The sequence below is a fragment of the Mycobacterium kyogaense genome, from assembly GCF_036946525.1.
GTDB classification, from domain to species: Bacteria; Actinomycetota; Actinomycetes; order Mycobacteriales; family Mycobacteriaceae; genus Mycobacterium; species Mycobacterium kyogaense_A.
The window spans coordinates 111,772-156,478 of the sequence record NZ_JAQIIY010000018.1 but is presented as its reverse complement, the minus strand read 5'-3'; the positions used below and the strand labels follow the sequence as shown (position 1 = coordinate 156,478).

General features: G+C 68.9%; 45 protein-coding genes and 4 pseudogenes (1 of these 49 cut by a window edge). 14 read left to right on the top strand and 35 right to left on the bottom strand.

What is annotated here, in order from left to right:
• Window positions 1-171 (top strand): annotated as a pseudogene (locus PGN37_RS16675) (nitrile hydratase subunit alpha); the annotation flags it as partial.
• Between the two features lie 56 nt (window positions 172-227).
• A pseudogene (locus tag PGN37_RS16670) lies at window positions 228-513 on the top strand (thiocyanate hydrolase).
• A 7-nt stretch (window positions 514-520) separates the two neighbouring features.
• Here PGN37_RS16670 and PGN37_RS16665 read toward each other — a convergent pair.
• Window positions 521-1,996 (bottom strand): threonine/serine exporter family protein, encoded by a 1,476-nt coding sequence (locus tag PGN37_RS16665; protein WP_335332107.1) that lies wholly within the window; start codon window positions 1,994-1,996, stop codon window positions 521-523.
• Between the two features lie 85 nt (window positions 1,997-2,081).
• On the opposite strand from PGN37_RS16665, the gene PGN37_RS16660 reads away from it, so the two are divergent.
• Entirely contained in the window at window positions 2,082-3,329 is a 1,248-nt protein-coding gene (locus PGN37_RS16660; protein WP_335332106.1) for a carboxylesterase family protein, read from the top strand.
• A gap of 51 nt (window positions 3,330-3,380) precedes the next feature.
• Here PGN37_RS16660 and PGN37_RS27345 read toward each other — a convergent pair.
• The 3 genes and pseudogenes from PGN37_RS27345 to PGN37_RS16650 form a co-directional block, all read right to left on the bottom strand.
• Window positions 3,381-3,482: pseudogene (locus PGN37_RS27345) on the bottom strand (hypothetical protein); the annotation flags it as partial.
• Window positions 3,483-3,588: 106 nt separating this feature from the next.
• Window positions 3,589-4,236, bottom strand: coding sequence for a hypothetical protein (locus PGN37_RS16655; RefSeq protein ID WP_335332105.1), 648 nt, complete (start codon window positions 4,234-4,236; stop codon window positions 3,589-3,591).
• 8 nt (window positions 4,237-4,244) lie between these two features.
• Window positions 4,245-4,475: a hypothetical protein gene (locus PGN37_RS16650; protein WP_335332104.1), complete on the bottom strand. Its 231-nt coding sequence runs from the start codon at window positions 4,473-4,475 to the stop codon at window positions 4,245-4,247.
• A 327-nt stretch (window positions 4,476-4,802) separates the two neighbouring features.
• Here PGN37_RS16650 and PGN37_RS16645 point away from each other — a divergent pair, with 327 nt between their 5' ends.
• Genes PGN37_RS16645 through PGN37_RS16635 form a run of 3 tightly spaced genes read left to right on the top strand, consistent with a single transcriptional unit; the run spans window position 4,803 to window position 5,696 of the window.
• Entirely contained in the window at window positions 4,803-5,138 is a 336-nt protein-coding gene (locus PGN37_RS16645) for a hypothetical protein (protein ID WP_335332103.1), read from the top strand.
• The gene (locus PGN37_RS16640; protein ID WP_335332102.1) at window positions 5,135-5,356 is read left to right on the top strand and encodes a hypothetical protein; all 222 of its coding nucleotides are present in this window, start codon (window positions 5,135-5,137) and stop codon (window positions 5,354-5,356) included. The genes PGN37_RS16645 and PGN37_RS16640 overlap by 4 nt, the downstream gene beginning before the upstream one ends.
• Complete coding sequence (locus PGN37_RS16635; RefSeq protein ID WP_335332101.1) at window positions 5,337-5,696, top strand: Gp19/Gp15/Gp42 family protein; 360 nt, start codon at window positions 5,337-5,339, stop codon at window positions 5,694-5,696. Before PGN37_RS16640 ends, PGN37_RS16635 begins: the two co-directional genes overlap by 20 nt.
• A gap of 430 nt (window positions 5,697-6,126) precedes the next feature.
• Here the strand turns inward: PGN37_RS16635 and PGN37_RS16630 are convergent, their stop codons facing one another.
• Window positions 6,127-6,402: a DUF1883 domain-containing protein gene (locus tag PGN37_RS16630; protein ID WP_335332100.1), complete on the bottom strand. Its 276-nt coding sequence runs from the start codon at window positions 6,400-6,402 to the stop codon at window positions 6,127-6,129.
• Window positions 6,403-6,762: 360 nt separating this feature from the next.
• The gene (locus PGN37_RS16625) at window positions 6,763-7,449 is read right to left on the bottom strand and encodes a hypothetical protein (RefSeq protein WP_335332099.1); all 687 of its coding nucleotides are present in this window, start codon (window positions 7,447-7,449) and stop codon (window positions 6,763-6,765) included.
• Window positions 7,450-7,507: 58 nt separating this feature from the next.
• Between PGN37_RS16625 and PGN37_RS16620 the strand changes: the two genes are divergently transcribed.
• Window positions 7,508-7,720 carry a hypothetical protein gene (locus PGN37_RS16620; RefSeq protein WP_335332098.1) on the top strand — a complete coding sequence of 71 codons (213 nt, stop codon included), beginning with the start codon at window positions 7,508-7,510 and terminating at the stop codon, window positions 7,718-7,720.
• 66 nt (window positions 7,721-7,786) lie between these two features.
• On the opposite strand, the pseudogene groL reads toward PGN37_RS16620, so the two are convergent.
• Window positions 7,787-9,419 (bottom strand): annotated as a pseudogene (gene groL, locus PGN37_RS16615) (chaperonin GroEL).
• An 88-nt stretch (window positions 9,420-9,507) separates the two neighbouring features.
• The gene (groES, locus tag PGN37_RS16610) at window positions 9,508-9,810 is read right to left on the bottom strand and encodes a co-chaperone GroES (protein ID WP_032668542.1); all 303 of its coding nucleotides are present in this window, start codon (window positions 9,808-9,810) and stop codon (window positions 9,508-9,510) included.
• A 264-nt stretch (window positions 9,811-10,074) separates the two neighbouring features.
• Between groES and PGN37_RS16605 the strand changes: the two genes are divergently transcribed.
• Window positions 10,075-11,736: an HNH endonuclease signature motif containing protein gene (locus PGN37_RS16605; RefSeq protein WP_335332097.1), complete on the top strand. Its 1,662-nt coding sequence runs from the start codon at window positions 10,075-10,077 to the stop codon at window positions 11,734-11,736.
• On the opposite strand, the gene PGN37_RS16600 is transcribed toward PGN37_RS16605, so the two are convergent.
• From PGN37_RS16600 to PGN37_RS16560, 9 genes are read right to left on the bottom strand one after another with little or no spacing between them, the layout of a single operon-like run.
• Window positions 11,733-12,173, bottom strand: coding sequence for a nuclear transport factor 2 family protein (locus PGN37_RS16600; protein WP_335332096.1), 441 nt, complete (start codon window positions 12,171-12,173; stop codon window positions 11,733-11,735). The two genes, PGN37_RS16605 and PGN37_RS16600, sit on opposite strands and share 4 nt — an antisense overlap.
• Window positions 12,170-13,192 (bottom strand): tRNA (adenosine(37)-N6)-threonylcarbamoyltransferase complex transferase subunit TsaD, encoded by a 1,023-nt coding sequence (gene tsaD, locus PGN37_RS16595; RefSeq protein WP_335332095.1) that lies wholly within the window; start codon window positions 13,190-13,192, stop codon window positions 12,170-12,172. The genes PGN37_RS16600 and tsaD overlap by 4 nt, the downstream gene beginning before the upstream one ends.
• A complete protein-coding gene (gene rimI, locus PGN37_RS16590; RefSeq protein ID WP_335332094.1) occupies window positions 13,189-13,641 on the bottom strand; it encodes a ribosomal protein S18-alanine N-acetyltransferase in 453 nt (150 codons plus the stop codon). The genes tsaD and rimI overlap by 4 nt, the downstream gene beginning before the upstream one ends.
• Window positions 13,638-14,264 (bottom strand): tRNA (adenosine(37)-N6)-threonylcarbamoyltransferase complex dimerization subunit type 1 TsaB, encoded by a 627-nt coding sequence (tsaB, locus tag PGN37_RS16585; protein ID WP_335332093.1) that lies wholly within the window; start codon window positions 14,262-14,264, stop codon window positions 13,638-13,640. Before tsaB ends, rimI begins: the two co-directional genes overlap by 4 nt.
• Entirely contained in the window at window positions 14,261-14,722 is a 462-nt protein-coding gene (gene tsaE / locus PGN37_RS16580; protein ID WP_335332092.1) for a tRNA (adenosine(37)-N6)-threonylcarbamoyltransferase complex ATPase subunit type 1 TsaE, read from the bottom strand. Before tsaE ends, tsaB begins: the two co-directional genes overlap by 4 nt.
• A complete protein-coding gene (locus PGN37_RS16575; protein ID WP_335332091.1) occupies window positions 14,715-15,800 on the bottom strand; it encodes an alpha/beta fold hydrolase in 1,086 nt (361 codons plus the stop codon). Before PGN37_RS16575 ends, tsaE begins: the two co-directional genes overlap by 8 nt.
• The gene (alr, locus tag PGN37_RS16570; protein ID WP_335332090.1) at window positions 15,797-16,960 is read right to left on the bottom strand and encodes an alanine racemase; all 1,164 of its coding nucleotides are present in this window, start codon (window positions 16,958-16,960) and stop codon (window positions 15,797-15,799) included. Before alr ends, PGN37_RS16575 begins: the two co-directional genes overlap by 4 nt.
• A 36-nt stretch (window positions 16,961-16,996) precedes the next feature.
• Window positions 16,997-18,382 (bottom strand): glutamate decarboxylase, encoded by a 1,386-nt coding sequence (locus PGN37_RS16565; RefSeq protein WP_335332089.1) that lies wholly within the window; start codon window positions 18,380-18,382, stop codon window positions 16,997-16,999.
• 10 nt (window positions 18,383-18,392) lie between these two features.
• Window positions 18,393-19,796, bottom strand: coding sequence for an NAD(P)H-hydrate dehydratase (locus PGN37_RS16560; RefSeq protein WP_335332088.1), 1,404 nt, complete (start codon window positions 19,794-19,796; stop codon window positions 18,393-18,395).
• Window positions 19,797-19,827: 31 nt separating this feature from the next.
• Here PGN37_RS16560 and PGN37_RS16555 point away from each other — a divergent pair, with 31 nt between their 5' ends.
• A complete protein-coding gene (locus PGN37_RS16555; protein WP_335332087.1) occupies window positions 19,828-20,205 on the top strand; it encodes a nuclear transport factor 2 family protein in 378 nt (125 codons plus the stop codon).
• Between the two features lie 8 nt (window positions 20,206-20,213).
• Here the strand turns inward: PGN37_RS16555 and PGN37_RS16550 are convergent, their stop codons facing one another.
• Complete coding sequence (locus tag PGN37_RS16550) at window positions 20,214-20,585, bottom strand: STAS domain-containing protein (protein ID WP_335332086.1); 372 nt, start codon at window positions 20,583-20,585, stop codon at window positions 20,214-20,216.
• Window positions 20,586-20,831: 246 nt separating this feature from the next.
• Complete coding sequence (glmS, locus tag PGN37_RS16545) at window positions 20,832-22,697, bottom strand: glutamine--fructose-6-phosphate transaminase (isomerizing) (RefSeq protein ID WP_335332085.1); 1,866 nt, start codon at window positions 22,695-22,697, stop codon at window positions 20,832-20,834.
• A 55-nt stretch (window positions 22,698-22,752) separates the two neighbouring features.
• Between glmS and PGN37_RS16540 the strand changes: the two genes are divergently transcribed.
• The 4 genes from PGN37_RS16540 to PGN37_RS16525 are packed head-to-tail and all read left to right on the top strand — an operon-like array spanning window position 22,753 to window position 25,910.
• Window positions 22,753-23,607, top strand: coding sequence for a dienelactone hydrolase family protein (locus PGN37_RS16540; protein ID WP_335332084.1), 855 nt, complete (start codon window positions 22,753-22,755; stop codon window positions 23,605-23,607).
• 36 nt (window positions 23,608-23,643) lie between these two features.
• Window positions 23,644-24,681: an LLM class F420-dependent oxidoreductase gene (locus tag PGN37_RS16535; protein ID WP_335332083.1), complete on the top strand. Its 1,038-nt coding sequence runs from the start codon at window positions 23,644-23,646 to the stop codon at window positions 24,679-24,681.
• Complete coding sequence (locus PGN37_RS16530) at window positions 24,678-25,100, top strand: PPOX class F420-dependent oxidoreductase (protein ID WP_335332082.1); 423 nt, start codon at window positions 24,678-24,680, stop codon at window positions 25,098-25,100. The genes PGN37_RS16535 and PGN37_RS16530 overlap by 4 nt, the downstream gene beginning before the upstream one ends.
• A gap of 24 nt (window positions 25,101-25,124) precedes the next feature.
• Complete coding sequence (locus PGN37_RS16525) at window positions 25,125-25,910, top strand: oxidoreductase (RefSeq protein ID WP_335332081.1); 786 nt, start codon at window positions 25,125-25,127, stop codon at window positions 25,908-25,910.
• A gap of 1 nt (window position 25,911) precedes the next feature.
• On the opposite strand, the gene PGN37_RS16520 is transcribed toward PGN37_RS16525, so the two are convergent.
• Window positions 25,912-26,487 carry a TetR/AcrR family transcriptional regulator gene (locus PGN37_RS16520; protein WP_335332080.1) on the bottom strand — a complete coding sequence of 192 codons (576 nt, stop codon included), beginning with the start codon at window positions 26,485-26,487 and terminating at the stop codon, window positions 25,912-25,914.
• Window positions 26,488-26,530: 43 nt separating this feature from the next.
• Between PGN37_RS16520 and PGN37_RS16515 the strand changes: the two genes are divergently transcribed.
• A complete protein-coding gene (locus PGN37_RS16515) occupies window positions 26,531-27,670 on the top strand; it encodes an acyl-CoA dehydrogenase family protein (protein ID WP_335332079.1) in 1,140 nt (379 codons plus the stop codon).
• On the opposite strand, the gene PGN37_RS16510 is transcribed toward PGN37_RS16515, so the two are convergent.
• The 15 genes from PGN37_RS16510 to eccCa all read right to left on the bottom strand — a co-directional run.
• Window positions 27,648-29,048, bottom strand: coding sequence for a hypothetical protein (locus PGN37_RS16510; RefSeq protein WP_335332078.1), 1,401 nt, complete (start codon window positions 29,046-29,048; stop codon window positions 27,648-27,650). The genes PGN37_RS16515 and PGN37_RS16510 overlap by 23 nt on opposite strands.
• A complete protein-coding gene (locus PGN37_RS16505; RefSeq protein WP_335332077.1) occupies window positions 29,048-29,344 on the bottom strand; it encodes a type VII secretion target in 297 nt (98 codons plus the stop codon). The genes PGN37_RS16510 and PGN37_RS16505 overlap by 1 nt, the downstream gene beginning before the upstream one ends.
• A 53-nt stretch (window positions 29,345-29,397) precedes the next feature.
• Complete coding sequence (glmM, locus tag PGN37_RS16500) at window positions 29,398-30,735, bottom strand: phosphoglucosamine mutase (RefSeq protein ID WP_335332076.1); 1,338 nt, start codon at window positions 30,733-30,735, stop codon at window positions 29,398-29,400.
• A gap of 113 nt (window positions 30,736-30,848) precedes the next feature.
• Entirely contained in the window at window positions 30,849-31,331 is a 483-nt protein-coding gene (gene rpsI / locus PGN37_RS16495) for a 30S ribosomal protein S9 (RefSeq protein ID WP_442932943.1), read from the bottom strand.
• Entirely contained in the window at window positions 31,328-31,771 is a 444-nt protein-coding gene (rplM, locus tag PGN37_RS16490; protein ID WP_335332075.1) for a 50S ribosomal protein L13, read from the bottom strand. Before rplM ends, rpsI begins: the two co-directional genes overlap by 4 nt.
• Window positions 31,772-31,928: 157 nt before the next feature.
• Window positions 31,929-33,182 (bottom strand): haloacid dehalogenase-like hydrolase, encoded by a 1,254-nt coding sequence (locus tag PGN37_RS16485; RefSeq protein ID WP_335332074.1) that lies wholly within the window; start codon window positions 33,180-33,182, stop codon window positions 31,929-31,931.
• Between the two features lie 11 nt (window positions 33,183-33,193).
• Entirely contained in the window at window positions 33,194-33,961 is a 768-nt protein-coding gene (gene eutC, locus PGN37_RS16480; protein WP_335332073.1) for an ethanolamine ammonia-lyase subunit EutC, read from the bottom strand.
• Window positions 33,958-35,364 (bottom strand): ethanolamine ammonia-lyase subunit EutB, encoded by a 1,407-nt coding sequence (locus PGN37_RS16475; RefSeq protein ID WP_335332072.1) that lies wholly within the window; start codon window positions 35,362-35,364, stop codon window positions 33,958-33,960. The genes eutC and PGN37_RS16475 overlap by 4 nt, the downstream gene beginning before the upstream one ends.
• Complete coding sequence (eat, locus tag PGN37_RS16470) at window positions 35,361-36,785, bottom strand: ethanolamine permease (protein ID WP_335332071.1); 1,425 nt, start codon at window positions 36,783-36,785, stop codon at window positions 35,361-35,363. The genes PGN37_RS16475 and eat overlap by 4 nt, the downstream gene beginning before the upstream one ends.
• Window positions 36,786-36,915: 130 nt before the next feature.
• On the bottom strand, window positions 36,916-38,439 hold the full coding sequence (adh, locus tag PGN37_RS16465) for an aldehyde dehydrogenase (protein ID WP_335332070.1): 1,524 nt from the start codon (window positions 38,437-38,439) through the stop codon (window positions 36,916-36,918).
• 90 nt (window positions 38,440-38,529) lie between these two features.
• Window positions 38,530-39,858, bottom strand: coding sequence for a helix-turn-helix domain-containing protein (locus PGN37_RS16460; RefSeq protein WP_335332115.1), 1,329 nt, complete (start codon window positions 39,856-39,858; stop codon window positions 38,530-38,532).
• 95 nt (window positions 39,859-39,953) lie between these two features.
• Window positions 39,954-40,250 (bottom strand): WXG100 family type VII secretion target, encoded by a 297-nt coding sequence (locus tag PGN37_RS16455; protein ID WP_335332069.1) that lies wholly within the window; start codon window positions 40,248-40,250, stop codon window positions 39,954-39,956.
• Between the two features lie 10 nt (window positions 40,251-40,260).
• Window positions 40,261-40,593, bottom strand: a complete 333-nt coding sequence (locus tag PGN37_RS16450) for a WXG100 family type VII secretion target (RefSeq protein WP_335332068.1) — start codon at window positions 40,591-40,593, stop codon at window positions 40,261-40,263.
• A gap of 71 nt (window positions 40,594-40,664) precedes the next feature.
• Window positions 40,665-41,717, bottom strand: a complete 1,053-nt coding sequence (locus tag PGN37_RS16445) for a type VII secretion-associated protein (RefSeq protein WP_335332067.1) — start codon at window positions 41,715-41,717, stop codon at window positions 40,665-40,667.
• On the bottom strand, window positions 41,699-44,707 hold the 3' portion of the coding sequence (eccCa, locus tag PGN37_RS16440) for a type VII secretion protein EccCa (protein ID WP_335332114.1). Its footprint extends 492 nt past the window's final position; 3,009 of the gene's 3,501 nt are visible here — the last part of the coding sequence; the start codon falls outside the window, past its right edge; it ends in the stop codon at window positions 41,699-41,701. Before eccCa ends, PGN37_RS16445 begins: the two co-directional genes overlap by 19 nt.

Here is a 44,707-nt window from a genome sequence, read left to right as displayed (position 1 = left end):
GCTTCATGGTGATGCCGATGCGACCGCCGGGCACCGAGGGCTGGACCGAGGACCAGCTCGCCGAGATCGTCACCCGCGACTGCCTGATCGGTGTCGCGCTGCCCAAACCCGGGGGTGAGCACCAACGTCGTCACCGACACCCGGCCCGCACTGCACCCGATCGCGGAGTGACCGTGGACAGTGCAGCGCTACGTGGCGTCATCGACCGGAACCAGGTGTGGCCGCGCATGGCCGCGAAGTACGGCGTCGAGAATCCGGTGCCGCCGTGGAAGACCAGCCTGGACCGGATTGTGCGACGCACTGGACCGCGCCGCCTGCGAGGCTGACGTGCCGACGTTCAAGGAGCGCCGCGACGAGGAGGACGTCCTGGTGGCGACCACCTACTCCGATCTGCCGTACCCCGAGAACCAGCTCGTCGCTCTCGCGCACTCGCTGCTGGCGCGCGGGGTGATCTCGGAGGCCGACCTGCAACACCGGATGGCCGCTGTGCGGGCCCGCCTGGAGGCCACCTAGTACCGCGCTAGTCCGCGGAGCTCAGCGGCGAGCGGCCCGGCAGCTTGAGGTTGCGGTTGGTGCGCCGCGCCTGCAGCCGCCGCCGGCGCACTTTCCACGAACTCCACTCCCCGAGCGTCACGCCCCGCCGCCAGCGCCGTCCCGATCGCGAAGGCGCCCAGCACCGAGGCGAAGCCGACGGCACTCTGGTCGTTGAGGATCGCGTAGATGCCGTGCAGCAGCGCCAGGCCGGCAGCAAGGGCACGATGCCCGCGATCGACACCACCATCGGCGGGGCCAGGTTGCGACGCTCCATGAGCCGGCCGACCAGCCCGATCGGTACCGCCGCCACGAAGGACGCGACGACGGCCCCCAGGCCGGCGCCCTGGGCGAGCAGGAATGCGATGGTGCCCGCCGCCCCGCCGAAGGCGGCCGCGATGGCCGCCGAGCGTTCGGCGTAGCAGGCCAGCGCGTAGGCTGCCGCGCTCGCGGCGCCGAACGCGACGCGGGCGGGGAATTCGGCGATGGCGGGAGGCGAGTGCGCATCGATGGCCACGAACGGCGCGCCGAAACGGTTGGCTAGGTGCAGCACCAGAGCCACGCCGGCGATCGTCGCTCCCGTCATCATCACCAGCTCGAAGAAGCGGCCGGCGGCCGTCACCGGTGCGCCACTGATGACATCGCCGACCGATCCCACCAGGGACAGCCCCGCGAGCAACACCACGAGACCGGCCGCGATGGCCACGCTCGGCTCGAAGTCCAGGCCCAGCCTCGGGCTGAGCCAGTACAGGATGATCGGCGGGGCGGCAGCGATGGCACCGCCGACGGCGTACTGAAAGAAGAACGGCAGACCGTGGCGGTTGAGACGCCGGTTCACGCGGTCGATGGTCATGGTGCTGAGCGCGCTGACCACACAGGCCAGCCACGTCGCGCCGAGCGTGCCTGCGGTGGCGAACGCGAGCGCGCCCCAGGCCAGGGTGGCGATCCACCGGCGGTACGGGTGCGGGGCGATGATGATCTCGTCGAGTTCTGCGCGAGCGTCTCCCGGCGAGATCTGACCGTCGCGGATCTTGGTGATCAACCGGTCGACAGCAGCCAGCCGGCTGAAGTCGATGGACCGCGACTGCACGATGTGCAGGGTGCTGACCGGTGAGGACGGACCGCGGTAGGCGGCGATGTGGATCGTGGTGTTGATGACGTCGACCTCACAGCGCTCAACACCGTAGGCCGATGTGATCGCGGTGACCTGATCCATCGTGGCGGTGGCGGGTGTCCCCGACGCCATCAGGATGGCGCCGATGTTTCCCGCCAGGTCGAGCACATCGCCGACGCGCGCGTAGTAGGCGTCGTCGATGTCTGCCGACGATGCAGGGAGCCGCGGCATCGCGCCGGTCGGCGGGTCGGTCTCCCGCACGATCCGGCTCAAAAGCCCCCGCTGGCGTGACTGCGCGCCCACGGCTGCGCCCTCCTCGGTCCTGTGGATTCGCTCAGCCGTCTCGGTCATGAGCAAAACCTATTTTACTCATGGCAGGCGCAATGACCAGGGCCTGACAGGGTGAGTGTGGGCACATCGCCCTAGGGTTGGACCTGTGGCCACGCGTGAGATCTCCTCGACGGGTGGCCGACTGCTGGTCAGCGAGGACGACGGGCTGATCCAAGCCCGTGGAGTGCGGTATGCGACGGCGGACCGCTTCGCCCCGCCGGTCCCCGTCGCGGTATCCCCCGACCTCGTCGATGCGACGGCGCGCGGCCCTGCCTGTCCGCAACTGCCGTCGCGGCTGGGTTTCATCACCGGGCCCCTGGTCGACGAACTCGACACGAGCGAGCAGTGCCAGGTCCTGAGCGTGACCGCACCGGCCGACGCGACCGACCTTCCCGTGATGGTGTGGTTACACGGCGGCGCGTACGTGTCCGGAAGTGGTGAGGCAGCGAAATACGATGCCGACGCGCTGGTGCGCGAGGGGCGCGTCGTCGTCGTCCGGGTGAGCTACCGGCTCGGCATTCTGGGCTTCCTCAACCTCGCCGATGCGGGCTGCGACAACCTGGGCCTGCAGGACCAGATCGCCGCGCTGCGGTGGGTGCAGAACAACATCGCCGCGTTCGGCGGTGATCCTCGACGAGTCACGGTGTTCGGCCAGTCCGCGGGCGGCTACTCGGCGCTGGCCCTGATGATGTGCCCGGAGACGCAGACCCTGTTCTCGCGGGCGATCCTGCAGAGCGCACCGCTGGGCGTCCACGGTGTGGACCGCACCGCGATGGTCGCGGCCATGCGGGAGTCAGCGTTGGCACGGTTGTCGGGCGTCGCACCGGGCACCGCGGACATCGGGCTGCTGATGGAGGCGCAGGTGGCCGCACTGAACGCTGCCGCGCCGTTCGGCATGATCGGCAAGATGCCGTTCGCCCCGACGGTGGAACAGGCGCCGATGGGTGCGGCGATGACGTCTGCGGCGTCGCGCGTCGAGATTCTCGTCGGGTACACCCGCGACGACGCGCTGCCGTTCGTGATGCTCGACCAGCGCGGCGCCCGGTTGCGCCGGCTGGGAGCAGTCGGCGCTGCGGCGTCATCGGCGGCGGGACGCCTGATCACGCGGCAGATGTTCGGCGCCCCCGCGCTGGCGCTCGCCGCTTCCTGGCGCGCGGCCGGCGGGCGGGCTCACACCTACCGCGTCGACTGGACCCCGGGCCCGTTCGGTGCATGCCACTGCATCGAGGTTCCGCTGCTGCTGGGTTCACGCGAAACATGGTCGGACGCACCGATGTTGGGTTCCGACGGGGTCGACGACGAGTTGGCGGCACGTGTTCGCACACAGTGGAGCGCTTTCGCACACGGTTGCTGATCGAACGAAAACACCCCCGGCCCAACAGGACCGGGGGTGTTTCGTCACTTGCTAGTGGTGGTGATGACCGTGCCCATGGCTGTGGCCATGAGCGTCGCCCTCCGGCTCAGCCGGCTTGTCGACAACGGCGGTCTCGGTGCTGAGCACCATACGCCATGTGACCAGCTCACCTCCACTACGCGCGGCTACGACGTCGCCTGACACTCGGCCGCGTTGCAGTACACCGGAGGGCCGTCCTTCCATTGACGGCTCTCCGGTCTCACTCTCGGTCGACTAGGAGGTAACTGCGCGCAGCCCGGTCGCCGATGAGTTCCGCTGCCTTGTAACAAGTCTCGATGAGTTCAACTAGATCGACGTAAGCAAGTGGATCTTCTGCGCCGATCGCAAGGTGATCCTTCTGTGGCGCAATGCCATACGGGTCTTGCGGCCCGAAAGGGCGACGCTTCTTGTTCAGGCTGTCCGTATCGATCAGGCGGTGACTTGTGTGCTGCACCGCATGGCGTATCTCTTGGATGCGTCGGACTGATTCGGCATTCGGCTCAGGCGATCGAGTTCCCACGCCCGCGGCGCGAAGGGCCTGCAGGGCTTCTACCGCCCGATGTGTGGCGTCTACGCAGTTCTCCAGGTGGTCGCAGGCCCGTAGGAGGTACGGGACCATGTCCAGTGAACCGCCTTCAATCTTCTGGACGCCGAATAAGCGACCGGCCTCTCTTGCCGCGTTGTATTCGCGGATGGCCTTATCGACAAGCCTGGTGAGGTGCACATAGCCCCAGAGGTAACGCCGGTCCGCTTTTAGCTCTGGCGGGACGCCGCCCTTATATCTCAGGGTTGCCCGTGCCCGCACGCTCGCCTGCTGGAGGTGGTCGAGAGGCGGCAGCACGGGAGTGTCAGGAACCTTGTCGACCATCCCTCAGGTCAGCGTCCGTAGGACGGCTGCTCGTATCCCCCATACGGTTGCTGCGACGGCGGCGGCGAATACTGCTCACACGCAGACGGGTAGTCCGAGCATGCTTTGATCGCGTCTCGCACATCACAGAGTCCGGCGACGTCGAAGAAACTGCAGAACGGCCCCGCTGAAGCGGCGGGCGCAAAGCTCAATGCTGCTCCCAGCAGCAAGGTGGCCAGGCCACCGATCAGGTATTTCATCCCATTCCCCCTCCGTACACCGACAGGCGTCCGAGAAGCTTATCCACTGCATTTAGCAAAGCGAATCGATTTCGCGATAGCTGCGGACTGGGCGCCGTCCGTACGCCAGGGGGTTGACCCCCAGGCCCCCTCCACGACCGGTCGGTAATGCGGGTGCCGGATCGGATGCGACGCATAGCTCAGTTTTCAACTTGCTGACCAGCGCAAACGCGCATAACCCCAGGCCAGGATCCACCACTAAGGCCCCGTTTCGGGCCAGAAACGAGGTCAAACGCGCCCGAAACAGGCACCGAAGAAGCACCAACGATCCCGCAGTGCCCGACCGGCATGAAGAGTCGCGGCAGGCGACTCTGGCGCGAGCTGCACACCTCTGCAGACTTCAACGAGAGCCGCGAGACCTGGACCGTGATCGAGGAGGCGTGCTACCTCGCCGACGAGGTCGATCGGTTGCGGCGTTTGGTCCGTACGGCCGGCCCGGATACCCGCGTTACCGGTTACAACGGGCAGCCGGTCTCGATACCCGAAGTGGACGATCTCCACAAGAGCCAGAGCCTCTTGCTCTCGATGCTCAAGTCGATCCGCGTCGACACCGACGGCGGCGACGGCAAGCTCACCCGCAGCCGAGCCGGCCAGCGGGCTGCTGACGCACGGTGGCACGAATGAGGGCCGGCAAGAGGCGGCAGCAGGCCACCACCCGCAGACAGCCGACCACGGCGCTGGTCGACGTGATGAAACGTCGATTCGCCAATCCGGATCTGCGCTCCCACGCGCAGTTCCTCGCCGACATGCGAGCCAAGCAAGCGGCAGGCCAGCTCACCAATCCCGCCACCGCAGCACTACTAGACCGATTGGAACGAGCCATTGACCTACGCGAACGCTGACGATGTCGCCGCGCTGCTGGCGCGAGATCTCGACGCAGCCGAGACCGCTCTGGTCGAGCGCCGGCTCGATCAGGTCGAGCGGATGATCCTCCGCAGAATCCCAGACCTTGTCGGCCAGACCGAGGCAGGCCAGATCGACCCCGACGACGTTCGCGACGTAGGGGCAGAGGCCGTCTACCGCGTCGTCCGCAACCCGGACGGCGTCTACTCCGAGTCTGACCGCAACTACACCTACACCAAGTCGGCTGCGGCAGCCGACAACTCACTGAGGATCACCCCCGAGGAGTGGCAGACCCTCGGGGTGAGGGTCGGGAGATGTTCGCCATCTCGCCCCGGATAGGAGTCCGAGCATGAGCCTCCTCAACCGAGGCCCCGTGGTCGTCACCGTCTACCCCGAAGTCCAGGACGAGGACAGCGACGGCAACAAACGCACCCGGCCTGGGTCGGTCGGTGTCGTCGTCCGGGCATCCGTGCAGCCGATCAACTCGTCGGAGAACACGGACGGTAGCGCGTTCAACACCACCACCCGATACCGCCTCAGACTGGCCGGCGGTTGGCCCACCGGAGGCGGCGTCCTCGGCGCACAGCGCGCCGCGGAGTGGCGCGGAGTGGCGCGGAGTGGCGCGGCAAGCGGTACACGATCGAGGGTGACGCCGAGCTCCACACCGGCAGTCGGCGCACCACCCACGCCATCTACACGATGGTTCGATCCTGAAAGACGAAGAACGGCACCGCCGAAGCGGTGCCGCCTTCCGCTCTGCGAGTAGCCGTTATCCGGTGGCGCGCAGAATCTCGTACTGGAACGTCGCACGACCGGCGTAACCGCCGAAGTCGATGACGAGGTGCCATTCGGCCGCGTACGGGACCGCAATTGACACGGGAGACCGCTGTGCGTGGCCCCCGTAGTACTTGGCCCGTTGGCCCGACTGGAACGCACGAAAGTTCGAGCGATCGAAGATCCGCACGTTCGGCCCGTCACCCTGAATGCTGACGCGCACAACGGAACCTGCCGGGAGGTGGCCGAGATTGGCCGTTTTGCCGTTCATAGGCGTTCGTTCTCCTCAATAGCGTCGAGAGGACGAACGGAGAAACGCCAGAACCCGGTTCTCTGCGAAACGGATCTTGCCTCGGTGTAACGTGACGACGGCATCCTCAGAAAATGCAGCCACGAAGCCCTCAGCCCTGGCGGATCTCCACCCCCAACGGTTGAGGGTTTCGTCTTGCTCCTCTCGGCGTCAAGAACGCTACACCCGCGCACCGACACCGCACGGGGCCAAGCCGCGTTTTGAATTTCGTCGTCTGAGTTCGCAGGTCAGAGGCACTCTTTCCCGCAACCCTCGGCGTGTCGGACCATCGATTTGTCGGTGACCACCACTAAGGTGCGCTGCCGTTGTTGGCTGTGCCGACTAACGGAGCATGCCGCCGAGGTACCATGGCCGGTCGCGCGCCCACACCGACACCTTTCTCCGCAGCGCCGCTGCCTCGTTCCTCGGCCTCCACTCCGCTGGGATGGAACCCGCCTTTCGCATATCGCGGGCACGGCGCCAGGTGTGGTTGACCGAACGCAGATGGCTCGGAAAATCTGCGATCCGCGCCTCACTCCAGTTCGTCGGAGGTTCGTAGTCGGGAGGGCACCCCAGCTCGATGAATCGGAGTCGCTGCATTCGCGTCTGCTTGTAGCTTGCGATTAGGAGAAGTACCGTCGCGAACCACCACATTGTGGCGAACACGAACCCGTATATGTCGAGCGGAGTCAGACCGTCCCAGGGCTTCTGCCCACGCACGACCATCCACACCGACGACAGCGCCACGCCCACTGGGAAACCGATCGAGATCATCGTCCATTTGAATCGGTTCCAGTCCGTCGGGATGTGGTGGGCGGCAGCAACCTTGCTGGCGAGCAGGTCTGCATGCCGCATCACGATCTCGTGCTGATGCGGCTGACGCTCCGGGTCTATGACATTCACCGTCTCGGCGTGCTTCCGCAGCCGCCAGGACCAGAATCGGGCCGGCGTGAACGGCAGACTGACGACCGCCGCCAACAGCGTTGCCAGACCTGTGGCGATGCCCACCAAAGTTAGAGCAGACTCCACTGGCCGATCGTATGCAGCGCGGGCGACGAAGCCGGACAGGCGCGTGGGATGCTGAGGCATGTTCGAAGAGCACCAACAGGCGTGGCTCAAAATGGTCGACGAGCGGACCGGAGGCAGCGAGCGACATCTGGCCGCAGCGGAGGCCATACTGGCCAACACGTCGGTACCAGCACCGCATGTCGATGCAGCCGAGGAACTCGTGAGGTTCAATCTCGTGTTCCCGCAGAAGCCGGATGGCTCGTACGAGGCGAACCTGTTCCCGAAGTTCTAGTCAAAGCGCACGGCAGAAAAGAGAAACACCCCCGGCCCAACAGGACCGGGGGTGTTTCGTCACTTGCTAGTGGTGGTGATGACCGTGCCCATGGCTGTGGCCATGAGCGTCGCCCTCCGGCTCAGCCGGCTTGTCGACAACGGCGGTCTCGGTGCTGAGCACCATACGTGCCACCGACGCGGCATTGACGACCGCGGACCGCGTCACCTTGACCGGATCGACGACACCGTCGGCGATCAGATCGCCGTACTCGAGCGTCGCGGCGTTGAACCCCTGTCCCGCAGGCAGTTCCGACACCTTGTTGACGACGACCGAACCGTCCAGCCCGGCGTTGGTGGCGATCCAGTACAGCGGCGAGGACAGCGCGGCGGCGAACACGCCGACGCCGAGCGCCTCGTCTCCGGAGAGCTCCCCGCGCAGCGTGTCGAGTGCATTGCGGGCCTGGACCAGCGCCGCACCGCCACCGACGACGACACCCTCTTCGACGGCAGCCTTGGCTGCGGCCACGGCATCCTCGACGGCTTCCTTGCGCTTCTTCAGGTCGGTCTCGGTGGCCGCGCCGACCTTGATGACCGCAACACCGCCCGCGAGCTTCGCCAGCCGCTCCTCGAGCTTCTCCCGATCCCAGTCGGAATCCGAAGCCTCGATCTCCGAACGCAATTGCGACTTGCGGCCGTCGATGGCGTCCTGGGTGCCGCCGCCGTCGACGATCACCGTGCTGTCCTTGGACACGACGACACGGCGCGCGGTGCCGAGCACCTCGAGGCCGACGTCACGCAGGATCAGACCCACGTCGGGGGTTGACGACCTGCCCGCCGGTGACGACCGCGAGGTCGTCGAGGAATGCCTTGCGACGGTCACCGAAGAACGGCGCCTTGACGGCGACGGCCTTCAGCGTCTTGCGGATCGCGTTGACGACCAGCGTCGAGAGCGCCTCGCCCTCAACGTCTTCGGCGACGATGAGCAGCGGCTTGCCGGCCTCGGCGACCTTCTCCAGAAGGGGCAGCAGGTCGGGAAGAGAGCTGATCTTCTCGCGGTGCAGCAGCACCAGCGCGTCTTCGAGAACTGCTTCCTGGGAATCGAAGTCGGTGACGAAGTAGGCCGAGATGAAGCCCTTGTCGAAACCGACTCCTTCGGTGATCTCCAGCTCAGTGTTCATCGTCGAGGACTCCTCGACGGTGACGACGCCGTCGGTGCCCACCTTGGTCATGGCCTCGCCGACCAACTCGCCGACCAGCTCGTCACGCGAGGACACCGTGGCGACCTGTGCGATGGCCTTCTTGTCGGCGACCGGCGTGGCCGCAGCCAACAGCGCCTCCGACACGGCGTCGGCGGCCTTGCTGATGCCCGAACCGAGCGCGATCGGGTTGGCGCCCGCCGCCACGTTCCGCAGGCCGGCCTTGACGAGCGCCTGGGCCAGCACGGTGGCGGTGGTGGTGCCGTCGCCGGCGACGTCGTTGGTCTTGGTGGCCACCGACTTGACCAGCTGTGCGCCGAGGTTCTCGAAGGGATCCTCGAGATCGATCTCGCGGGCGATGGTCACGCCGTCGTTGGTGACGGTCGGTCCACCCCAGGCTTTGGCGAGCACCACGTGGCGACCGCGGGGACCCAGCGTCACCTTGACCGCGTCGGCGAGCTTGTCGACGCCCACTTCCATGGCGCGACGCGCGGTTTCGTTGAACTCAATTTGCTTGCTCATGAATGTCTTTCCCTAGGACGGGTGTAACGCGCACCGCCCCGGACATCACCCGTCGATACGGGAACGTCCGGGGCGGAACACGATTCGCTTACTTGGAGACGACAGCCAGCACGTCGCGGGCCGAGAGGATCAGGTACTCCTCGCCGTTGTACTTGATCTCGGTGCCGCCGTACTTGCTGTAGATGACCACGTCGCCCTCAGACACGTCCAGAGGAATCCGCTTCTCGCCGTCCTCATCCCAGCGGCCGGGGCCTACTGCGACGACGGTGCCTTCCTGCGGCTTTTCCTTGGCGGTGTCGGGGATGACCAGACCGGAAGCGGTCGTGGTCTCGGCCTCGTTGGCCTGTACGAGGATCTTGTCCTCGAGTGGCTTGATGTTGACTGCCACGATTGGAGCCCCTTCACTGGAAATATTGATGTGGGTGTGCGTACACGGCGGTCAGTGACCGCCCTCGCGCCGTCGTCGCGGGTGCCGACACAGGGCTGAACCGACTGCCGCCTAGCACTCTATACATGCGAGTGCTAGGTCCTCAAGGTTGGGGTTCCTGTGTACGCCCCGAGCGAACGGCGGCGGATTCATCCCCAGCCTCCGAGTTATCCACAGGCTGGGATTTTGCCGCGCCGGGCCGGGCGGGCCGTGGGTAATTTAGTACATATGTTCGAATTGACGCGGGTGGGTGAGGCGGATCTGGTCGATGTGGTGACCAGTTCGGTGGCCGCTGCTGCGCGCGCCGAGGCGATCTCGTTGGCGGCGATCGCTGAACTGTGGCGGCGTCGGCGTCGCCCGGAGCGGGAGCGGTGGGTGTGTGCGGACTGGGACGCCACGGCCGCCGAGATCGGTGCTGCGCTGTCGATCAGCCCGGGGCGGGCGTCGGCGCTGATGGACCTGGCGGTGGCGCTGCGTGATCGCTTCCCTGGTCTGGGGGCGCTGTTGGCCGATGGGCGGGTGACGCTGGATGTGGTGCGCACGGTGGTGTCCCGCACCGCGCTCGTGGTCGATCCCGCCACGTTGGCGCGGCTCGACGGGCACTTCGTCGACGCGGCCAGCTGCTGGGGTGTGTTGTCGCAGAAGAAGCTCGAGGCCGCCATCGATGTGCGGATCGAGACCTATGACCCCGATGCGGTGCGGCGGGTGCGGGATCGGTCGCGGGATCGGTCGTTCACCATCGGGGACCGTCACGACACTGCCGGCATCACCACCGTCTACGGGCAGCTGGCCGCCTCGGATGCGGCGCTGCTGTCAGCGCGGTTGGCGATGCTGATCGCCTCGGTGTGTGAGTTCGATCCACGCACCCTGGATCAGAAACGCGCCGACTCGATCGGCGCGATGGCCGCCGGTGCCACAGCCCTGTCGTGCCGCTGCGGCCGCCCCGACTGCGCGGCCGCAGCAGTCGATGACCGCCGCGCCTCCAGCATCACGATCACCGTCATCGCCGATCAGGCCGCCCTCGACGCCGAACCCGACCCTGCGCTGCACGGCGAACCTCCCCAACCCGCCTACACCCCACGCAAGGGGCGGCCTGTCGAGGCCGATGAGCCCGTGGACGCCGAGTGTGTCGAGAAGTCAAGCGCCGCTGGGCAATCAGATGCGCCAGATAGTTCGACGACCACCCCTGCCGTGAAGACCACCGAGCAGCCCACACCGGCGGGCAGGCGACGCGCGGCGCTGATCGTGGGCCCCGGCGGCGGGATCGTGCCCGCACCGCTGTTGGCCGAACTGATCGCCCACGGCGCCACGGTCCGCTTCGTCGGCGATACCGACTGCCTGGCCACCAACGGCTACCGACCCTCAGCCGCGCTGGACCGGTTCGTGCGCTCGCGGGATCTGACGTGCCGCTTCCCCGGCTGCGACCGCCCCGCCACCCACGCCGACATCGACCACACCGTGCCCTACCCGCTCGGCGCCACACATCCGGCCAACACCAAATGCTATTGCCGCCAACACCATCTACTGAAAACGTTCTGGGACGGGTGGACCGAACGCCAAACCCCCGACGGACGACTGCATCTGATCAGCCCGACCGGCCACACCTACACCACCACACCGCTATCGGCGCTGCTGTTCCCATCATGGAACACCCGCACCGAACCACCACCCAACCACACCACCACCACGCAGCGACCCACCCCGGGCCGCCACCTCAAGATGCCCACCCGCTCCCGCAGCCGCACCCAGAACCGCGCCGCCTACATCCGCAGAGAACGCGAACTCAACCACCGCGAACGAGCCCTCGAACACGTCGGTATCGAACGACCACAACAGGATTGGTGCGACTACTCCGCCCCGCCCGCCGGTAGCGACCCACCGCCGTTCTAGCGGAGTCGGCGGGGGTCCATCAGCAGGTGGTCGGAAACGTCACCGATCATCTCGACATCGACCGTGCGCTCGGTGAAGTACCAGCCGTTCTCGTCGCGGGCAAAGGTGTCCGCGTACCGTCCGACGACGATCGGCTGCAGCGCAACGGAATCCGTTTGCTGTACGACGCAGAACGTGGACCGCGCGGTAGCAGTGTCGCCGGTGACATCGACGATCGGATTGAGGACGAGATGGCGGGTTCGCGGGGTGTTGCCGTGGTCGGGGAAGCGGCGGGTCGTCGCGGCGAACAGGGCCGCGATCGCCCCACTACCCGCGACACCCATGAAGTTGCCTCGGCCCAACAGCTGGCCGACCCCGTCGAAGTCGCCGGCGTCGATCAATTCGGCGTAGCGGTAGAGCAGTTCGGTGACAGCCAACGAGTCGGCCCACCCGGTCACGCGACCTGCCCCCGCACCACCGGCAGGCCCGGATCGCTCGCGACACCGAGCGGTGACGGCTCGGCACCCGCCGCAATCAGGTGCGCGGCGAACGACGCGATCATCGCCCCGTTGTCCGTGCACAACCGCGGCCGCGGCACCCGAAGCGTCAGACCCGCTGCCACGCAACGCTCCTCGGCCAGCTCCCGCAGACGCGAATTCGCCGCCACGCCACCGGCGATCAGCAGCGTCGACACACCCAGCTCGCCGGCCGCGCGCACCGCCTTCGCCGTCAGCACGTCTGCGACCGCCTCCTGGAAACCCGCCGCGATGTCCGCCTGCGAGGCCTCCGGGTGACTCTCCACATATCGCGCCACTGCCGTCTTGAGGCCCGAGAAGCTGAATGCATACCGGTCGTCTCGGGGGCCCGTCATTCCGCGGGGAAAGACGATCGCGCCCGGGTCGCCCTCACGCGCCAATTCGTCGAGCACCCGGCCACCCGGGTATCCCAGACCCAGCAGCCGCGCCACCTTGTCGTAGGCCTCCCCCGCCGCGTCGTCGACCGTCGAGCCCAGCTCCACGATCGGCTCACCGAGCGACCGCACATGCAGAAGATTGGTGTGCCCGCCGGACACCAGCAGACCGATGCTCTCCGGCAACGGCCCGTGATCGAAGACGTCGGCAGCCAGATGTCCGCCGAGATGGTTCACCGCATAGAACGGCACCTGCCACGCCGCCGCATACGCTTTCGCCGCGGCCACCCCCACCAGGAGTGCCCCCGCCAATCCCGGGCCGATCGTCGCCGCGACGACGTCCGGCCGGTCGATGCCCGCCGCCTGCAGAGCGCGTCGCATCGTCGGCCCCAACGCTTCGAGATGGGCGCGCGACGCGATCTCCGGCACGACTCCACCGAACCGGGCGTGCTCGTCGACGCTGGAGGCCACCTCGTCGGCCAGCAGCGTCACCGTCCCGTCGTCGTCCAACCGCGCGATACCGACACCGGTCTCGTCGCACGAACTCTCGATCGCCAAGATGATCATCGCGGCTCCCGCTTCATCGAATAGGCGTCGGCGCCGCTGACGCGGTAGTACCGCTTGCGCAGCCCGATCCGCGCGAAACCCTCGCTCTCGTAGAGCTTGATTGCGGCCTCGTTGTCGGTACGGACCTCCAGGAAGATCGCCCCACCATCGGCGTAATCGACCAGCCTGCGCAACATCTCCCGGCCGATGCCGTGACCTTGATACGTGGGGTCGACGGCGATCGTGTGCACCTCGTACTCGAAGGGTTTGCACCGCCCCAGCCGCGCGATACCGGCATAGCCCACCAGCTTGTCGTCGGCGCGGGCCGCCACGTAGTGATTGTGCTTGGCCGCGAGCTCGGCCAGAAAGGCGCGCTCGGGCCACGGATCGTCCCCGTCGAACAGCTGTGCCTCGAGTTCGGCGCAGCGCGCTGCGTCCGCCGCCGTCAGCGTCGCGTACTGCACGTTCATCGCTTCGCCACCGACGGTTTCGCATCGGGTCTGCGCAGATACAGCGGCACCAGCGGCTCCGGCTCACCGTCCCAATCCGCCACGGCCGCAACCAGACCCGCGGCTGTGGGCGATACGGGCGCGAGCCTCGGCAGCTCGAACAGCGCCGCATGCTCGGGTGAACCGGCCACCGCAGCCGCGCCGGCCGGCACGTCGGCCGCAACGCTGACCGCCGGGCCGTCCACCCTCACCCCGTCGCGATACCGCGCCCAGTACACCTCACGCCGGCGCGCATCGGTGACGACGAGTACCTCCCCCGTCGTCCCCGCCGCGATCGCATCCAGGCTGCACACGCCGCGCACCGCGACGCCGAGTGCGTGTCCGAACGCCGCCGCCGTCGCCATGCCCACTCGCAACCCCGTGAACGGCCCCGGCCCGCACCCGACCACCACGGCATCCAGCGCACTCACCTCGACGTCCGCGTCCGCCAGAGCCCCGACGATGTTGGGCGTCAACGTTTCTGCGTGCGCACGCGGGTCCACGGTCACCCGCTCGGCGAGCACCTCGATTCCGGAGCCCATCCGCACCACCCCGGCGGTCACCGCGGGAGTGGCTGTGTCGACGGCCAGCACCAGCCTGCTCATGGCCTACTCCACTGCCAGATCGCCGTGCGCTCGTCACTGTCCGCGGTCCGCTCGAGCCGGATGTCGAGGTGCCGCTCCGACAACCGCTCGGCGACCCCCTCGCCCCATTCCACGACGACGACCGCGTCGTCGAGATCGGTTTCGAGATCCAGCGAGTCGAGTTCGGCGAGCAGATCCACCGAACTCTCGTCCAGCAACCGGTACAGATCGACGTGCACCATGTCCGCCGTATCGGGTCGACGCGCCCGATGCACCCGGGCGAGGACGAACGTCGGCGACAGCACGGGCCCCTCGACGTCCATCCCCTCGGCGATTCCCTTGGCCAGCACCGTTTTTCCCGCACCGAGTGGACCGGACAGCACCACCAGATCGCCGGCGCGCAGCTCACGGCCCAGTTCGGCACCGAACGCCAACGTGTCCTGCGCGCTGGCCAGTTGCTGCACCCCCGAGTCAGCCATTGCGCACCCGATCCCGCACCCGGCGGGTGATCGCCACCAGCTTCGACGGTGTCGACCTCTCGACCAACCTGACCAACGCCTCGTCGATGATCTCGGGCTGCTCCAACTGCACCAGATGTCCTGCGCCACCGACGATCACCAATTCGGACTTCGGCAGCACCTCGGCCATCTCCCGCGACGACTCGGCCGGGGTCAACAGATCGCGGTCGCCGCACGCGATCAGCGTCGGCACCTTCCGCAGCGTCGCCAGGCCCGCGGTCTCGTCGTGCACTTCCAACGCGTGCAGGAACTCGACGAGCGTGGCGATCGCGGTGTCGTGCATCATCCTCTCGGAGAACGCCACCACACTCGGGCTGATCTTCTCGTCGCCGTAGGACGCGGCCCGCAGGATGGGCCCGATCACCGACCGCGCGCTGCCACGGAACCGGTGCACCGTCTTGGGCGCATAGCGTGCAGCGAACTGAACTGCCTCCAGCGCAGGGTTTTTGAGGATCTCGCCGAGGGGCGAACGCGACACCCCTTCGGCGGCGGAGGCGATGATCGCCGCGCCGACGATGCGGCTCGGGTAACGCTGCGGGTACTGGCGGGCGTGGGAGAGCACTGTCATCCCGCCCATCGAGTGCCCGACGAGCACCACCGGTCCGCGCGGCGCCATGACCGCCAGCACGCTCTCGAGGTCCTGGCCCAGCTGTTCGACCGTGTAGGTGTCCGGCGGCGCCTCGCCGGACTGTCCGTGGCCCCGCTGGTCGTAGAAGACCATGCGCACCTGCGCGCCCCACTGCTCGCTCAGGCGGGCCCGCTGAAAGTGGAAGGAGCCCATGCGAAGACAGAAGCCGTGCGCGAAGACGACCGTCAGCGGCGCGTCCGTCGGGCCGACCTCCCGCACCGCCAGCGGCACCCCGTCCGGCGTGGTGACGACCGAGCTGCGGTCGGCATCGAGCAGCTCGAAATCCTCGTCCCGGTACGGATCGTCGTCCGTCACCCGGCGGCGCAGCGAGCGCGCCGCGGTGACCCCTGCCGCCGAGCCGACGGCGACGACCCCCGCCGCCCCCGCCAGCCATCCGGCCCGGGGGCTCATCGCCCACCACCCTGGTATGCCCGGGTGATGCGGCCGCGCGGGCTGGTGACCACCTCGTAGTTGATGGTGCCGAGCAGGTCCGCCCACTCCTGCGCCGTCGGCTCACCCCGGGTGCCCGGGCCGAACAGGATCGCCTCGTCGCCCTCGCTCACCCCGACCGGCCCAGGCCCCAGATCCACCACGAACTGGTCCATGCAGACGCGCCCCACATTCGGATAGCGACGGCCGTTGATCTGCACCGAGAACTTGTTGCTCAGCAGGCGGAACACCCCGTCGGCGTATCCGGCGGGGATCAGCGCGACCGTCGTATCGGACTCGGCGATCCATGTGTGCCCGTAGGACACACCGTCGCCGGCGCGCAGCGAACGCACCATCGCAACGGGGCACGTCAGCGTCATCGCCGGCCGCAGCCCCATGTCGCCCCGCTCCGGGATCGGCGTCTGGCCGTAGACCGCGATGCCCGGCCGGACCATGTCGAAGGCGAGGTCGGGCCGGGTCAGCGCGGCCGGGGAGTTGCTCAGGTGCACGACGTCGACGTGCACCCCTGCTCCGCGCGCCGCGGAGGCCATCTCGGTGAGCCGCTGCGCCTGCACGCTGTTGAACGGGTGGTCGGGGCTGTCACCGTGCGCCAGGTGTGACATCAGGCCTCGTACCCGCACCGCGCCGTCGGAGGCGGCGTCGCGCAGCGCGGTGACGACGGCCGGAAAGTCGGCCGGGGCGACACCGTTGCGGCTGAGCCCGGTGTCGGCCTTGATCGTCACAGTCGCGGTGCGACCGGTCCGCTGGACCGCCGACACCACCTGCTCGATCTGCCGCACCGACGAGATAGCGACCTCGACGTCGGCCGACAGCGCGGGCGCGAAATCCATGCCGGGCGAATGCAGCCAGGCGAGCACCGGTGCCGTGATGCCGTCGCGGCGCAGCGCCAGGGCCTCGTCGACGGTCGCGACGCCCAGCTGGGCCGCGCCCGCGGCCAGCGCCGCCCGCCCGACAGCGGTCGCGCCGTGCCCGTAACCGTCGGCCTTGACGACGGCCATGACTGCGGCCGTGCCGGCGCGTTCGCGCAGCACGGAGATGTTGTGCGCGATGGCGTCGAGATCGACGGTCGCCGTCGGCACGTGCTGGGTCGTGTGCTGGGTCGTGTTCAGTGCGTTGATCACCGCCCCCGATTGTCCCAGGCCGCCGTCGGACGCGGGTCAGTGGGCGAAGTGCGCCTCGTCGGAGAACCCGCCCACGCCGGTCTTGTCGAGCTTGCCGAGTACCTCGACGATATCGTCGCGCAGCGCGCGGGCCAGGTTCGCCGAAAAGCCCTCACGCACCACGATGCGCAGCACTGCGACGTCCGTGGCGTTGTCGGGCATCGTGTAGGCCGGCACCTGCCAGCCGTAGCTGCGCAACAGCGCCGACACGTCGAACACCGTGTACTTCGTGCCCTTCACCAGTGTGAACGCGACGACCGGGATCGCCGATCCGTCCGAGATCACCTCGAAGACATCCATCCCGGCGATCTCCCGCGCCAGCCACTGCGCGGTATCGGACAGGCAGTGCATCACCGTGGTGTAGCCGTCGCGACCCAGCCGCAGGAAGTTGTAGTACTGCCCGACGACCTGATTGCCGGGTCGGGAGAAGTTCAGCGTGAACGTCGGCATGTCCCCGCCGAGGTAATTGACCCGGAACACCAGCTCCTCGGGCAGGTGGTCGGCGTTGCGCCACACGACGAACCCGATGCCGGGATAGGTCAGCCCGTATTTGTGCCCGCTGACGTTGATCGACACCACCCGCGGCAGCCGGAAGTCCCACACCAGGTCCGGGTGCACGAACGGCACCACGAAGCCGCCGCTGGCCGCATCGACGTGCACCGGGATGTCGAGGCCCTTGTCGGACGCCAGTGTGTCGAGTGCGGCGCAGATGTCGCCGACGGGTTCCAGCTCCCCGGTGAACGTGGTGCCCAGGATCGCCACGACACCGATGGTGTTCTCGTCGACGGTGTCGAGGACCTGCTCCGGGGTGATGACGTAGCGCCCGTGTTCCATCGGCAGGTAGCGCGCCTCGACGTCGAAGTAGCGGCAGAACTTCTCCCACACCACCTGGACGTTGGAGCCCATCACCAGGTTCGGCGTGCGGCCCTTCCAGTCCTGCCCGGCCGCCTCGAGCTTCTGCCGCCACCGCCACTTGAGCGCCAGCCCGGCCAGCATCACCGCCTCACTCGAGCCGACCGTCGACACCCCGATCGCGCTGGACGGGTCGTCGTCGCGCAGATTGTCGGCGTGGAACAGGTCGGCCACCATGCACACGCAGCGCTGCTCGATCGCGGCCGTCACCGGGTACTCGTCCTTGTCGATCATGTTCTTGTCGAACGTCTCCGACATGAGTTGCCCGGCTTCGGGATCCATCCACGTCGTGACGAAGGTCGCCAGGTTCAGCCGCGAGCTGCCGTCGAGCATCAGCTCGTCGTGGATGAAGCGGTAGGTCTGATCGGGCTCCATCGACTCGTCGGGCAGGCGCAGGGCCGGAATCGGGGAGGTGGACAGGCGGCCGCAGTACGCGGGGGTCAGCGAGGAGTGGCGCGACATGTTGGGCATGTGGTCCTTTCTAGAGGATCGAACCGAGCGCCGTTCGCAGATGAGCCAGGATGCGTGAGGCCGACGTCGGCGCCGGCGCCGGTCCAGGATCGTGAGCCGCGAGGTCGGCGGCCCGGGCGTGCACGAATGCCGCTGCCGCAGCGGCCTCGGCGGGCGGCAGACCGGCGGCGAGCAGCGCCCCGATGACCCCGGAGAGCACGTCGCCGGATCCCGCGGTCGCCGCCCACGCCTGGCCCGCGACGTTGAGGTACACCGGCCCACCCGGTTCCGCGACAACCGTCACGTTCCCCTTCAGCAGGACGGTGGCGCCCAGCCGGTCGGCGAGCCCGCGGGCGGCGGCGACGCGGTCCTCCCCGGGCGGGCCGCCGGCCAGCCGGGCGAACTCGCCGGCATGCGGGGTCAGCACGGTCGGGGCCTCCCGGCCCTCGATCAGGTCGGGGCGGGCGGCCAGGATGGTCAGCCCGTCCGCGTCGACGAGGACCGGCAGGTCGGTGTCCAGTGCGAAGGCCAACGCGGCCTCGCCGTCGGAGTCGGTGCCGAGACCCGGGCCGACGACCCACGCCTGCACGCGCCCCGCGCGTTGCAAATCTTTCGTCGCGATCACCTCGGGCCAGTGCGAAACGACCTCGGCCGCAGCGGTTCCCGCGTAGCGCACCATTCCGGAGTGCGCCGCGACGGCAGCGCCGGTACACAGGATCGCCGCGCCCGGATACGTCGCGGAGCCGGCCATCACGCCGGTCACGCCCTGGCTGTACTTGTCGTCGCTGCGGCCGGGCAGGGGCCAGCGGGCGGCGACGTCAGCAGCCTCGAATCCCCGGATGTCGGCTTCAGGCAGCTGTAATCCGATGTCGACGAGTTCGACATGGCCGCAGGGTCCGAGCGCGTGCACGGGTTTGAGACCACCGAAGGTCACCGTCACCGCAGCCGTGACGTGGGGCCTGTCGGCGGCGCCGGTCGCGACGTCGACCCCGCTGGGGACGTCGACGGCGACCACGGGCGCGTCCGTCCCGGCGAACACGGCGGCGGCGGCAGCCCGCAACGGCCCGGTGGCGCCGATGCCCACCACCCCGTCGATCACGAGATCGGTTGCCGGCGGCACCTTTTCGACGATCCGGCCGCCAGCCCTGCGGAACGCGGCCAGCGCCGCGGGATGGGCCCGCGACGGGTCGAGCAGCACGGCCGAGGCACCCGCGCCGCGCCGGCGCAGGAAGGTCGCGGCCCACAGCGCGTCACCACCGTTGTCCCCGGAGCCGACCACCGCGCAGACGCTCTTGCCCGATACCGTTCCCAGCTCACGCATGATGGCCGTGGCCAGCCCGAACGCGGCCCGGCGCATGAGCTTGCCGTCGGGAAGTGACGCCAGCAGCGGCGCCTCGGCGTCGCGGATCTGCTGGGCGGAGTAGTAGTGCCGCATCGACCCAACGGTACGTGGGTAATCGACCCTCATGGATCTGACAGAGGAGTTGCTCGCACTCGAGCACGGCGGCTGGCGGTCACTCTGCGAGGGCACCGGCGACCGCTTCTACGGCGACGTCATGACCGACGACGCACTGATGGTGCTGGCCAACGGCGCGGTGATGGATCGGGCGACTGTGGTCTCGGCGCTGGGCCAGTCACCGCCGTGGGCGCGTTACGCGATCGACGACGTCCAGGTGATCACGATCGCCCCCGACACCGCGGCGCTGGTCTACACAGGCACGGGCTGGCGTGACGGCCCCGATAATGGCCACGAGGAACCGTTCGTCGGCGCGATGTCATCGGTCTACCATCGCGCCGACGGCGGCTGGAAGCTCGCGCTGTATCAGCAGACCATCCGCCAATAGGACTGGCGCTATTGCGGTTTGGTGCCGCTCTGCGCGTCGGCCAACGTCGGGTAGAGGTCGATGATCTCGTCGATCTTCATCATGCGTAGCGGCCGAGCCGTCGCGGGCCCGTCGGCGACGACGCGCAGCGAGATGCCCCCGCGCTCGGTGAGGCGGTGGGTCTCGACCAGCATGCTGATGCCGGCCGACGACAGAAAGCCCACTCCGGTGATGTCGACGATCAGCGTCTTCGGGGCGTCGGCCAGAGCGATGTCCAGATAGGTGCCCAGCGTCGGGGCGGTCAGCACGTCGAGGTCGCCCTCGACCTGCAGGACCACCGTCGCGTCGTCGCGCTGCGGGCGGACGACGAAGCGGCCGCGATGTTGTTCGTGCACGTTCATCCTGTGCCCCCGAAGGTCGGACGAACACCAGGCACAGCCATGGCGACCGTGCGTGTCCGTGTTTCGTGCGGCAGTGGGCCGCAGTGACGGCGAATTCCGTCGTACACCGGGCGCGAGGCACCGGTGGCCGCTGCTTGCAGAACGGCTGTTGCTCGGTTTATCGGCCCCGGGGAGGGCAGCGTTAACAGAACGGCCTTAATTCTTCCTTATATTGACGGAAGAGTCACAATCGCGCTGGTCAGAAGGTTACTCGACGGTAACCGACTTGGCGAGGTTGCGGGGCTTGTCGACGTCGTAGCCGCGGGCCTGGGCCACTCCGGCGGAGAACAGCTGCATCGGGATGGTCGAGAGCAGCGGTTGCATCAGCGTGGAGACGGCCGGGATCTCGATCAGGTGATCGGCGTAGGGTGCCACGGTGTCGTCGCCCTCCTCGGCGATGACGATCGTGACCGCGCCGCGCGCCTGGATCTCGCGGATGTTGGACAGCAGCTTGGAGTGCAGTGTCGGGGAGTTCTTCGGCGACGGCATGACCACGATGACTGGTAGGTCGTCCTCGATCAGCGCGATCGGGCCGTGCTTGAGCTCGCCGGCGGCGAACCCCTCGGCGTGCATGTAGGCCAGCTCTTTGAGCTTGAGCGCACCCTCGAGCGCTACCGGGTAGCCGACGTGGCGGCCCAGGAACAGGACTGTCTGCGCCGACGCGAACCGGGTGGCCAGCGCCGTGACCGGCTCGCTGGTGGCCAGCACCCGCGAGATCAGCTCGGGCATGGCCTCCAGATCGCGGTACTCGCGGGCCACCTCATCGGGGTACTTGGTGCCGCGGGCCTGGGCCAGCGCGAGGCCGACCAGGTAGTTCGCCGCGATCTGGGCCAGGAACGTCTTCGTCGAGGCGACCCCGACCTCCGGGCCGGCGCGGGTGTAGAGCACCGCGTCGCATTCGCGGGGGATCTGGCTGCCGTTGGTGTTGCACACCGCCAGCACCTTGGCCTTCTGCTCCTTGGCGTGGCGCACCGCCTCGAGCGTGTCGGCGGTCTCCCCGGACTGCGAGATCGCCACGACCAGGGTGTGGCTGTCGAGCACGGGATCGCGGTAGCGGAACTCGCTGGCCAACTCGACCTCGACGGGCAGCCGCGTCCAGTGCTCGATCGCGTACTTGGCCAGCAGCCCGGAGTGATACGCCGTGCCGCACGCGACGACGAACACCTTGTCGACGTCGCGCAACTCCTGATCGGAGAGGCGCTGCTCGTCGAGCACGATGCGGTTGTCGGCGAAATGGCCCAGCAGCGTGTCCGACACCGCGGCGGGCTGCTCAGCGATCTCCTTGAGCATGAAGTAGTCGTAGCCACCCTTCTCGGCGGCCGAGGTGTCCCAGTCGATGTGGAATTGCCGGTAATCCTGGGTCTCGTTGCCGGCGAAGTCGGTGATCCGGTACCCGTCGGCGGTGACCACGACGGCCTGGTCCTGCCCCAGCTCGACCGCATCGCGGGTGTGCTCGATGAACGCCGCGACATCGGAGCCGACGAACATCTCCCCGTCACCGACCCCGACCACCAGCGGCGTGGACCGCCGCGCGGCCACGATCGTGCCCGGATCGTCGGCGTGGGCGAAGACCAGCGTGAAGTGGCCCTCCAACCGGCGCAGCACCGCGAGCACCGACGCCGGGAAATCACCGGCATAGGGGCCCGAGTCGTACTCGCGGGCCACCAGATGCACCGTCACCTCGGTGTCGGTGTCACTGGCGAACTCCACCCCGGCGGCTTCGAGCTCCCCGCGCAACGCAGCGAAGTTCTCGATGATGCCGTTGTGCACCACCGCGACCTTGCCGCTGGCGTCACGGTGCGGGTGGGCGTTGCGGTCGGTCGGCCGACCGTGGGTGGCCCAGCGGGTGTGTCCCAGCCCCGTCGATCCGGCCAGATCCTCGCTGCCCTGCTCCTCGAGCGCGGCCTCCAGATTGGCCAGCCGGCCCGCCTTGCGCTGCACGGTCAACCCGCCGCGCCCGTCGAGCAACGCCACCCCCGAGGAGTCGTACCCGCGGTACTCCATCCGCCGCAGCGCGTCGACGACGATGCCGCAGGCGGGGCGTTGCCCCACGTAGCCCACGATTCCGCACATAGCCAACCAGGGTACGGCAGACGACGCGGATCGCCGGGTGGGATACGGTCGTCGGGTGGCCAGCACGAAGAAGCTCTTCAGCGCCTTGACCCGCCGCGGGCCGCACAAAGTTCTCTGCGGTGACCTGGCCTTTGCCGGTCTGCCCGGCATCGTCTACACCCCGGCGAGTGGCAAGAACCTGCCGGGCGTCGCGTTCGGCCACGACTGGATCACATCTGCCGAGCGGTACCGCGGAACGCTGGAGCATCTCGCCTCGTGGGGCATCGTCGCCGCAGCGCCCAACACCGAGACGTCGCTGGCGCCGTCGGTACTCAGCCTGGCCTATGACCTCGGTACCGCGCTGGACATCATCGCCGGGGTGCGGCTGGGCGGCGGCGACATCAGCGTGCACCCGGGCAAGCTCGGCGTCGCCGGGCACGGATTCGGCGCGTCGGCCGCGGTGTTCGCCGCGGCAGGGATGCCGACGAAACTCAAGGCCGTCGTCGCCGCGTATCCCCTGGTCAGCAGTCCCCCTGCCGAGAAGCCGGCGGCGGGGCTGAAGGTGCCGGGGCTGATTCTGACCGATCCGGGCGATCCGATGACCCTGCGTTCCAACGCCGTCGAGCTGGCCCGCGCCTGGAAGCCGGCCACGCTGCGGTCGACGTCGAAGACGAAGGCCGGCGGGCTGGTCGAAGGTAGGCGCCTCGCGACGGCCGTCGGGCTGCCGGGCGCTGACAAGGGCACCCAGCGGATCGTGCGAGCCCTGATGACGGGCTATCTGCTGCACATGCTCGCCAGCGACAAGGACAAAGGGACCTACAGCGCCTTCGCCGATCCCGAGGGCGCGCTGCCGAAGACCGAGATCATGGATCCCTTCTCTGACGATCCGGTGGATCTCGAGAACAAGGTGGTCGCTCTTCTCAAACCCTGACGCGCTCCTCAAACCGTGAGGCGGTAGAACTAGGCCATGCGCACGGGCATCTTTCTCAACTACGCGGGTGGGTTCCTCGAAGCGGTCGACGAGGTCGTCGAACTCGAGAAGATCGGGATCGGCATCGCGCTCGTGCCCGAGGCCTACTCCTACGACGCGATCAGCCAGCTCGGCTTCCTCGCCGCGCGCACGTCGCGGATCGAACTCGGCACCGGCGTCGTCCCGATCTATACCCGCACCCCGGCGCTGATGGCGATGACCGCAGCGGGATTGGACTACGTCTCCGACGGCCGATTCCGTCTCGGGCTGGGCACCTCGGGGCCTCAGGTGGTGGAGGGTTTCCACGGCGTGCCGTTCGACGCGCCACTCGGACGCACCCGCGAGGTCGTCGAGATCTGCCGGCAGGTGTGGCGTCGCGAGCGCGTCACCTACGAGGGCAAGCACTACCAGGTGCCGCTGCCCGCAGAGCGCGGCACCGGGCTGGGCAAACCACTGAAGATCATCAATCAGCCCGTGCGCGAACGTATTCCGATCACCATCGCGGCACTCGGACCGAAGAACGTCGAGTTGACCGCGGAAATCGCGGAGGGCTGGCAGCCGGTCTTCTTCTATCCGGAGAAAGCCGACGACGTCTGGGGCGAGGCGTTGCGGGCCGGGGCGGCACGGCGCGATCCGGAGCTCGGCCCGCTCGACGTGATGGTCAGCGCCAGCCTGGCGATCGGCGACGACGTCGAGGACCGATTGGCTTGGGCCAAGCCACAATTGGCGCTCTACATCGGCGGGATGGGCGCCCGGGGCAAGAACTTCTATCACAACCTCGCGACGCGCTACGGCTTCGGCGAGGTGGCCGATCACATCCAGGACCTCTATCTGGCGGGCAAGAAGGCCGAGGCGATCGACGCGGTGCCCGACGAGCTGGTGCGCAAGGTGTCGCTGGTGGGGCCGCGGGGCTTCGTCGCCGAGCGGGTCGCGGCGTTCGCCGAGGCCGGCGTCACCACCCTGCTCGTGCATCCCCTCTCCGGTGATCGACGCGAATCCGTGGGCTTCGTGGAGGAATTACAGTCGCTGCTATGACCGAGCTGACCGAGGACGTCGTCGCGTTTCTGTCCGAAGGCACCCGCACGGCGAAGCTGGGGTACCTGGCCGCCGACGGACGGCCGCTCGTGGCGCCCGTATGGTTCGTCGTCGACGGAGGCCAACTCGTCTTCAACACCGGCAAGGACACCGCGAAGGGCCGCGCTCTGGCGCGCGACCCCCGGGTGGTGATCTGCGTGGACGACGATCGACCCCCCTTCTCGTTCGTCCAGGTGCAGGGCACCGCCGCGACCAGTGAGGATCTCGACGAGGTGCGGGCCTTCGCGGCCCGTATCGGCGGCCGGTACATGGGCGCCGACCGCGCCGACGAGTTCGGCCAGCGCAACGGCGTACCCGGGGAACTGCTCGTCCGCGTCACCCCGACGAAAGTAGTGAAGGCGTTCGACCTGGCTGATTGAGCGCGCTCTGGAAGAGTGCCGAGCATGCGCATCGACCTGACCGACAAGATCGCCGTCGTCACCGGAGCGAGCAAGGGCATCGGACTCGCGATCAGTGAGGCACTCACCGAAGCCGGCGCGTTCGTCGTCGCGGGTGCCCGCAGGAACAGCCCGGGGCTCGAAGCACTCGAGGCAGCAGGTGTGGCGAGGTTCGTCGCCGCGGACCTGTCCACCGCCGAAGGACCCAAAGTTCTGGTCGCCGCCGCGGCCGAGCGCGGTGGCGTCGACATCCTGGTCAACAACGCCGGCGCCGTCACCCCGCGATTCGCCGGTTCGCAGTCGGTCACCGACGACGACTGGACCGCCGCCTGGTCGCTGAACTTCCTGTCGGCCGTCCGCACGACGCGCGAAGCCATCCCCCTCCTGCTGGCGCGCGGGGGTGGCGCGATCGTGATGATCGGCTCGGTCAACGCGACGTTGCCCGAGTGGAACATCATCGACTACAGCGCCACCAAGGCCGCGATGGCCAACTACGCGAAGAGCCTGTCGAAAGAGTTCGGCCCCCAGGGCATTCGCGTCAACACGATCAGTCCCGGGCCCGTGGCCACCGACCTGTGGCTGGCCGACGACGGCGTCGCCGCGCAATTCGCCTCCGCCAGTGGCGGTTCCGCTGATCAGGTGGTGGACGCGGTCGCCGCCGGGGCAGCCACGGGACGGTTCACCACACCACGGGAGGTGGCAGACCTCGCCGCGTTCCTGGCCGGCGATCGTGCCACCAACATCACCGGCGCGGACGTCCGTATCGACGGCGGCTACGTCACGACCATCTGAGTCACGCCTGGATTCCGCCGGTCAGGATCGCGGCGAGCTCCCGGTAGGCCGCCGCGTCGTCGAGTCCGGTGCGGTCACGCACCGCGCGCTGCTGGATGCCGACCATCATGGTGGCGACCAGTTCGGCGGCGAACGCGGCGTGCACGTCGCGGAACTCGCCGGCCGCCACCCCGGCCGCGATCAGCTCCTGGACGCGCTGTGCCGCGATGCGGGTGTTCTGCTCGTAGATGGCCCGCGCGGGGGCGAACGCGTCGAGATCGGCCATGAACCGGTCCGACGCCGGATCCAGCTCCTCGCCGACCGCCTGAAGATAGGCGGTGACGCGCTCGCGCGCTCCGTCCGCGGCGGCGACACGGTGTTCCACCGATTCGGTCGCCGTGCGGAAGAAGTGCACGGTGGCGGCCGTGACCAACTGCTCCTTGCTCGCCGCCAGGGTGTACAGCGTGGACTTCGAGCAGCGCAGCCTCGTCGCGATCTCGTCGAGCGTCAAGTGCGCGAAACCCTCGGCCAAGAACAGCGCGACCAGCGCATCGAAGAGCTCGGTGCGCCGCCGGGTGGCGAATGCGGGCGTGGTCACACTCCGATAGTACTGCAGCAAGTCCTGTAGTACTGTCCGACGTATGCCAGTGGATCGCCTGCTGCCCACCGACGAGGCACACGAACTCATCGAGCTCGCCCGGACCATCGCGGACAAAGTGCTCGACCCGATCGCCGACAAGCACGAAAAAGACGAGACCTACCCCGACGGCGTGTTCGCGACGCTCGGGGAGGCCGGGCTGCTCAGCCTGCCGTACCCCGAGGAATGGGGCGGCGGCGGTCAGCCCTACGAGGTCTACTTGCAGGTGCTCGAGGAACTGGCTGCGCGGTGGGCGACGGTGGCTGTCGCGGTCAGCGTGCACGGTCTGTCCTGCCATCCGCTCATGACCTTCGGCACCGTCGAGCAGCGATGTCGTTGGCTGCCCGACATGCTCGGCGGGTCGCTGATCGGCGCGTACAGCCTCTCCGAGCCGCAGGCGGGCTCGGATGCCGCCGCGCTCACGTGCCGGGCGGCCGCCACCGACGGCGGCTACCGCATCACCGGCGAGAAGGCGTGGATCACCCACGGCGGAATCGCCGACTTCTACGCGTTGTTCGCCCGCACCGGCGAAGGATCACAGGGGATTTCGTGCTTCCTCGTGCCCCGCGACCTCGACGGACTGACCTTCGGCCGACCCGAGGAGAAGATGGGTCTGCACGCCGTACCCACCACCGCGGCCTACTACGACGGGGCGTTCGTCGATGCGCAGCGACGGATCGGCGACGAGGGCCAGGGTCTGCAGATCGCGTTCAGCGCGCTGGACGCCGGGCGGCTCGGCATCGCGGCCGTCGCCGTCGGGTTGGCGCAGTCCGCACTGGACGCCGCGGTCGCCTACAGCCAGGAGCGAACAACGTTCGGCCGCAAAATCATCGACCATCAGGGACTCGCGTTCCTGCTGGCCGACATGGCTGCCGCCGTCGATTCCGCGCGAGCCACCTACCTCGACGCGGCCCGGCGCCGCGACGCCGGGCTGGCCTATTCGCGTCAGGCGTCGGTCGCCAAGCTGACCGCCACCGATGCGGCGATGAAGGTCACCACCGACGCCGTGCAGGTGTTCGGCGGTGCCGGCTACACCCGCGACTACCGGGTGGAGCGATTCATGCGCGAAGCGAAGATCACGCAGATCTTCGAGGGCACCAACCAGATTCAGCGCCTGGTGATCAGCCGCCACCTGGCTCGGTAGCCGGCGGCGGGCCGACCTGCGGAACCTCGTCGGCGGCGATTTCACACGGCGTGCGCTCCTCGACGGGGGGCAACGCTTCGGCAGGTGGCGGCGGTGGCGTGGGCGCCGGCGGCGCTGCGGCCTCGGGCTCCGGTTCCGCGGCGATCGGTTCGGCGGCCTTCGGTTCGGTGGACATCGGTTCGGCGCCAGGCTCGTCCGCTGCGGACTCCTCGTCGGCCGGATCCTCTTCGTCGGGTTCCTCGTCTACCTCGTCCTCGTCGTCGGGTTCGTCCTCCTCATCGTCGAGTTCAGGCCGCTCGGGTGGCTCGCTGTCGTCGACGGGGATGTCGTCGACGGGGCTGATCGCCGGGTCGGAAGTGCCGCTCCCCAGCAGCCCACTCAATGCGTGCGCGAAGCGCTGCCCCACCGCCGGCATCGCTCCTCCACTTCCACCAAGTCCCAAATCCGACAGCGGCGGCGCGGCCGCTGTCGGCGGGACAGGCAGCGGCGACTCGGGAGCCGCGGCGGCTGGCGGTGACGGTGCGAGCGAGGGCACCGACGGCACCGGTGGCTGCGACGCCGCCGGTGGTGGCGGTGTCCAGGCCGCGGGTGCTGTCGGTGCGGGCGCCGCGGGCGTGAAGGGCACTGCGGGCGAAGCGTACGCGGCCGGCGCAGCAGCTGGGAACGACGCTGCCGGGGCGCTCGGCCCGAGTTCGCCAGGGATCTCGAAGTCCGCGGGCGGGCGCCTGCTGATCTCGGCGGTGGCGGTGCGGTACGCCTCGGCCACGGCCGCGCCCGCACCCTGCACGGCGGTCAGCCAATCCGCGCCGATCCGGTTCTGCACGAACGGTTTCACCTCGGCATCGACGAGCTCGGCCGCGGCGACTCGGTCCCCCACACCCGAGGTGACGGTCGTGGCGGCGGCCAGCCACTGCTCCCGCACCGCACCGACATCGGATTCGACACCGATGGTGGTCTCGACCTTGGAATCGACCGCGCGCCAGAGCTCGTCGAGGGTGCGCCGCAGCGCCGTGGCGGCAGCGGCAAGAGCGTCGGCGACCACCGCCGACGCCGCCCCGTGGCGGTGCAGGAACTGCAGCGCCGCCTGCGCGCCCGACCCTTGCCACGCACCCGCCAACACGCCGGCCTGATCGTCCTGGATGGCCAGCGCCTCCCGCGCCGCCCGCACGGCCGCGTCGACAGAAGCACAATCGCGCTGCAGGACAACGAGATCCATACCCTCCTCGGTGCCGTACCAGTCGCGCACCTGCCCGGGATGTAGCGTCAGATCGGAGTCGGTGAACCCCACCTGATGGGACGCCCACACGTACTCCGACATCGCCTCGACCGAGGGTCGACCCTGCGCCAACCTGCCGGACACGTCGAACGTCTCGGCCACTAGCCCACCCGCTCGGCGGCGCGCTCGTCGGCGTCGACGTACCGGTCGACCGAGACCTCCAGGGCCGCCGCGATCTCACCGGCCGCCCGGGACCACGCCGACACCGAGTTCGTCAGGTCACGCAGCGCGGCCCGCAGCGCCTCACCCTGCGCGACGTATGCCCTCCCGGCCGTCGACCCACCAAAGGCGATGTGGGACAGATTATCTCGCACCGTCCGACCTACGATATCGGCTGCGCGTTCGTACTCCCTCGCGACGGCGCGCAGCGCACCCACGTCGACGCCTGTGCTCCCCATACCTCATTGGACGCACGGGGCGACGCCGCGGTTCCCCCGCTGATCGACGAAAGCTACGACTCCGCGCTGACCGACTGCGCGACCTTCGCCGCCAGCTGGCGAGCTGTGTCCTCGTCGGCCGCCTCCACCATGACCCGCACCACCTGCTCGGTTCCCGACGGACGCAACAGGATTCGCCCGGTGTCACCCAGTTCGGCCTCGACCTCGGCGACCGTGTGGCGCACCGAGGGCGCATCGGCGACCGTCGCCTTGTCGGCCACCGCGACGTTGATCAGCACCTGCGGCAGCGTCTGCATCGGCGCCGCGAGGTCGGCCAGGGTGCGGCCGGTCTGCGCCATCCGGGCCATCAGCAGCAGCCCCGTCACGATGCCGTCACCGGTCGTGCCGTAGGCCGGCAGCACGACATGGCCGGACTGCTCCCCGCCCAGGGCGTACGCGCCGGCGCGGAGTTCTTCGAGGACGTACCGGTCCCCCACCCCGGTGGTGCGCACCTCGATACCGGCCTCGCGCATCGCCAGGTGCAGGCCCATGTTGCTCATGACCGTCGTGACCAGCGTGTTGCGCGCCAGCTCGGCAGACTCCTGCATGGCCAGGGCCAGCACCACCATGATCGCGTCGCCGTCGATCGTGCGCCCGTGAGCGTCGACGGCCAGGCAGCGATCGGCGTCACCGTCGTGAGCGAGACCCAGGTCGGCCCCGTAGGACACCACGGCCGAGCGCAGCGATTCCATGTGGGTGGAGCCGCAGCCGTCGTTGATGTTCAACCCGTCGGGGTCGGCATGGATCGGGATGACGTTGGCACCCGCGGCGCGGTAGGCCAACGGAGCGGCGACCGAGGCGGCCCCGTGCGCACAGTCGACGACGACGGTCAGCCCGTCGAGCCGGGTCTGCGCCGCCGTCTCGACGTGGCGCACGTAGCGATCCAGGGCGTCCTCGGCGTCGAGCACGCGGCCGACACCGGCGCCGGTCGGCCGTTCGCCGGGACCCTGACGAACCAGTTCCTCGATGCGGTCCTCGGCGTCGTCGTCGAGTTTGTGGCCGCCGGGACCGAAGATCTTGATCCCGTTGTCGGGCATCGGATTGTGGGACGCGGAGATCATCACGCCGAAGTCTGCGTCATAGGCGCTGGTCAGATAGGCGACCGCAGGCGTGGGCAGCACGCCGACGCGCAGCGCGTCGACACCCTCGCTGGTCACGCCGGCGATCACCGCCGCCTCGAGCATCTCGCCGCTGGCGCGCGGATCGCGCCCCACCACGGCCAGCCGCCGGCCGGAGGGAGTCGATCTGGTCAACCGCCGGGCCGCCGCCGCGCCCAGCGCCAGCGCCAGCTCGGCGGTCAGATCCTGGTTGGCGACGCCGCGCACTCCATCGGTGCCGAACAGTCGAGCCATGGTGACAACCTCTCACACGAGTCTTCGAGCACCCTAATGCCCGGGAACCGCTCACAGGACAAAGACAGACGCCCGGCCGCTCCGAAGAGCAACCGGGCGTCTGTGCGGACTGATCAGCGCTTGCTGTACTGAGGCGCCTTGCGGGCCTTCTTCAGACCGTACTTCTTGCGCTCGATGGCGCGCGGGTCACGCGTGAGGAAGCCGGCACGCTTGAGCGCGGGCCGATCCTCGGGCTGCACGATGATGAGCGCACGGGCGATGGCCAGGCGCAGGGCGCCGGCCTGCCCCGAGGGGCCGCCACCATCGAGGTGGGCGTAGATGTCGAACTGCTCGACCCGGTCGACGGTCACCAGCGGCGCCTTGATCAGCTGCTGGTGCACCTTGTTCGGGAAGTAGTTCTCCAGGGTGCGGCCGTCGAGGTGGAACTGGCCGGTGCCGGGCACCAGGCGGACGCGGACGACGGCCTCCTTGCGACGGCCGACGGTCTGGATGGGACGGTCGATGACGACCGGCTCACGCGGGGCCTCTTCGGCCTCGGTGATCACACCCGCCTCCGGGGCCTCGGTGCTCTCGGTCGTGTACTCGGGTTCGGTCACTGGGCCACCTGCTTGATCTCGAACGGAATCGGCTGCTGCGCGGCGTGCGGATGATTTGGGCCGGCGTACACCTTCAGCTTCTTCTGCACCTGACGGCTGAGCTTGGTGTGCGGCAGCATGCCGACGATCGCGTTCTCCACAACCCGGGTGGGGTGCTTGAGCAGCAGTTCGCCGATGGCGCGCTTGCGCAGGCCGCCGGGATAACCCGAGTGGCGGTAGGCGAACTTCTTGGTCAGTTTGTCGCCGCTGATGGCGACCTTGTCGGCGTTGATGACGATGACGAAGTCACCGCCGTCGACATTGGGCGTGAACGTCGGCTTGTGCTTGCCGCGCAGCAGCTTGGCTGCTTCGACGGCGAGCCGGCCGAGTACCACGTCCTGGGCGTCGATGACGTACCACGTACGCGTGGTGTCACCCGCCTTCGGCGTGTACGTAGACACAGCGCTACCTCTGTTTCTTTCTCGGGTGGATCCCGGGGGTCCGGGTGCCGGTCAGGCGTCCGCCTCTGCGTTGCCTCGGCGACCGACGGAGACCCGAGGTACACGACAAGCGCAGCGCACGCCAACGAGGGAGCCTACCGGGGGGTGTCCCCGCAGGTCAAAACACGCTATCCGGTTGATCGGGGACCAGACTGCCGTCCGCCCGATGCAGGGGCCCGTCCCCGCCGCCGGGTTCGACGTAACCCTCGGTGGCGCAGGCGTAGGGCTCGGCCTGACCCTCGGGCTCGATGAACATCGGGTTGACGATCCAGCGGCCGTCGGCGTCGTCGTAGGCCCGGCACATGAGCTCGGTCTTGTTGCGGTTGATCGCCAGGCGCAGAGCGGTCGCGTCAGAGAGGAAGCTGACGTCGGTGTCGGAGTCCCCAGCCCCGAACGCGGCCCGGCGCGGCGGGGCGGCGACGTCGTAGGCGGCCGGGCCTGAGATGCCGAAGACCTCCTCGTTGACGCGGCAGCGCTTGCCGTCGATGTAGGGGATGGACACCGATCCGCCGCACGGCACCAACCGGGAGGTGACGACGTCGCCGTCACGCTCGGTGCGCACACCCATCACCTTGTCGGCCGGGATGCCGAGACCGGCCGCCCACACCCGCACGACGGGTTCGGCCGAGGCGGAGATGATGCGCACGTCGAAACCGTTGGCCTGCAACGCCCCGATGAGATCGCGCATCTGCGGGTAGTAGCGCACCCAGCCGGTCTGCTCGGTGCTGCCGACCTTCTGCTCAGTGCCTTCGGGTGCCGCCAGGTTCTCCTGCCGTGCCTGCTCGGCGAACCCGACGAGCTCCGGCTCCGGCCACCCCGCGAGCAGCTGCGCGGCCCACGCGTACGCGGGTTCCATCCGGCGCGCGTCGAAGCCGGCGAACGCGGGCTCCTTGGCGGTGGTCTCGGCGTCGCCGTAGATCGACACCAGCTCGTCCGCACAGGCCACGTCGGTGTCGGTGGGCAGCGGCTGACCGGGGACCCCGGCCGCGCACGCCCGCGACAACGCCGCGACGGCGGCCGGGGTGAGGTACGAGCTGGTGGTGGTCCAGTCCGCGGGGGCACGCAGCTTGCCGTTGCGCACCATCCAGAAGAACGTGGCGTCTCCGATGTCGTTCTTGACGACGGTGTTGTCCCAGTCGAACAGCGCCAGCGGGGCCCCGGTCGCCACGTCGCCCGATCCGCCGCACGTGCCCAGCTCAGCCATCATCGCGTCGATGCGCGCGCGATTGTCGCCGTACCAACCGGGGTCGGCAGCCAGCGTCCGGCAAGCCGGCGCCGCAGATGCCTGCGGGATCGCAGCGACAGATCCTGTGACTGCCAATGTCAGGGTGGCGGCGGCGGACAGGGCGATCCGGCCGATGTGGTGAAACATGTTGTCTCCGATCAGGTCAATGCGGTGATGTCGGGCGTGCCGAGGGCCCGGGAGGTGTCCTTCAGGTCGACGCCGGAGCGGCCCAGGGCCACCGCACCGTCGACGAGGCTCGCGGCGATGCGCGCAGCCTCGGCGTACCCCAACCCGCCGGGCGGGTGGATGTTGGAGATGCAGTTGCGGTCGGCGTCGCTGCGACCGACTCGCGGCAGGTGCGTCAGGTAGATGCCGAGGCTGTCCACCACGCTGAGGCCGGGCCGCTCCCCGATGATGACCAGCACCGTACGGACCCCGGCGGCGACCGCGATGTGATCGCCGAGCGCGACCCGGGCCTGCGTGGCGATGACCGGTGGCGCCAGCGTGTGCTGCGGCGCGAGCTGTGCGACCAGCGCGGCGAGCAACTTCGGCCCGTGCATTCCCAGCGCTGTCGGGGACAGGCCGTCGGCGAGGACGACACCGATGTCGGCACCCGTCCTGGGTATCTGCGCGACGTCGGCGGGCAGGCGGCCGAGGTCGGGCCGGCGCAGGTACTCCGCGCGGGACGTGGCGCGGCTGGACACCACCACGGGCTCGCCGATGCCGACGTCGCGCACCTGGGCGACGACCGTGTCGACGTCGAGCGGATGGTGCACTGCATCGCGAGCCGCGGCGTGCGCTGCCGCGAGTTCGAGGACATCGCGACTGGGCAGCGCATTGCCCGCGCGCCCCAACCCGATCCGCGCCTGCGTCGTGGCCCGCAGCTCGTTCCAGAAAGCTTGGGCGGCAACCTGATCGGAGGTCATGATGCTGCCAGCGCGCGCAGCGGCGAACGCGTCACGTCCAGTGGGAGCACCCGGCCGGCGTCGTCCATCATGCCGACCGTGCGCAGCCACGCCTCGAACTCGGGTGCTGGCCGCAGCCCCATGGTGCGGCGGGTCACCAGCACGTCGTGGAACGAGAGGCTCTGGTAGCCGAGCATCACGTCGTCAGCGCCGGGCACGGTGATGACGAACGACACCCCGGCCGCGGCGAGCAGCGTGAGAAGGGTGTCCATGTCGTTCTGGTCGGCCTCGGCGTGGTTGGTGTAGCAGACGTCGACACCCATCGGCAGGCCGAGCAGCTTGCCGCAGAAGTGATCCTCCAGGCCCGCCCGCACGATCTGCTTGCCGTCGTAGAGGTACTCCGGACCGATGAACCCCACCACGGTGTTGACCAGCAGCGGCTGCAGGTCCCGCGCCACCGCGTAGGCCCGCACCTCCAGCGTCTGCTGGTCGACGGGCCGGCCACCGGTGCCCAGGTGGGTGCCCGAACTCAGCGCCGACCCCTGTCCGGTCTCCAGGTACATGACGTTGGTGCCGACGGTGCCACGCCCGAGTGAGCGGGCCGCCTCGTTGCCTTCGCGCAGCACCGCGAGGTCGACGCCGAACGCGGTGTTGGCGCCCTCGGTGCCCGCGATGGACTGGAACACCAGGTCGACGGGCACGCCCTGCTCGATGAGCCCGATCGTCGTGGTGACGTGGGAGAGCACGCACGACTGCACGGGGATGTCGTAGCGCGCCCGGATCGAGTCCAGCAGGTGCAGCAGATCGGCGGTGGCGTGCGGCGAATCGGTCGCCGGGTTGATGCCGATGACGGCGTCCCCACAGCCCAGCAGGAGCCCATCGAGGACGGCAGCCGCGATACCGCGCGGATCGTCGGTCGGGTGGTTGGGCTGCAGCCGGGTGGCCAGCGTGCCGGGGACGCCGACGGTGGTGCGGAACGCGGCACGGACCTCGGTGGCCGCGGCCACGGCGATCAGATCCTGGTTGCGCATGATCTTGCTGACCGCCGCGACCATCTCGGGGGTCAACCCGGGCGCGATCGACGCGATCCTTGCCGCGCCGTCGTCGCGGGCCGCCGCGTCGAGCAGCCAATCCCGCAACCCACCCACCGTGAGGTGGGCGATCGGCGAAAACGCTTGTCGGTCATGGCTGTCGATGATCAGCCGGGTGACCTCGTCGCTCTCGTAAGGCACGACGAGCTCGGTGAGGAAGGTGTTCAGCGAAAGGTCGGCCAACGCCCAGGCCGCTGCGGCGCGCTCGGCGTCGCTCTCGGCGGCGCACCCCGCCAATTGATCACCCGACCGCAGCGGGGTTGCCTTGGCCATCAGGTCGACCAGGCCGTCGAAGCTGTAGGTCGTTCCCGAAATCTGCTGCGAGAATTTCACGTCAGTCCGCCCTCGGCCTGTGCGAGCATCGCGAACTCCTCGTCGGGTGAGTTGGCCACCAGCCGGTGCCGGCTGCCGAATGCGAAGTACAGCAGGAATGCGGCGAACACCGCGAGGCAGCACAGCGCAGCGATGGTGTCGACGAGGAACGTCGCGATCACAGCCAGCGAGGCGATGACCAACGCGAATCCGGTGGTGGCCACGCCGCCAGGCGTGCGATAGGGACGCGGCATTCTCGGTTCGCGCCGCCGCAGCACGATGTGGCTGACCATCATCAGCACGTAGCTCACCGCAGCCCCGAACACGGCCATGTTGAGCAGCAGATCACCCTTGCCCGTCAACGACAGCGCGAAACCGATCACGCCGGGCACGATCAGCGCCAACGTCGGCGCCTTGCGCGAGTTCGTCACCGACAGCACCGTCGGCAGATAACCGGCCCGCGACAGCGCGAACAGCTGCCGGGAGTAGGCGTAGATGATCGAGAAAAAGCTGGCGATCAACCCGGCCAGCCCGATGTAGTTGACGACGGTGGCCGCCGTGGTGCTGCCGAGCGCCTCGACCAGCGGGTTGCCGGACTCCGACATCGCGGCCGCGCCGCCGGCGCCGGTGGCCAGCACGAGCACCCCGACGCAGGTCACCAGCAGCACGCCCATCGCCGCGATGATGCCGCGCGGGACGTTGCGCTCCGGGTTCGCTGTCTCCTCCGCGGCCAGCGGTACGCCCTCGATGGCCAGGAAGAACCAGATCGCGAAGGGGATCGCGGCCCAGATGCCGAGGTAGCCGTACGGCAGCAGCGACGACGCGCCCGCGGCGTCGGTGGGCGCGATATCGGTGAGGTTCGCCGCGTCGAAGCTCCCTGCGGCGGCGATCACGAACACCACCAGTCCGACCAGAGCCACGGCGGTGATCACGAACATCACCTTGAGCGCCTCGCCGACGCCGGAGAGATGGATACCGATGAAGACCGCATAGGCGACCAGGTACACCCACCAGCCGTTCTGAATGCCGAAGAGCCCCAACGACTCCACGTAGGCGCCGATGAACGTGGCGATGGCGGCCGGGGCGATCGAGTACTCGATGAGGATGGCGGTGCCGGTGGCGAAACCGCCCCATGGTCCGAGTGCGCGCCGCGCGAAGGTGTAACCCCCGCCCGCCGCGGGCAGCGCCGACGACAGTTCGGCCATGCCCAGGACCAGGGCCAGATACATCGCGGCGATGATGACCGCGGCGATCGCCAGCCCGCCGAAGCCGCCGTGGCCGAGTCCGAAGTTCCAGCCGGAGTAGTCACCGGAGACGACGTAGCTGACGCCGAGGCCCGCGAGCAGCAACCAGCCGGCACTCCCCTGCTTCAGTTGGCGCCGCGCCAGGTACTCCTCGGACTGTCGATGTTCTGCGACGCTCTGCCGCGGGCTTGAGGCCATGATGTCCATCTCTATCTGTCGGATGTTTCGGGAGCTTTAAAGGTCGGTTATCCGACCATAAAAGATGGCCGGAAAAACCCCGGCACGGATCGCTCCGCGCCGGGGTCTTCTGGCGGCAGGGGCGGCTCGATCAGAAGAAGCCGAGCGCCGTGTCGCTGTAGCTGACCAGCAGGTTCTTGGTCTGCTGATAGTGGTCGAGCATCATCTTGTGGTTCTCGCGGCCGATGCCGGACTGCTTGTACCCGCCGAACGCGGCGTGCGCCGGGTACTGGTGGTAGCAGTTGGTCCACACGCGGCCGGCCTTGATGTCGCGGCCCGCGCGGTAGGCGGTGTTGCCGTCACGGCTCCACACGCCGGCACCCAGGCCGTACAGCGTGTCGTTGGCGATGCTGATCGCCTCGTCGTAATCGCTGAACGAGGTGACCGCGACGACGGGCCCGAAGATCTCCTCCTGGAACAGCCGCATCTTGTTGTGGCCGGTGAAGATCGTCGGCGCGACGTAGTAGCCGCCGTTGAGATCGCCACCGAGTTCCGCACGCTCACCACCGGTGACCAGCTGGGCGCCTTCGCTCTTGCCGATCTCGATGTAGGACAGGATCTTCTCGAGCTGATCGTTGGACGCCTGCGCGCCGATCATCGTCTCGGTGTCCAGCGGATCGCCCTGGCGAACGGCCTTGGTACGGATCGCGGCCAGAGCCAGGAACTCGTCGTAGATGTCGGCCTGGATCAGCGAGCGTGACGGGCAGGTGCACACCTCGCCCTGGTTGAGGGCGAACATTGTGAAGCCCTCGAGCGCCTTGTCCTGATAGTTGTCCGCCTCGGCCATCACATCGTTGAAGAAGATGTTGGGGCTCTTGCCGCCGAGCTCGAGCGTGACGGGGATCAGGTTCTGCGACGCGTACTGCATGATCAGCCGGCCCGTGGTGGTCTCGCCGGTGAACGCGATCTTGGAGATGCGGTTGCTCGACGCCAGCGGCTTGCCGGCCTCGACACCGAACCCGTTGACGATGTTGACCACACCGGCGGGCAGCAGATCGCCGATGACCTCGAACAGGTAGAGGATCGACGCGGGGGTCTGCTCGGCGGGCTTGAGCACGACGGCGTTGCCTGCGGCCAGTGCGGGCGCGAGCTTCCAGGTGGCCATCAGGATCGGGAAGTTCCACGGGATGATCTGGCCGACGACGCCGAGCGGCTCGTGGAAGTGGTAGGCGACGGTGTCGGCGTCCACCTCCGACAGCGAACCTTCTTGTGCGCGAATACATCCGGCGAAATATCGGAAGTGATCGACAGCCAGCGGGATGTCGGCGTTGAGCGTCTCGCGAATCGGCTTGCCGTTGTCCCACGACTCGGCCAGCGCGATGGACTCGAGGTTCTCCTCGATGCGGTCGGCGATCTTGTTGAGGATCACCGCCCGCTCAGCGGCCGAGGTCTTGCCCCAGGCGGGTGCGGCGGCGTGGGCGGCGTCGAGGGCGGCCTCGACATCGGACTCGTCGGAGCGCGGGATCTCGGTGAACGCCTGGCCGGTGACGGGCGTCGGGTTCTCGAAGTAGCGACCTGCCTTCGGCGGCACCCATTGGCCGCCGATGAAGTTCTCGTAGCGAGGCTTGAACGACATCAGCGAGCCGTCGGTCCCCGGTCGGGCATACACAGTCATGGTGGTACTCCTGCTCGTGTGGTGTGCGTCACTGAACCTACGCGCGCCACCGTTGCAGCACGGTTGCATCGATCTGCAACCGAGTCGGAGTCAGCCGAGTTCGTAGTCAATACCGGCGAGATGGCCACGCGCCTGGGCCCGCGCGACCGCGTTCAGCCCGGAGCAGTCCCGCAGCGCCTGCCAGCCCTCGCGATCGTCGCGGCCCTCGGGCAGATCGAGCCAACGCCGCAACAGATCGGCTCGGCCGCGCCGACTCTCCGCGAGCACGGCCTCGCGCAACGTGGTCGACAGAGCGGTCCGCAGGCGTGCCACCGCCGGGGACACCGACTGGCGCAGCAGCGGTCCGGAGTAGCGGTTCAGCGCGGCCTCGACGTCACCGGCGTCCAGCGCGTCGAACACCTCGCCGATGTCGCTGGTGATCGGAGCGAGGAGCCGGTACGGCCGCGAGCCGAGGTTCTCCGCGCCGATCACCTTGCGCAGCCGCGACATCTCCGCACGCACGGTGACGACGTCGAGATCCTTGTCGTCGAGCAGGACGGCGAGGTGGTCCGCGGACAGCCCTTCGGGGTGCCGGCTCAGCAGCACGAGGATGTCGGCGTGCCGGCCTGTCAGATAGGTGGCCTGCAGGTGCCCGTACGCATCGGAGGTCACCCAGCGGGGCCGGTCGCCGCCGAGGACCACGAGATGCGGTTTGCGCGCTGCCGGTTCGGGGCCGATCCCGGCGACCCGCAGCAGCGCGAGGTGGTTCTCCACGGCCACCGCGGTGGCGCGCACCAGCGCCAGGGTCTGCGACGACGCCACCTGCGCGTCACCGGTCAGGTCGATCGCGCCCAGTAGTGCCCCGGTGGTCGGATCGTGCACGGGCGCGGCAGTACAACTCCACGGCTGGACGATGCGGGAGAAATGCTCCGAGCCGTGGATCTGGAGTTCCCGGTCCAGGGCGAGCGCTGTCCCGGGGGCGTTGGTGCCGGCGCCTTGTTCGCTCCAGTCGGCGCCGGGCACGAAGTTCATCGCTTCGGCGCGGCGGCAGGCGTTCGGGTCGCCCTCGACCCACAGCAATGTGCCGTCGGCGGCGCTGACGGCGACCACCACGCCAGAGTCGACAGCGTCGTTGACCAGCAGGCGACGGATGACCGGCAGCGCCGGTGCCAGCGGGTGGGTGTCGCGCAGCCTGGCGATCGCGGCGACGGCTTCGGCGGCCCGGGCGCCGTGGAAATCGGGGTCGACGCCGACGGCGCGGCTGCGTTCCCAGCTCTGCGCGACGACCGGCCGGACGGCCGAGTTCAGGTCGCTGGCATCGACCTCGCCAGCGATGAACTTCTCGTGGACGGTGCGCAGCGTCGCCGACGGCGGCCGGGAGCCAACCCGCCCGTTAGTCGTTTTCGCTGTTGCCACGGGGCGATCCTTTGTGTCCGCCATCACACCGGTTTCCCACCCTATCCCAAGGCGGCACTGTGCGACCCCCGGTCGGCTCCCCTCCTCCCGGGGGTCGCACAGCGTTGACGTGGGGTGCGTCAGGCACCCCAAGCGTGGGCGGCGCTGCGGTCGGTCGCCGCGACGTCGTCGGCGCCGTCGCGCACCGCATTACCCAGTCGGAACAGGATGTCGTTGAGCGCGGCCGCGGATTGCTCCCACCGCGCCTGCTCGACCCGGTACGCCTCGGCGGCGTCGCGGGTCCAGACCTGTTGCAGCGGTGCGATCTGAGTGCGCAGATCGTCCAACGCGGCATTGAAGCGGGACGAGGTCGCGTGGATCTGCTGGCGGATCGTGTGCTCGATGGCGGCGAAATCGTAGGACAGCATCGGGTCCATGTCGGTCCTCCTACAACTGCGCCGAGGCCGAGCCGATGGCGTCGGCATGGCTGTCGGTGACGTGTCGCAAGGTCCGCTCGTTGTCGCGGATGGTCTCGGCGATGCGCTGCAGCGCAGCGTGCAGCCGCAGGGACTCCGCATTCCAGCGGTCGACCACGTCACGGAACCGGGCGGCCGCGGCCCCGCCCCACACCGAGGCGGGCACACTGCTCATCTGGCCGATGAACGTGGCCAGCATGGCGCGGATCTCCTCGTTGCGGGCATCGGTCCTGCCCGCCACCGCGGCCATGAGGTCGAAGTCGGTGGCGAGTGCTCCACCGGTGGTGCCTGACGGGATCGGCATCGAAGATCCTTCCATTTCGATTGTGGTTGTACATGTTTGGACGCACCAGAGGCCGGATCGGTTCCGTCGACTCATCCTGCGACCGCGTGGGCGCTGCGCACCGCCCGGGCGCACGCCGCCGCGATCGCATCGGTGTCGCCGGGCTCGCTTTGACAGCCCACCGCGATACGGACGTTCCCGTCGCCGACCACCGCCCACCGGGTCTGGCTGCCGTCGCGCAGTTCGCGGTAGGTCACCGCGGCGCGGTCGCCGACCGCACCGTCGGGTCGGAAGTCCACGAACACCCCTGCGGGCGCGGATGCGATTGCACGGCGCAGGGATTCGGCGATGCCCTCGAGGTCGGCAGGTCCGAGGGACTGTGTGAGGTGCAGCGCCGGGAGGCCACCGGGTGCGGACACTCGAACACGGGCCGATCCCGGCCCCGACGTGATGCGTTCCGCCGCCCAGTCGGCGGGCACCTCGATGGCGGCCCGGCCTTCGGTGAGCACCCTCCACTGCGGGGGCGCCGGGTCGCGCAGCACCCAGGGGACGATCGACGCGACCATGACGGCCGCGCCCAGGACGAGTGCGGGTCGGTGGAACCGAGGCCGCGTCGTCAGCGTCGCCGCGACCGCGGCCTCCACGTCCTCCCGCCCGATGCGCCGACCGGTGACCCACGTCGGGACGGCGACACCGGCAGGTATGTCGACCAGCTCGGGGTGCGGTGACGTCAGCTCATCACGGCCGACGACTCGCAGTGGCCGGCCGGGTTCGGCGATCGCGAGGACGTCGGCGGCGACCTCGACGACGGTCGAGGACAGCGAGGCGCTCAGCAGGGGCCCGCGACCGAACACCCGAACGTCGTCGGTGACGGCGCCCGCGGCGTCGGTCACGACCGCCGTCCAGCGGGCCGGCCACCAGCTGGGCACCACCAGTGCCAGGGAGCGCACTCGCCCTCCGGTCGTCGCTGAAAGCACCTCGCGCAGAACGTCAGTCACCTCGACGACGCGACCCTCCACGACCGTGAGCCGATCACCCACGGCGGCGAGAGCCGCTTCGGCCCACCCCGCCGGCGGACCATCGGGGCCCCGCACCGTCGCCGGGCCGACCTCGACGACCACCGGTGTCATGGCGGGTCGTGCCATCCCACCTGGACCAGTTCGTCGGCGCGGCCGCGCACCGACAGCACGCCACGGCCGGGCGGCAGCGGCGCAGGACGGGTGCTGCCCAGCAGCATCCCCTCCTCAGGCGAGGCGCTCATCAGGAAGCCGCTGCAGCCCATCTCACGCAGGCGCGTCAGCACCGGGTCGAACATCGCCCGCGCCGCTCCACCGGATCGACGAGCGACGACGATGTGCAGCCCGAGATCCTTGGCGTGGGGCAAGAAATCGGCCAGCGGGGTGAGCGGGTTGCCGGTGGGGCCGGCCACCAGGTCGTAATCGTCGACGACGACGTAGATCTCGGGCCCGGTCCACCACGACCGTGCACGCAGTTGCCGCTGGGTGACGTGTTCGTCGGGCATGCGAGCGGTCAGCCGGGCGGTCAGGGCGCTCAGCCGCGCCTCCAGCGCCACGGGAGATGCCGAATAGCCTGCGAGATGGCCGGTTTCGACGACGCCGAGCAGGGTGCGCCGATAGTCGACGATCTCCAACGAGACGTCCTCCGGTGAGTGCGTCCGGATCAGATCGATGCACAGCGTGCGCAGCAGAGCCGATTTGCCGGATTCGCCGTCACCGAGGATCAGCAGGTGCGGATTCTCGGCGACGTTCAGACTGACGGCGCCGAGGTCGCGCTCCCCCAGACCGACGAGCACGTGACCGCGCTGCCTCGGCCCGGCACCGATCGAATCGAGATGCACTGTGGTCGGCAGCAATTCGACTCGTGGCGCGCGCCGTCCCCCGGTATGGAGGCAGACATGCGCGGCTCCCGGCAGGGCGATCGCCATCTGGTGACCGTCGTGGGTCAGGCCGCGCCCGGCCGGTGCGGCGCTCAGTTCACGAGCGCGCCGCCGATCCATCTCCGACTCGGCGGGCTCCCCGAGCCTCAGTTCGATGCGTGTGCCGATCTGGTCTTTCAGTGCCGGGCGCAGATCGGCCCATCGGGACGCTGCCAGCACCACATGCACCCCGTAGGAGAGACCGCGTGTCGCGAGTGTGGTGATCGCGGGCTCGAGAGACTCGAATTCACCTCGCACGGTGGACCATCCGTCGACGACGAGGAACACGTCCGGATCGTCGTCGTCGCGGCAACCCTCCTCCCGCCGCCGCAGAACGGCCTCGAGGTGCGCCACGGTACGACGGCACAGGTCGGCCTCGTGCCGGCCGGCCACGCACCCGACATGCGGGAGGTCCCGCACCGCAGCCAGGCCACCACCGCCGAAGTCCAGGCAGTAGAACTGCACCGCGGCGGCGTCGTGGCGCGCGGCGAGCGCGGCCACCAGCGTCCGCAGCGCCGTCGACTTCCCCGATTGTGGTGCGCCGACGATCGCGGCATTGCCCGCCGCCCCGCTCATGTCGACGACCAGCGGCTCGTACCGCTGCTCGAACGGGCGGTCGACCAGGCCGATCGGCACACGCAGTGGGCTCGGCTCGATCCGATCCAGCAGGTCCTCGAGGATCGGCGAACGCCGCAGCGGCGGCAACCACACGCGATGCGCCTGGGGGCCGTGTCCTTCGAGCCTGGCCACCATCGTGGCGAGCAGTGGTCTCGAGTGTGTTCGTTGTTCGGCGGGAGTCCGCCGGCCCGGTGTGAACGGTGCGACGACGCGTGCGTTCTCGGCGGCCGGGAGGGTGACCGGCAGGCGGCCGGAGACGAACGCGGTCTGGAATCGGGTGACCTGCCCGGTCGCGGCTTTGAGGAACGCAGCGCCGGGACGGGCGGGGAGGTGGTAGGCGTCGGGTGTCCCGAGAACAGCACGAGAGTCGGCCGCCGAGAACGTCTTCAGGCAGACGCGGTAGGACAGGTGGGCTTCCAGGCCCCGCAGCCGCCCCTCGTCGAGGCGTTGGCTGGCCAACAAGAGATGGATGCCCAGTGAGCGGCCGAGCCGGCCGACCGCGACGAACAGGTCGGCGAAATCGGGATGCTGGCTGAGCAGCTCGGAGAACTCGTCGATGACGACGAACAGGGATGGCAACGCGACCATCTGGGAATCACGGGCGCGCGCACGGCGGTACGCCGCGATGTCGGCGAGGTTGCCCGCCGCTCGCAACAGCTCCTGCCTGCGGGTGATCTCGCCGGAGAGCGCGTCGCGCATTCTGGCCACCAGCGGCGCCTCGTCGGCCAGGTTCGTGATCACCGCCGAGACGTGGGTGACGCTGTCCAGACCGAGAAAGGTGGCCCCACCCTTGAAGTCGACGAGGATGAGGTTCAACTCGTCGGGCGGATGCGCGGTGATCATGCCGAGCACCAAGGTGCGCAGGAACTCCGACTTGCCGGACCCCGTCGCACCCACACAGAGCCCGTGCGGACCCATGCCGCCGGCTGCGGCCTCCTTGATGTCGAGCTCGACCACCGCTCCGTCCTCACCCACCCCGATCGGCACGCGCAGGGGCGTGCCGGCGCGCTGCGACCACCGGGCGACCGGGTCGAAGGCGCCCGGATCCTCGATGCCCATCAAGGCCGGCCAGCCGTCACGACGAGACGACGCGCTCTGCGGCGTCCAGCGGGCCACCCGACGCGCGCACGCGAGCGCCTCCGGACGGGACAGCACGTCGTAGCGGGCAGCCACCTCCACGCCGTCGACAACCAGCCCCACCGGTGACCGTGCGGCGCAGATCTGCACGACGGTCACGCCGTCGTCGAGCGGCGGCGCAGGCCCGTCGGCGACGATCACCCGGTGCCGTGGCGTGTCATCCGCACGCGTGTGCGGAAGCCATGCCAGCCAATCCCATTCGCCCCCGTCCCTCGGGGCGGTCGTGATTCCCAGCAGGGCGGGCGGATGAGCGACCGCCATCTGGCACACAAGCGCCCGCACCACCGCTCGGCAGGTGCCGGGTTCGCCGGTGACCGTGATCGATCTCGCGTGGAGCAACGACACCAGGACGGGCGACTCCGGCGCGGACGACGCGGCAGCGGCCAGTCGCCGCACCGCTGTGGCAGTGACGGGGTCGGCGTCGTCGTCCGGGGCGAGCTCTGG

What these genes read in the sequence shown, in the direction of transcription:
- PGN37_RS16665 (WP_335332107.1), bottom strand. Translation starts at nt 1,996, where the DNA reads ATGACCGAGACGGCTGAGCGAATCCACAGGACCGAGGAGGGCGCAGCC.
- PGN37_RS16655 (WP_335332105.1), bottom strand. Translation starts at nt 4,236, where the DNA reads ATGGTCGACAAGGTTCCTGACACTCCCGTGCTGCCGCCTCTCGACCAC.
- PGN37_RS16650 (WP_335332104.1), bottom strand. Translation starts at nt 4,475, where the DNA reads ATGAAATACCTGATCGGTGGCCTGGCCACCTTGCTGCTGGGAGCAGCA.
- PGN37_RS16645 (WP_335332103.1), top strand. Translation starts at nt 4,803, where the DNA reads ATGAAGAGTCGCGGCAGGCGACTCTGGCGCGAGCTGCACACCTCTGCA.
- PGN37_RS16640 (WP_335332102.1), top strand. Translation starts at nt 5,135, where the DNA reads ATGAGGGCCGGCAAGAGGCGGCAGCAGGCCACCACCCGCAGACAGCCG.
- PGN37_RS16630 (WP_335332100.1), bottom strand. Translation starts at nt 6,402, where the DNA reads ATGAACGGCAAAACGGCCAATCTCGGCCACCTCCCGGCAGGTTCCGTT.
- PGN37_RS16620 (WP_335332098.1), top strand. Translation starts at nt 7,508, where the DNA reads ATGTTCGAAGAGCACCAACAGGCGTGGCTCAAAATGGTCGACGAGCGG.
- PGN37_RS16605 (WP_335332097.1), top strand. Translation starts at nt 10,075, where the DNA reads ATGTTCGAATTGACGCGGGTGGGTGAGGCGGATCTGGTCGATGTGGTG.
- tsaD (WP_335332095.1), bottom strand. Translation starts at nt 13,192, where the DNA reads ATGATCATCTTGGCGATCGAGAGTTCGTGCGACGAGACCGGTGTCGGT.
- rimI (WP_335332094.1), bottom strand. Translation starts at nt 13,641, where the DNA reads ATGAACGTGCAGTACGCGACGCTGACGGCGGCGGACGCAGCGCGCTGC.
- tsaB (WP_335332093.1), bottom strand. Translation starts at nt 14,264, where the DNA reads ATGAGCAGGCTGGTGCTGGCCGTCGACACAGCCACTCCCGCGGTGACC.
- tsaE (WP_335332092.1), bottom strand. Translation starts at nt 14,722, where the DNA reads ATGGCTGACTCGGGGGTGCAGCAACTGGCCAGCGCGCAGGACACGTTG.
- PGN37_RS16575 (WP_335332091.1), bottom strand. Translation starts at nt 15,800, where the DNA reads ATGAGCCCCCGGGCCGGATGGCTGGCGGGGGCGGCGGGGGTCGTCGCC.
- PGN37_RS16565 (WP_335332089.1), bottom strand. Translation starts at nt 18,382, where the DNA reads ATGCCCAACATGTCGCGCCACTCCTCGCTGACCCCCGCGTACTGCGGC.
- PGN37_RS16560 (WP_335332088.1), bottom strand. Translation starts at nt 19,796, where the DNA reads ATGCGGCACTACTACTCCGCCCAGCAGATCCGCGACGCCGAGGCGCCG.
- PGN37_RS16555 (WP_335332087.1), top strand. Translation starts at nt 19,828, where the DNA reads ATGGATCTGACAGAGGAGTTGCTCGCACTCGAGCACGGCGGCTGGCGG.
- PGN37_RS16550 (WP_335332086.1), bottom strand. Translation starts at nt 20,585, where the DNA reads ATGAACGTGCACGAACAACATCGCGGCCGCTTCGTCGTCCGCCCGCAG.
- glmS (WP_335332085.1), bottom strand. Translation starts at nt 22,697, where the DNA reads ATGTGCGGAATCGTGGGCTACGTGGGGCAACGCCCCGCCTGCGGCATC.
- PGN37_RS16535 (WP_335332083.1), top strand. Translation starts at nt 23,644, where the DNA reads ATGCGCACGGGCATCTTTCTCAACTACGCGGGTGGGTTCCTCGAAGCG.
- PGN37_RS16530 (WP_335332082.1), top strand. Translation starts at nt 24,678, where the DNA reads ATGACCGAGCTGACCGAGGACGTCGTCGCGTTTCTGTCCGAAGGCACC.
- PGN37_RS16525 (WP_335332081.1), top strand. Translation starts at nt 25,125, where the DNA reads ATGCGCATCGACCTGACCGACAAGATCGCCGTCGTCACCGGAGCGAGC.
- PGN37_RS16515 (WP_335332079.1), top strand. Translation starts at nt 26,531, where the DNA reads ATGCCAGTGGATCGCCTGCTGCCCACCGACGAGGCACACGAACTCATC.
- PGN37_RS16505 (WP_335332077.1), bottom strand. Translation starts at nt 29,344, where the DNA reads ATGGGGAGCACAGGCGTCGACGTGGGTGCGCTGCGCGCCGTCGCGAGG.
- glmM (WP_335332076.1), bottom strand. Translation starts at nt 30,735, where the DNA reads ATGGCTCGACTGTTCGGCACCGATGGAGTGCGCGGCGTCGCCAACCAG.
- PGN37_RS16485 (WP_335332074.1), bottom strand. Translation starts at nt 33,182, where the DNA reads ATGTTTCACCACATCGGCCGGATCGCCCTGTCCGCCGCCGCCACCCTG.
- eutC (WP_335332073.1), bottom strand. Translation starts at nt 33,961, where the DNA reads ATGACCTCCGATCAGGTTGCCGCCCAAGCTTTCTGGAACGAGCTGCGG.
- eat (WP_335332071.1), bottom strand. Translation starts at nt 36,785, where the DNA reads ATGGCCTCAAGCCCGCGGCAGAGCGTCGCAGAACATCGACAGTCCGAG.
- adh (WP_335332070.1), bottom strand. Translation starts at nt 38,439, where the DNA reads ATGACTGTGTATGCCCGACCGGGGACCGACGGCTCGCTGATGTCGTTC.
- PGN37_RS16460 (WP_335332115.1), bottom strand. Translation starts at nt 39,858, where the DNA reads ATGGCGGACACAAAGGATCGCCCCGTGGCAACAGCGAAAACGACTAAC.
- PGN37_RS16455 (WP_335332069.1), bottom strand. Translation starts at nt 40,250, where the DNA reads ATGGACCCGATGCTGTCCTACGATTTCGCCGCCATCGAGCACACGATC.
- PGN37_RS16450 (WP_335332068.1), bottom strand. Translation starts at nt 40,593, where the DNA reads ATGCCGATCCCGTCAGGCACCACCGGTGGAGCACTCGCCACCGACTTC.
- PGN37_RS16445 (WP_335332067.1), bottom strand. Translation starts at nt 41,717, where the DNA reads ATGGCACGACCCGCCATGACACCGGTGGTCGTCGAGGTCGGCCCGGCG.